Source organism: Nocardioides bruguierae (assembly GCF_023656415.1).
In the GTDB taxonomy this organism is placed as follows: Bacteria; Actinomycetota; Actinomycetes; order Propionibacteriales; family Nocardioidaceae; genus Nocardioides; species Nocardioides bruguierae.
Genome location: NZ_JAMOIL010000001.1, coordinates 393,596 through 451,266 on the forward strand (window position 1 = coordinate 393,596; position 57,671 = coordinate 451,266).

Annotated in this window: 52 protein-coding genes and 1 riboswitch (2 of these 53 running past the window's edge); of the genes, 14 read left to right on the top strand and 38 right to left on the bottom strand. The window is 74.8% G+C overall.

All coding sequences use genetic code 11. The annotated features are described in order from the left end of the window. The 5 genes in view from M8330_RS01945 to M8330_RS01965 are tightly spaced (at most 3 nt apart) and all read right to left on the bottom strand, a layout consistent with a single transcriptional unit that may run on beyond the window. Positions 1-254: the 5' portion of a hypothetical protein gene (locus M8330_RS01945; protein ID WP_250825956.1), read on the bottom strand. 343 nt of this gene lie to the left of the window's left edge; 254 of the gene's 597 nt are visible here — the first part of the coding sequence; its start codon is at positions 252-254; the stop codon falls past the left edge of the window. Beyond that, a complete protein-coding gene (locus tag M8330_RS01950; RefSeq protein WP_250825957.1) occupies positions 251-1,594 on the bottom strand; it encodes a DUF58 domain-containing protein in 1,344 nt (447 codons plus the stop codon). Before M8330_RS01950 ends, M8330_RS01945 begins: the two co-directional genes overlap by 4 nt. A 3-nt stretch (positions 1,595-1,597) precedes the next feature. Further along, a complete protein-coding gene (locus M8330_RS01955; RefSeq protein ID WP_308196221.1) occupies positions 1,598-2,662 on the bottom strand; it encodes an AAA family ATPase in 1,065 nt (354 codons plus the stop codon). Then, positions 2,663-3,217, bottom strand: coding sequence for a hypothetical protein (locus tag M8330_RS01960; RefSeq protein WP_250825958.1), 555 nt, complete (start codon positions 3,215-3,217; stop codon positions 2,663-2,665). After that, positions 3,214-3,999: a DUF4129 domain-containing protein gene (locus M8330_RS01965; protein ID WP_250825959.1), complete on the bottom strand. Its 786-nt coding sequence runs from the start codon at positions 3,997-3,999 to the stop codon at positions 3,214-3,216. Before M8330_RS01965 ends, M8330_RS01960 begins: the two co-directional genes overlap by 4 nt. A gap of 142 nt (positions 4,000-4,141) precedes the next feature. Between M8330_RS01965 and M8330_RS01970 the strand changes: the two genes are divergently transcribed. Further along, positions 4,142-5,626: an MFS transporter gene (locus tag M8330_RS01970; RefSeq protein WP_250825960.1), complete on the top strand. Its 1,485-nt coding sequence runs from the start codon at positions 4,142-4,144 to the stop codon at positions 5,624-5,626. Here M8330_RS01970 and M8330_RS22295 read toward each other — a convergent pair. The 4 genes from M8330_RS22295 to M8330_RS01990 are packed head-to-tail and all read right to left on the bottom strand — an operon-like array spanning position 5,589 to position 9,015. Continuing rightward, a complete protein-coding gene (locus tag M8330_RS22295; RefSeq protein WP_250825961.1) occupies positions 5,589-6,509 on the bottom strand; it encodes a DUF402 domain-containing protein in 921 nt (306 codons plus the stop codon). The two genes, M8330_RS01970 and M8330_RS22295, sit on opposite strands and share 38 nt — an antisense overlap. A gap of 10 nt (positions 6,510-6,519) precedes the next feature. Next, the gene (locus M8330_RS01980; protein ID WP_250825962.1) at positions 6,520-7,374 is read right to left on the bottom strand and encodes a metallophosphoesterase family protein; all 855 of its coding nucleotides are present in this window, start codon (positions 7,372-7,374) and stop codon (positions 6,520-6,522) included. A gap of 22 nt (positions 7,375-7,396) precedes the next feature. Further along, complete coding sequence (locus tag M8330_RS01985; RefSeq protein ID WP_250825963.1) at positions 7,397-8,185, bottom strand: sortase domain-containing protein; 789 nt, start codon at positions 8,183-8,185, stop codon at positions 7,397-7,399. Beyond that, on the bottom strand, positions 8,149-9,015 hold the full coding sequence (locus M8330_RS01990) for an LLM class F420-dependent oxidoreductase (protein WP_250825964.1): 867 nt from the start codon (positions 9,013-9,015) through the stop codon (positions 8,149-8,151). The genes M8330_RS01985 and M8330_RS01990 overlap by 37 nt, the downstream gene beginning before the upstream one ends. Before the next feature lie 47 nt (positions 9,016-9,062). On the opposite strand from M8330_RS01990, the gene M8330_RS01995 reads away from it, so the two are divergent. Continuing rightward, the gene (locus tag M8330_RS01995) at positions 9,063-10,211 is read left to right on the top strand and encodes an alanine racemase (RefSeq protein ID WP_250825965.1); all 1,149 of its coding nucleotides are present in this window, start codon (positions 9,063-9,065) and stop codon (positions 10,209-10,211) included. Between the two features lie 23 nt (positions 10,212-10,234). Then, positions 10,235-10,984 carry a peptidylprolyl isomerase gene (locus M8330_RS02000; RefSeq protein WP_250825966.1) on the top strand — a complete coding sequence of 250 codons (750 nt, stop codon included), beginning with the start codon at positions 10,235-10,237 and terminating at the stop codon, positions 10,982-10,984. Between the two features lie 33 nt (positions 10,985-11,017). Here the strand turns inward: M8330_RS02000 and M8330_RS02005 are convergent, their stop codons facing one another. Beyond that, on the bottom strand, positions 11,018-11,479 hold the full coding sequence (locus M8330_RS02005) for an OsmC family protein (RefSeq protein ID WP_250825967.1): 462 nt from the start codon (positions 11,477-11,479) through the stop codon (positions 11,018-11,020). Between the two features lie 133 nt (positions 11,480-11,612). Here M8330_RS02005 and M8330_RS02010 point away from each other — a divergent pair, with 133 nt between their 5' ends. After that, the gene (locus M8330_RS02010) at positions 11,613-11,897 is read left to right on the top strand and encodes a Fe-S cluster assembly protein HesB (RefSeq protein WP_250054562.1); all 285 of its coding nucleotides are present in this window, start codon (positions 11,613-11,615) and stop codon (positions 11,895-11,897) included. A gap of 113 nt (positions 11,898-12,010) precedes the next feature. On the opposite strand, the gene M8330_RS02015 is transcribed toward M8330_RS02010, so the two are convergent. Then, positions 12,011-13,777, bottom strand: coding sequence for a hypothetical protein (locus M8330_RS02015; protein WP_250826047.1), 1,767 nt, complete (start codon positions 13,775-13,777; stop codon positions 12,011-12,013). A gap of 185 nt (positions 13,778-13,962) precedes the next feature. Here M8330_RS02015 and pepN point away from each other — a divergent pair, with 185 nt between their 5' ends. Together pepN and M8330_RS02025 are read left to right on the top strand one after the other, a co-directional pair. Beyond that, the gene (gene pepN, locus M8330_RS02020) at positions 13,963-16,497 is read left to right on the top strand and encodes an aminopeptidase N (RefSeq protein WP_250825968.1); all 2,535 of its coding nucleotides are present in this window, start codon (positions 13,963-13,965) and stop codon (positions 16,495-16,497) included. Between the two features lie 5 nt (positions 16,498-16,502). Beyond that, positions 16,503-17,405 (top strand): formate dehydrogenase accessory sulfurtransferase FdhD, encoded by a 903-nt coding sequence (locus M8330_RS02025; protein WP_250825969.1) that lies wholly within the window; start codon positions 16,503-16,505, stop codon positions 17,403-17,405. A gap of 223 nt (positions 17,406-17,628) precedes the next feature. Here the strand turns inward: M8330_RS02025 and M8330_RS02030 are convergent, their stop codons facing one another. After that, positions 17,629-18,720, bottom strand: a complete 1,092-nt coding sequence (locus M8330_RS02030) for an NAD(P)/FAD-dependent oxidoreductase (protein WP_250825970.1) — start codon at positions 18,718-18,720, stop codon at positions 17,629-17,631. 74 nt (positions 18,721-18,794) lie between these two features. On the opposite strand from M8330_RS02030, the gene M8330_RS02035 reads away from it, so the two are divergent. From M8330_RS02035 to M8330_RS02055, 5 genes are all read left to right on the top strand, one after another. Further along, positions 18,795-20,000: an exonuclease SbcCD subunit D gene (locus tag M8330_RS02035; RefSeq protein ID WP_250825971.1), complete on the top strand. Its 1,206-nt coding sequence runs from the start codon at positions 18,795-18,797 to the stop codon at positions 19,998-20,000. Further along, positions 19,997-23,104 carry an AAA family ATPase gene (locus M8330_RS02040; RefSeq protein WP_250825972.1) on the top strand — a complete coding sequence of 1,036 codons (3,108 nt, stop codon included), beginning with the start codon at positions 19,997-19,999 and terminating at the stop codon, positions 23,102-23,104. Before M8330_RS02035 ends, M8330_RS02040 begins: the two co-directional genes overlap by 4 nt. A gap of 49 nt (positions 23,105-23,153) precedes the next feature. Next, on the top strand, positions 23,154-24,686 hold the full coding sequence (locus M8330_RS02045; protein ID WP_250825973.1) for a TldD/PmbA family protein: 1,533 nt from the start codon (positions 23,154-23,156) through the stop codon (positions 24,684-24,686). Beyond that, complete coding sequence (locus tag M8330_RS02050) at positions 24,683-26,101, top strand: metallopeptidase TldD-related protein (protein WP_250825974.1); 1,419 nt, start codon at positions 24,683-24,685, stop codon at positions 26,099-26,101. The genes M8330_RS02045 and M8330_RS02050 overlap by 4 nt, the downstream gene beginning before the upstream one ends. Before the next feature lie 110 nt (positions 26,102-26,211). Next, positions 26,212-27,171 (top strand): glycosyl hydrolase, encoded by a 960-nt coding sequence (locus M8330_RS02055; protein WP_250825975.1) that lies wholly within the window; start codon positions 26,212-26,214, stop codon positions 27,169-27,171. Positions 27,172-27,254: 83 nt separating this feature from the next. Here M8330_RS02055 and gcvP read toward each other — a convergent pair whose 3' ends face one another. From gcvP to M8330_RS02125, 14 genes are all read right to left on the bottom strand, one after another. Continuing rightward, positions 27,255-30,134, bottom strand: coding sequence for an aminomethyl-transferring glycine dehydrogenase (gene gcvP / locus M8330_RS02060; RefSeq protein WP_308196223.1), 2,880 nt, complete (start codon positions 30,132-30,134; stop codon positions 27,255-27,257). A gap of 72 nt (positions 30,135-30,206) precedes the next feature. Continuing rightward, positions 30,207-30,313: riboswitch (glycine riboswitch) on the bottom strand. Positions 30,314-30,447: 134 nt separating this feature from the next. Further along, positions 30,448-31,044: a MerR family transcriptional regulator gene (locus M8330_RS02065; RefSeq protein WP_250825976.1), complete on the bottom strand. Its 597-nt coding sequence runs from the start codon at positions 31,042-31,044 to the stop codon at positions 30,448-30,450. Positions 31,045-31,249: 205 nt separating this feature from the next. Further along, positions 31,250-31,723: a bifunctional nuclease family protein gene (locus tag M8330_RS02070; protein WP_250054581.1), complete on the bottom strand. Its 474-nt coding sequence runs from the start codon at positions 31,721-31,723 to the stop codon at positions 31,250-31,252. A gap of 103 nt (positions 31,724-31,826) precedes the next feature. Beyond that, positions 31,827-32,573 (bottom strand): transcriptional regulator FtsR, encoded by a 747-nt coding sequence (gene ftsR, locus M8330_RS02075; RefSeq protein WP_308196224.1) that lies wholly within the window; start codon positions 32,571-32,573, stop codon positions 31,827-31,829. 2 nt (positions 32,574-32,575) lie between these two features. Further along, positions 32,576-33,076 (bottom strand): zinc-ribbon and FHA domain-containing protein, encoded by a 501-nt coding sequence (locus M8330_RS02080; RefSeq protein ID WP_250054583.1) that lies wholly within the window; start codon positions 33,074-33,076, stop codon positions 32,576-32,578. Positions 33,077-33,242: 166 nt separating this feature from the next. Next, entirely contained in the window at positions 33,243-33,623 is a 381-nt protein-coding gene (gene gcvH, locus M8330_RS02085; protein WP_250825977.1) for a glycine cleavage system protein GcvH, read from the bottom strand. Between the two features lie 64 nt (positions 33,624-33,687). Further along, positions 33,688-34,701, bottom strand: a complete 1,014-nt coding sequence (locus M8330_RS02090; RefSeq protein ID WP_250825978.1) for a DUF881 domain-containing protein — start codon at positions 34,699-34,701, stop codon at positions 33,688-33,690. A gap of 19 nt (positions 34,702-34,720) precedes the next feature. After that, positions 34,721-35,053 carry a small basic family protein gene (locus M8330_RS02095; RefSeq protein ID WP_250054589.1) on the bottom strand — a complete coding sequence of 111 codons (333 nt, stop codon included), beginning with the start codon at positions 35,051-35,053 and terminating at the stop codon, positions 34,721-34,723. Beyond that, a complete protein-coding gene (locus M8330_RS22300) occupies positions 35,050-35,892 on the bottom strand; it encodes a DUF881 domain-containing protein (protein ID WP_250825979.1) in 843 nt (280 codons plus the stop codon). Before M8330_RS22300 ends, M8330_RS02095 begins: the two co-directional genes overlap by 4 nt. Next, entirely contained in the window at positions 35,885-36,544 is a 660-nt protein-coding gene (gene clsA, locus M8330_RS02105; protein WP_250054593.1) for a cardiolipin synthase ClsA, read from the bottom strand. The genes M8330_RS22300 and clsA overlap by 8 nt, the downstream gene beginning before the upstream one ends. A 98-nt stretch (positions 36,545-36,642) precedes the next feature. Continuing rightward, positions 36,643-37,749, bottom strand: a complete 1,107-nt coding sequence (locus M8330_RS02110; RefSeq protein WP_250825980.1) for a hemolysin family protein — start codon at positions 37,747-37,749, stop codon at positions 36,643-36,645. Beyond that, the gene (locus M8330_RS02115) at positions 37,742-39,133 is read right to left on the bottom strand and encodes a hemolysin family protein (protein ID WP_250054597.1); all 1,392 of its coding nucleotides are present in this window, start codon (positions 39,131-39,133) and stop codon (positions 37,742-37,744) included. Before M8330_RS02115 ends, M8330_RS02110 begins: the two co-directional genes overlap by 8 nt. 216 nt (positions 39,134-39,349) lie before the next feature. After that, on the bottom strand, positions 39,350-40,222 hold the full coding sequence (locus M8330_RS02120) for an NAD(P)-dependent oxidoreductase (RefSeq protein ID WP_250825981.1): 873 nt from the start codon (positions 40,220-40,222) through the stop codon (positions 39,350-39,352). An 88-nt stretch (positions 40,223-40,310) separates the two neighbouring features. Further along, positions 40,311-41,138: a spermidine synthase gene (locus M8330_RS02125; protein WP_250825982.1), complete on the bottom strand. Its 828-nt coding sequence runs from the start codon at positions 41,136-41,138 to the stop codon at positions 40,311-40,313. A gap of 71 nt (positions 41,139-41,209) precedes the next feature. Between M8330_RS02125 and M8330_RS02130 the strand changes: the two genes are divergently transcribed. Next, a complete protein-coding gene (locus tag M8330_RS02130) occupies positions 41,210-41,497 on the top strand; it encodes a DUF1330 domain-containing protein (protein WP_250825983.1) in 288 nt (95 codons plus the stop codon). A gap of 72 nt (positions 41,498-41,569) precedes the next feature. On the opposite strand, the gene M8330_RS02135 is transcribed toward M8330_RS02130, so the two are convergent. The 5 genes from M8330_RS02135 to M8330_RS02155 form a co-directional block, all read right to left on the bottom strand. Beyond that, positions 41,570-42,493 carry an aldo/keto reductase gene (locus tag M8330_RS02135; RefSeq protein ID WP_284704163.1) on the bottom strand — a complete coding sequence of 308 codons (924 nt, stop codon included), beginning with the start codon at positions 42,491-42,493 and terminating at the stop codon, positions 41,570-41,572. Positions 42,494-42,637: 144 nt separating this feature from the next. After that, positions 42,638-43,777: a glycerol dehydrogenase gene (locus M8330_RS02140; RefSeq protein ID WP_250825985.1), complete on the bottom strand. Its 1,140-nt coding sequence runs from the start codon at positions 43,775-43,777 to the stop codon at positions 42,638-42,640. Positions 43,778-44,242: 465 nt separating this feature from the next. Then, a complete protein-coding gene (locus tag M8330_RS02145) occupies positions 44,243-45,016 on the bottom strand; it encodes a hypothetical protein (RefSeq protein WP_250825986.1) in 774 nt (257 codons plus the stop codon). Then, the gene (locus tag M8330_RS02150; RefSeq protein ID WP_250825987.1) at positions 45,013-45,672 is read right to left on the bottom strand and encodes a SatD family protein; all 660 of its coding nucleotides are present in this window, start codon (positions 45,670-45,672) and stop codon (positions 45,013-45,015) included. The genes M8330_RS02145 and M8330_RS02150 overlap by 4 nt, the downstream gene beginning before the upstream one ends. A 94-nt stretch (positions 45,673-45,766) precedes the next feature. Beyond that, a complete protein-coding gene (locus tag M8330_RS02155) occupies positions 45,767-46,861 on the bottom strand; it encodes a zinc-binding dehydrogenase (protein WP_250825988.1) in 1,095 nt (364 codons plus the stop codon). A gap of 66 nt (positions 46,862-46,927) precedes the next feature. Here M8330_RS02155 and M8330_RS02160 point away from each other — a divergent pair, with 66 nt between their 5' ends. Next, positions 46,928-47,236: a hypothetical protein gene (locus tag M8330_RS02160; protein ID WP_250054609.1), complete on the top strand. Its 309-nt coding sequence runs from the start codon at positions 46,928-46,930 to the stop codon at positions 47,234-47,236. A gap of 85 nt (positions 47,237-47,321) precedes the next feature. On the opposite strand, the gene M8330_RS02165 is transcribed toward M8330_RS02160, so the two are convergent. The 5 genes from M8330_RS02165 to M8330_RS02185 form a co-directional block, all read right to left on the bottom strand. After that, the gene (locus M8330_RS02165; protein ID WP_250825989.1) at positions 47,322-48,875 is read right to left on the bottom strand and encodes a DEAD/DEAH box helicase; all 1,554 of its coding nucleotides are present in this window, start codon (positions 48,873-48,875) and stop codon (positions 47,322-47,324) included. 294 nt (positions 48,876-49,169) lie between these two features. Beyond that, the gene (locus M8330_RS02170) at positions 49,170-50,519 is read right to left on the bottom strand and encodes an NAD(P)/FAD-dependent oxidoreductase (RefSeq protein ID WP_250825990.1); all 1,350 of its coding nucleotides are present in this window, start codon (positions 50,517-50,519) and stop codon (positions 49,170-49,172) included. Between the two features lie 38 nt (positions 50,520-50,557). Continuing rightward, positions 50,558-51,760: an FAD-binding oxidoreductase gene (locus M8330_RS02175; protein ID WP_250825991.1), complete on the bottom strand. Its 1,203-nt coding sequence runs from the start codon at positions 51,758-51,760 to the stop codon at positions 50,558-50,560. After that, complete coding sequence (locus tag M8330_RS02180) at positions 51,757-53,040, bottom strand: aromatic ring-hydroxylating oxygenase subunit alpha (RefSeq protein WP_250825992.1); 1,284 nt, start codon at positions 53,038-53,040, stop codon at positions 51,757-51,759. The genes M8330_RS02175 and M8330_RS02180 overlap by 4 nt, the downstream gene beginning before the upstream one ends. Before the next feature lie 16 nt (positions 53,041-53,056). Then, positions 53,057-55,114, bottom strand: a complete 2,058-nt coding sequence (locus tag M8330_RS02185; RefSeq protein ID WP_250825993.1) for an oxidoreductase — start codon at positions 55,112-55,114, stop codon at positions 53,057-53,059. Between the two features lie 73 nt (positions 55,115-55,187). Between M8330_RS02185 and M8330_RS02190 the strand changes: the two genes are divergently transcribed. Continuing rightward, positions 55,188-56,141, top strand: coding sequence for a LysR family transcriptional regulator (locus M8330_RS02190; protein WP_250825994.1), 954 nt, complete (start codon positions 55,188-55,190; stop codon positions 56,139-56,141). Here the strand turns inward: M8330_RS02190 and M8330_RS02195 are convergent. Beyond that, the gene (locus M8330_RS02195) at positions 56,122-56,688 is read right to left on the bottom strand and encodes a hypothetical protein (protein WP_250825995.1); all 567 of its coding nucleotides are present in this window, start codon (positions 56,686-56,688) and stop codon (positions 56,122-56,124) included. The two genes, M8330_RS02190 and M8330_RS02195, sit on opposite strands and share 20 nt — an antisense overlap. 127 nt (positions 56,689-56,815) lie before the next feature. After that, a protein-coding gene (gene katG, locus M8330_RS02200) for a catalase/peroxidase HPI (RefSeq protein WP_250825996.1) crosses the window boundary here: on the bottom strand, positions 56,816-57,671 show its 3' portion. 1,385 nt of this gene lie beyond the right edge of the window; 856 of the gene's 2,241 nt are visible here — the last part of the coding sequence; its start codon lies beyond the right edge, outside the window; it ends in the stop codon at positions 56,816-56,818.

Below are 57,671 nucleotides of genomic sequence, written 5' to 3' on the forward strand. Positions count from 1 at the left end.
ACGACCGAGTCGGGCACGACGGCCCACACGACGCTCAAGCCCAGCAGGACGACGCTCAGCCACGACCAGGGCCTCGTCCCCGAGCCGGCCGTGCACCACAGCGCCGCCAGCGGGAGCAGGAGGACGCCGAGCCGGAGGAGCCGCTGCGTCGGCGCGCTCTCGGACCACCGCCCCCAGGCGTCGCCCACGACACTCGAGGACAGCCGCGCCCGGGAGAACGGCACGGAGGACGACAGCGACCTCACCAGGTTCATCGCGCCACCCGGTGCGGTGCCCGGCCACGGCGGGAGAGGCCGCGCAGGACCTCCTCCAGGGACGCCGGCCCGCTCCACCGCACGACGGCGCAGCCGGCGGCCTCGACCCGGGCCAGCAAGGACTCCCGCTCGAGCAGTCGCAGGCGCCAGGCCAGGTCCGCGACGTCGGCCCGCAGGCCGTCGCGCGCCTCCAGCCGGGCGCCGCCACCGAGCGTGTCGACGACGATGAGCGGCAGTCCGCGCTGGGAGATCGCGGCGACGGACGAGGTGACGCGGTCGTCCAGCAGCGAGGAGAGCACCACCACCAGCGTCCCGCCCGGCAGGTGACCGACCGGGAGCCGCGCTCCCCCGGCCGTCCGCGAGGCCACGGACCCGGGATCGGCGCGCACGCCGGCCAGCACGCCCAGGAGCCGCCGCTGGTGCCGGCGTCCGCTGCCCGGTCGCAGCTCGCGGGGGACGCCGCCGGAGAGGACCCGCAGGCCCACCCGGTCGCCGCGGCCGGTCAGCCGCTCCCCCAGGGCCGCCGCGACGCGGACGCCCGTGTCGAGGCTGCTCTCGCGCCCGCCGGCACCCTCGGAGGTGCCCTGGTCGCCGTAGGCGTCGACCAGCAGCAGGACGCCGCCGTCGACCTCGGCCCGACTGGTCACCACGTGCAGCTCTCCGGTGCGCAGCGAGACCCGCCAGTTGATCCTTCGCAGCCGGTCGCCGGGGGCGAAGGCCCGGATGTCGTCCGGCTCGACCCCGCTGCCCGCCCGGCGCGCCGCGTGGGCACCGACGAGCCCGTCGGGGTCGGGGTGGGCGGCGCTCGTGGCCAGCGTGGCGGGCCGCGGCAGGACGTGCAGCGCCGGCGGCAGCAGCGGCACCGGGCCCCACGCCCACCCGTCCCAGCCCGCGGTGGCGCCCACGCCCACCCCGCCGGGCTGGTGCGGTCCCCACCGGCGGGCCTCCAGCCCGAGGCGCACCCGCACGGAGCCGTCCGTGCGGGGCGTGGCGCGGGCGACGTCGACCTGCTGCGTCCCGCGCCACGGGCGCAGCCGCAGCCAGGGCACCTGGTCGGCCACGACCGTGAGGGTCTCGGCCTCCTGCGCCTCGGCGACGTCGACGTGCAGCGTCGTGGTCGCGCCCTCGGTCAGCACGTGCTCGCGGACGCCCACGACGGCGCGCGGCGCCTGGCCCGGACGCAGCACCAGCTGCACGAGGACCAGCACCACCCACGGCGCCACGAGCACGAGCACCACCAGCCGACCGCTCACCACCGCCAGCCCGAGGCCCAGGCAGGCGACGACGATGCCGCGCACCAGCACCGGCGACATCCGCCAGCCCGTGAGCTGCTGCTCCACGCCTCAGCCCACCGCGCCGGGCTGACCTGCCGGAGCGGGCACCCGGGCGAGCAGGTCCCGGACGACCCGCTGGGGGCTCGCCTCGCTCATCCAGAGCTCGGGGCGCAGCACGAGCCGGTGGGCGAGCACCGCCTCGGCCGCCTCCTTCACGTCCTCGGGCACCACGTAGTCGCGGCCGGAGACCAGGGCCAGGGCCCTGCCGACGAGCGCGAGGGCCAGGGACCCGCGCGGTGAGGCGCCCGTGAGCAGGTCCGGGTGCTCGCGGGTCGCGGTGACGAGGGCGACGCAGTAGGCCACGATGCTCGGGTCGACCGCGACCGCCTCGACCCGCTGCTGGAGGGCGAGCAGGCCGTCGGCGTCCACGACCGTGGCGACGTCGACCTCCTCGCGACGGCGGTCCAGGCGGGCCGTGACGAGCTGCTCCTCCTCGCTGCGGGCGGGGTAGCCGAAGGAGACGCGCAGCAGGAAGCGGTCCAGCTGCGCCTCGGGCAGCGGGTAGGTGCCCTCCTGCTCGATCGGGTTGGCGGTGGCGAGCACGTGGAAGGGCGCCGGCAGCGCGAAGGTCTCACCCTCGATGGTGACCTGCCGCTCCTGCATCGCCTCCAGCAGCGCGGCCTGGGTCTTCGGCGGGGTCCGGTTGATCTCGTCGGCCAGCAGCAGCTGGGTGAACAGCGGCCCCTGCCGGAAGGAGAAGGACGAGGCGCGCGGATCGTAGACGAACGAGCCGGTCAGGTCGGCGGGCAGCAGGTCCGGCGTGAACTGGGCACGGGCGAAGTCGAGGCCCAGGGCACGGGCCAGGCTGCGCGCCGCCAGGGTCTTGCCGAGGCCGGGCAGGTCCTCCAGCAGCACGTGGCCGCCCGCGAGGACGCCGGCCAGCACCAGGCGCAGCGGCTGCTCCTTGCCCAGGACGACCCGGTCGACCTCCGCGAGGACGGCCCGGGCACGGGCGGAGACCTCGGCCAGCGTCAGGCTCTCGGACTGGTTCTCGGGCTGGTTCTCGGGCTGGTTCTCGGGCTGGTTCTCGGGGTGGCTCTCGGGGTGGCTCTCGGGGCGCGGGACGGTGCTCACTCAGATCTCCTCGAGTCGTCGGACGGTGGCGGCGAGCTCGTCGGCCCGCCAGGGTCGGTGGGGGCCGGGGGTGTCGCTTGCGTCGCTCGCGCCGGCGGCCGCCAGCAGCCGGCCGTGCACCTCGGCTCCGAGCAGGTCGGCGGCGGCAGACGCTCGCAGCACGTCGAGCGGGGTCTCACCACTCAGCCCGTGGCGCCGACGCAGGGCGTAGCCCGCGACGGCGGCCACCCGTGCCTCCAGCGCGTCGTCACCGCCACGCGAGGTCAGGTGCGTCTCGACCCGCCGGACCCAGGCCGCCAGCCGCAGGTCCATCGTCGGGGGCGGAGAACCGGGGCGGTGCTCCTCGGTCCAGCCTCCCGCGCCCACACGCATGGCGTCACCGAGCAGGAGCAGCGTGAGCAGCAGCAGCGCCACGACCAGGACCAACGGCACCAGCACCGGACCGAAGTCCAGGGCACGCAGCAGCAGCACCAGCAGCACGGAGGGAACGAGGACGAGGAGGGCACGGCGCCCCGCCGCGTCCCAGCCGTGCAGGTGCGGACGCTGCCCGCTCACGGCGCACCGTCCACACCGCCGCGGCCACGACGGGCCCGCCCCGAGCTCAGCGAGTCCTGCACCCCCTGCAGGTGCACGAGCGCGGCGGCACGCGCGCCCTCGCCGACCTCCTCGGTCGACCAGCGGGCGCGGAGGTAGAGGCCGGCCAGCCCACGCAGGTGCTCCTCGTCGACGCCCAGACGGTCCAGGACGCTCTCGGCCAGCTCGGTCGTCGTCTGCCACTCCTGGCGGGGCACGCCGGCGGCCGCGACGGCTGCCTCCACCCGGCTCCAGGCCTCGAGGACGGCACCACGTGCGTCCCCGGCCAGGACCGCCGAGACGCGGGCGTCGTGGTCCCCGACCAGCGCGGCTCGGGCGCGCTCCAGCGCCTCGTCCTCGTCGAGCCCGTCGTCGAGGCCCGCGTGCCGGTCCAGGGGCGCCGGACGACCGGCGCTGTAGGCGTGCCGGTCCCGCAGGACGGCCCACAGGGCCAGGAGGAACATGCCGATGCCGAAGGCGCTGCCGGCCAGGACGCCCACGGCGACCCAGCCGAACGGGCGCGCCTGGTCGCGCGTGACCTCGTCGGGGCTCGGCGGCGGGGGCACGGGCTGCTCCTGCTGGTCCGGGGATCGGGTGATCTCGACCCGGGTCGGGCCCGTGCCCTCCATCAGGGAGACCGGCCCGGAGGCGGTGCCGACGAGGACGGCCAGCAGCAGCAGCGCCCCCAGGCCTGCAGCGAGTCCGACGACCACCCGGCGACGGGCGCGCGGCCGCGACGGCGCGCGTACGGGTGTCTCTGACATCGCCGCCCACCCTAGCCACGCGCCAGGGCCCGCGAGTCACGCCCGTGTGACCGAGCACTCCCGTCCCACGTCGACGGCCCGGGAACAACACACCCCCGCAGGCGGTTGTCCGCGTCAATCACCTGCGTCTGGAAGGCCGTGCATGACCTCCGCTCCCCCGTCCTCCGCCGAGACCACGGCTCCCGCCCCCGGCGGCGCCGCCGGCACCCCGACCACGCCCCGCCGGGCCGCCGAGCCCCACGTCGAGGGACGCCACCCCGGCTTCTCCGTCGCCGCCCTGTGCATCGCGGGCCTCGCCGTGTCGCTCTCGCAGACGATGGTCGTCCCGATCCAGGGGCGCCTGCCCGAGCTGCTCGGCAGCACGGCGTCCGCGACCGCCTGGGTCATCACCGTGACCCTGCTGGCCGGCGCCGTGGCCATGCCGGTGGCCGGCCGCCTGGCCGACATGCTCGGCAAGCAGCGCGTCGTCGTCGCCTCCGTGGTGATGCTGCTCGTGGGCTGCGTCATCTCGGCCCTCGCGTCCTCGCTGGTCCCCATGCTCATCGGGCGAGGCCTCCAGGGCGCGGCCATGGGCCTCGTGCCCGTCGGCATCGCGCTCATGCGGCAGATCACCCCGCCGCAGATGGCCGGCCAGGCGATCGCGGCGATGTCGGCCACCCTGGGCGTCGGCGGAGCGATCGCGCTGCCGCTGTCGGCGTGGATCGTCCAGGTCGGCTCCTGGCACTGGCTGTTCTGGGTCTCCGCGGCGCTCAGCGCCGCCGTGCTCGTCTTCGTGCTCGCCGCCGTGCCGCACGTGCACGACAAGCACGAGGGCCTCACCTTCGACGTGCCCGGCGCCGTCGGCCTGACGGTCGGGCTCGTCGCCCTCCTCGTGGGCATCTCCCGCGGCTCCTCCTGGGGCTGGGGCTCGGCCTCGACCCTGGGCTGCATCATCGGCGGCGCGGTGGTCCTCGCCGCGTGGGTCGCCCTGGAGCTGCGCGTCGCCCAGCCCCTCGTCGACATCCGGACGACGGCCCGCCCGGTCGTCCTGCTGACCAACGTCGCCGCCATCGCCGTGGGCTTCGGCCTCATGGCCCAGATGGTCGCGATCCCCCAGCTGCTCCAGCTGCCCGAGGCCACCGGCGTGGGCCTGGGCCAGTCGCTCCTGGCCGCCGGCCTCTGGATGGCGCCCAGCGGTCTGATGATGATGATCTGCGCGCCCATCTCGGCCCGGATGATCGCCACCATCGGCCCGAAGCCGACGCTGGCCATCGGCGCCTTCGTGATCGGCCTCGGCTACGTCGCCGGCCGCCTGCTGATGGGCGCCCCGTGGCAGCTGCTCGTGGCCACGATCGTCATCGCCGCCGGCGTGGGCATCGCCTACGCGGCCATGCCCACCCTGGTGCTCGACGCGGTCCCCGCCGCCGAGGCCGGCTCCGCGGTCGGCGTCAACGCGCTGGCTCGCGCGATCGGCACCACCACCGCCTCCGCGGTGATCGCCACGATCATCACCAGCGACCTCGGCCCGACCGGCGCCCCCAGCGCCGACTCGTTCCACACCTCGTTCGTGGTGGGCGGCGCCGTGGCGATCCTGGGCGCGCTGGTCGCGCTCACCATCCCCGCGCGGCGTCGGCAACGCGCAGCGTGACCTCGTCCAGGCCCTGACGCACCGCAGGGTCGTCGAAGCGGAGCGGCTCCTGCCACGCGGCGGGCAGCCGCTCCGCTGCTCTCCAGGCCTCCCAGGCGGGGTCGGCGAGCGGCCAGGCCCGCGGCTCGAGCAGCTCGCGGCGCGCCTGGTCGCCCAGCGCCCGGACGGCGTCCGCCTGCGCGGCCGTGAAGTGACCGGCCGGCACCGTCGCCTCCAGCTCGTCGGCGTCCTTGAGCCAGAGCCCGTCCCCGTCGAGCCAGAGGTCGAGGACGAGGTCGCGGCTGTGCGTGCGCGCCGACCCGTCCACCGGGCGCAGGTGTGGCGCCTCGAGGTTGACGTAGTGACCGGCGAACCCGTCCGGGGCGTCGGACTCGGTGAAGTACCAGACCGACCAGGGCTTGCCCCGGGGCAGGACTCGCAGCACCCCGCGGCCCTGCCACGGACGCACCGCCGGTCGGCGCTCGACCATGAACCGCTCGACGAGCCCGCGGTCCCGCAGACCCGTCCCGTCCACGGGCAGCCGGTAGAGCGACTCGCTCCCCGTGGGCATCCACGCGACCAGGCCGTCGGCGTCGTCGGCCACCACCCGCAGCAGCGCGCAGCCCTGGCCGTACCACCAGGCGATCACGGTGCCGGGCTCCCACGGCCGGCTCTCGCCGTGGGCCACGAGCGGGTCGTCGGCGCCCCCGTGGCCGGGGTGCGGGTCGTGGAACGACGCCAGCACGGACGCGGGCGGCGCCGGCGTCGCCGGGGCCGGCCCGTCCAGCAGGACCATGCTCCCGCCGCTGGCGGACGTGGTGGTGGCCGTGCTGGTGGTGGCCGTGCTGGAGGTGGCCGTGCTGGAGGTGGCCGTGCTGGAGGTGCTGGTGTGGTCCGAGGTCACGCCTCGGACGCTACGCCAGCGCCCCCGACGCCCGGCTCGGGCCGGTGCCGAGCGTGCGCGCGTGCCCGACCCGGTGGTGGCCGGGATCGGTGGGGTCGTCGCGGCGGTAGACGCCGGTGAGCAGCTCCTGCTCCCACGCGGCGTAGCCCGGCATGCCGACGGCACGGGCGTGCGCCAGCTCCGCCTCCACGTCGTAGGGCACCCGGACGTGGGTCATCGAGAACGCCGCGTCCTCGACGCTGCCGAGCACGCCCTCCAGGACCAGGTAGACCGGCGTCGGGTCACCGACGTTGTTGCCGACGCTGCCGGTGTTGACGATCGTCCGGCCCTCGTCGGAGGTCACGAACGGCTCGTGCAGGTCGCCGTAGACGACCACGTCCGGCGCCTCGTCGGCACCGAAGAGCGTGTGCGGGCTCGCGGCGATCGCGGGGGTGTGGTCGAACAGCGCCCGCTGCTCGGCGGCCGGCGAGGAGGGTCGGACGCGGTGGTGCACCGAGTCGGCGGAGGCGTGGAACATGCGGAACCGCCGGCCCGAGAGCCACAGGTCCAGCGAGAACGGCTTGGCCAGCAGCCACGCGGCCTGGCCCGCGGCCAGCTGGCCGGCCCAGAAGTCCAGCTCGGGGGTCGGCTCGCGGTCGGGCGCGGGCAGGTAGTCGTCCCAGTTGCCCAGGACGCTGATCTCGCACCGTTCCTGCACGAGCGAGACCACCTCGGCCCCGCGCGGCCCCTTGCCGACGTCGTCCCCGAGGTTCAGCACGTGCGTGATGCCCCGGGCGTCGAGGCCGTCCAGCACCGCCTCGAGGGCGGTGAGGTTGCCGTGGACGTCGGAGATGACCGCGAGGCGATCGTGCTGCGAGGGGCTCACGACGCCAGCCTAGGCGCGTGGCTCAGGCCCGCCGGACCGCCACGAGCACGCCGATCTTGTCGATCCGGTGCTCGGGGTTGCCGAAGCGGTCCGACCAGTCGTTGCCCTCGGCGCGGTCCTCCGGGGTGCGGCAGGTGGAGAGCGTGATCATCGCCCGCGTGGCCTCGACGCCGGGCCGGCCCGGCACGGCCGCCCGCTGCGCCCGCAGCGACGCCGGCTCGCGGAAGGACGTGATGCGGGTGCGTCGCACCTCGTAGACGTAGGTGCGCCGGCCCACCGTGACCGTCACCCGGTCGCCACGTCGCACCTCGTCGAGCTCGAGGAAGGCCTGCGTGGACGAGAGCCGGTGCGCGGTCACCTGGTAGTTGCCGATCCCGCCCGGCCCGGTGCCGCCACGGGGCCCGTGCGGGCTCGCCGCCACCCCGCCGTCCTGGATCTCGGTGCCGGGCGCGTCGTCGGTCCGCCCGCGGTACGGCACGACCACCAGGTCGCGGACCCCGGCGGACGGCACGCTCAGCACTGCGCGACGCGGCCGGCCGTCGGAGGCCAGGGCGGTCGCGGGGTCGACCTCGGTCTCCGCCGAGGACGTGGCCGGGGTGTCGGGCGTGGCGGAGGCTGCCGGGGTGCCGGGGCTCGTCGCGCCCGGACCACCGGAGTCGCCGGGGTCGCCGGAGTCGCCGGCGCTCGTCGTGGCCCGGCCACCGGAGTCGGCGTCCGCGCCGGTGCAGCCTGCCGCCAGGACGGTCAGCAGGCCGACGGCGGCGAGGGCGCCCCTCAGAGGGACTCCAGGCGGGGCAGGACGTCGGCGCACAGCCGCGTCGTCCAGCCGACCGGGTCCTCGGCGGGCGGCACGAGGCAGACCATGTCGACGCCCAGGGCGGCGAGAGGCTCCATCTGCGCCACGAAGGCGTCGGGATCCGCCACCGGGTCCGCCTGCACCATCACGGTCCTGGTGATGGTGGCGGGGTCGCGGTCGAACGTCCGGCAGTGCTGCGACAGCACCTCGAGCTTGTGGGCGATCGCCTCGGGGTCGCTGCCGAACAGGTTGCAGGCGTCGGCGTACTGGGCGACCATCCGCAGCGTCTTGCGCTCCCCCGACCCGCCGATGAGCACCGGCGGGTGCGGCGTGGAGACGTTGGTCGGCCGGCTGACCGGCTCGGCCAGCGAGTAGTGCGTGCCGCTGTAGGGCGTGTCGTCGTCGGACCACATGGCCCGCGCCACCTGCAGGGTCTCCTCGAGCCGCTCGAACCGCTCCTTGAGCGGCGGGTAGGGCACGCCGAGCCCGACGTGCTCACGCTCGTACCAGGCCGCACCGATGCCGAGCATGGCCCGACCGCGGGAGAGCACGTCGAGGGTCGTCACGGTCTTCGCGAGCAGGCCCGGGTGCCGGTAGGTGACGCCGGTGACCAGCAGGCCGAGGCGCACCCGCTCGGTCAGCGCGGCGACGTGGCCGAGGGTGGTGTACCCCTCGAGCATCGGTTCGGCGGGCCCACCCAGCGGCTCCATCTGGAACCAGTGGTCCATGACGGTGAACCAGGCGGCGCCACCCTGGTCGGCCGCACGGGCGGTGCCGACCAGACGGTCGACGATCTCGGCCTGGTCGGCCCCGGAGAAGACGGCGTAGTGGATTCCGAGCTGCACGCTCCGACCGTAGCCCTCCCCGCCAACGCAGCCACTACGGTGAGGCCGTGCCCGTCCCACCCACCCCGCACCTGCGCGTGGACCCGGTGCGGCTGCGCCGCAACGTCCGGCGGGCCGCCGACCGGGCCGCCGCCGCCGGCGTCCTCCTGCGCCCGCACGCCAAGACCTACAAGTGCCTGGAGGTCGCGCGTCTCCAGCTGGCCGGCGGGGCCGCCGGTCTCACGGTGGCCACGGTCGGCGAGGCCGAGGTCCTCGTGCGGGCCGGCGTGCGCGACCTGTTCCTGGCCTACCCCGTCTGGGTCGACGACGACCGCGCCGACCGGCTGCGCGCGCTGGCCGAGCACGCCCGGGTCGCGATCGGGGTGGACTCGGTGATGGGCGCCGCCAACAGCGGCCGACGCCTGGGCGGCTCGGGCGTCGAGGTGCTCGTGGAGATCGACTCCGGCCACCACCGCACGGGCGTGGCGCCCGCGGACGCGGGCGAGGTGGCCGCGGCCGCTGCCCGTGCCGGGCTGCCGGTGCGCGGCGCGTTCACCTTCCCGGGGCACTCCTACTCCCCGGACGCGCCCGGTGCCGCGGCCGTCGCGGAGCGCGAGGCGCTGCTGGCGGCCCGGCTGTCGATGGAGGCAGCGGGCGTCCCCGTCCACGTGCTCTCCGGGGGGTCCACCCCCTCATTGGCAGCATCGTTGGACGCGGCCCTGGGCGGGTCCTCGGGCGGATCCTTGGGAGCGCCCCCCGGTGCCTCCGGTCCGGGCGACGCCGGGGCGGACGATCCCGGGCTCGCGCGCGTGCAGTGGGAGCAGCGTCCCGGCGTCTACGTCTTCAACGACGCCCAGCAGTGGGAGCTGGGCACCTGCGAGCCCGGGGACGTGGCGCTGACCGCACGCGCCACGGTGGTCAGCCACGCCTCGGGTCGCCTCGTGCTGGACTCCGGGTCCAAGGTGCTCGGCGCCGACCGGGCACCGTGGGCCACCGGCTGGGGCCGCCTGCTCGAGCGCCCGGACGCACGGATCGTCCAGCTCTCCGAGCACCACGCCGTCGTCGAGATGGAGGGGGTGCTCCCCCGCGTCGGCACCCAGGTGGACGTGGTGCCCAACCACGTGTGCAACGCCGTGAACCTCGCGGACGCCCTCTGGGCCGACGAGCACGGCGGCCTGCACCGGTGGCCGGTGGCCGCCCGCGGGCTCAACGGCTGAGCCGCCCACCTACGATCGGCGCCATGACGCCCCGCACCCGCCTCCGTCGCAGCCTCGCCACCTCCGCCGTCCTGCTGGGCCTCACGTCCGCGCTGGCCGCGTGCGGCGGCGACGAGCCCTCGGACGACGCCGGCGCATCGGCCTCGGCCTCGGCCTCGGCATCGGCATCGGCCGACAGCAGCGGGGACGGGCGCAGCGGCACCATCGAGGCCGCCGGCGACGGCTGCGGCTACTACGAGACCGGTGACGCCGCGCGCGACGTCGAGCTGCCGCCCGCCGAGCCGACCGTGTCGGGGTCGGTGACCGCGGTGCTGCACACCAACTACGGCGACCTCACCCTCACCCTCGACGCGGACGGCAAGCCGTGCACGGTCGGGTCGTTCGTGTCGCTGGCCGAGCAGGGCTTCTACGACGAGACGCCGTGCCCCCGCGTCACCACCTACGACACCTTCGGGGTGCTCCAGTGCGGCGACCCGACGGGTCTGACCAGCGGCGGGCCGGGCTACCTCATCCCCGACGAGATCGACGGCACCGAGACCTACGAGCGTGGTGTGGTGGCCATGGCGAACGCGGACAGCGCCAACACCGCTGGGTCGCAGTTCTTCCTCGTCTACACCGACAGCGACCTGGCCCCCGACTACACCGTCTTCGGCACCATCGACGACGCCGGCCTGGCGGTGCTCGACGAGATCGGCGAGGCGGGCGTCGAGGGTGGCGCGCAGGACGGCGCCCCGGCCCAGGCCGTGGACATCGAGTCGGTCACCATCGGCTGACGCCCCGGGCCACGGCGCCTTTCACGGTGCCGGTCACTCCCCCGTCGTCCGGTAGCGGACGTGGTCACCGACGGTGACCGTGCGCCCGACGGTGCACAGCCGGTCCTCGATCATCCGCACGGTGCGCTCGAGCACCGCGCGCGCCGCGTCCCCGGCCTCGCCGTCGGGGAACGCGACGTCGAAGGTGACCTGGAGGTCGCTCATCCGGTTGCCCTGCTCGTCGCGGATCTTGTGCCCCTCGGCGCGGGCCCGCAGCGACGTGGCGGGCGCCCGCTTGCCGGTGATGAGCGCGAGGTCGATGGCGCCGCAGCCGGCCAGGGCGGCCAGCAGCAGCTCCACCGGGGTGAAGTCGGCGTCGTCGCCCGCACCGACCCGCAGCTCACCGCCACGGCGGTTGGTGGCGCGGTAGTGGTCGGGGTCGGTCTGCTCGAGGTCGACCCAGCGGTGCGTGGGTTCGTGGACGACGGCGTCGGCGGCGGTCAGGTCAGGGGCCATGAGCCGAGCATGGCACCGACGGCCGCGTCCGCCACGGGCCGGTCGACACGCCCGGGTGAGGCCGTCGGCTTGAGTGTGTCGCCGTCGTCCGCAACGGTGGTGTCGTCACTGCACCCGATCGGAAGGCGAGTCCATGCTCACCCTCACCGAGAACGCGACGACCATCCTCAACCAGCTCAGCGCCTCGCCCGAGCTGCCCGACTCCGCCGGCCTGCGGATCACCTCCGAGAACGAGGCCGACCCCAGCTTCTCCGCGACCATGGCCACCGCCGCCGAGCCCGGCGACCAGGTCGTCGAGCAGGGCGGCACCACCGTCTACCTCGACGAGCGCGCCGCCCAGGTGCTCGACGACAAGATCCTCGACGCCTCCGTCGACCAGCAGGGTCAGGTCGAGTTCGCCCTGGGCGTGCAGGGCTGACGCCCCACACCGAGCACGAGGACCGGTCACCGGTCGCAGCACGAGCCCCCGGCACCACGGTGCCGGGGGCTCGTGCGTTGCGGGGTCAGCGACGCGGGGTCAGGAGCGCCGGGTCAGCGACGCGGGGTCGAGACCGAGATGTACTGCCCGCCCCGGACGATGCCCTGGCGCGGCAGGTCCGCGACCACGGTGGTCCGCCCGGCGCCGCGCATGCGCAGCTCCAGCTGGACCTGGTCGTTGCGGACGCGGTCCTCGACCTTCTGGGCGAACTTCTCGATGGTGCCGGCGCGGCTGCGCTGGTAGACGCTGTCGCCGCCACGCACGTAGAGGTAGCCCCAGCCGCGACCGGTGTCGTCGATGTCCACCGACAGCGGCAGCCGGGCCGTGCGGTCGCCGTTGCGGACCACCACGCGCAGCTTGAGGGTGCCCTCCGTGACCTTGAGGGTCTTGCGGTCGCTCACCGGCGTCCACTCGCCGCCCTTGCGCTGGTCGACGCGGAGGATCGACCAGCTCTGCGCCTCCGTCGAGACCTGCTCGGCGGTGACGTCGACGGCGTCGACCTCGACCCCGTCGATGCGGTTCAGGTAGTAGGCGAGCGTGGCGACCTCGTCGGCGGCCTGGTAGCTGCTCCACCAGCTGGAGCCGGCGAAGACGTTGCTGCCGGAGAAGGCGAACGGCTCGCCGTCGGCGGTGCCCGTCATCGTCCAGGCCTGCTCCTGCGTGCCCATCGGGTCGCCGTCGAGCACGACGTCGGTGCCGGTGTAGCCGGAGTAGAACACCACGTCCGGCAGGTAGTCGGACTCGTAGACGTCGGTCGACAGGTCCTGGGTGGTGCTGCCGGCGGTGAAGGCGCTGGTGACGGTGGCGGCGTCGGGCAGGGTGCCCAGCGTGCCGGTGATGCCGGTCATCCGGTCCTGCTCGATGGTGCCGACCGGGTCGCCGATGTTGGCGACCTTGAACGGCGCCCACGCCGAGTCCGGCTGCACGTAGACGGCGTCGGCCGGGTGCAGGCCGTAGGTGACCTCGCCGCCCTGGATGAGCGGGTGGCCGAAGCCGACCAGCTCGCCGCCGCAGACCGACGTGGTGGTGCCGACGCCGGCCATGGTGATGTCGCCGTAGGCGACCGAGGCGGCCAGGTTGCCGCCGGCGGCGACGTCGTCGACGGTCACGTCCGCGGCGCGGGCTCCGACGGTGCCGTCGGCGGAGAAGGTGCGGCTGCGCAGGGTCAGGCCGTGCTTGGCCGCGGCCTTGCGCACGCGCCCGAGCTCGGAGGTGTCGACGCCGGAGAGCGTCAGGCCGGAGCGGAGGATGCGGAAGCCGCGCTCGGCGTCGGTGCGGCTGGTGCCGGCGTCCGCGCGGGCGATCTGCTGGGCGGTCTTGCCGTCCACGCCGACCCGTGCGGGGGCGGTGGGCATGTGGGTGTCCATGTCGGCGTAGGGGGTGACGCCGGCGATCGGGCTGGGTCCGTAGGAGAGGCCGTAGGCCACGGCGCCGACGATGTTGCCGTCGGCCGGGTCGCCCAGGTAGACCGGCGAGCCCGACATGCCCTGCCAGATGCCGCCGATCTCGTCCATGGCCGGGTTGGCGCCGGCGCCGCCGAAGTCGATCATCACCATGTCCACGCCGGGGGCGATGCCGTCGGTGATGACGCCGAGGACCGTGCCGGGGAACTCCTCGGGGGTGGTGCCGGCGGTGACGCTCAGGGCGGTGACGGCGTCACCGCGGCTCAGGCCGCTGACGTCGACAGGGCTGGCGCAGTCGGCGGCAGCGTCGGCGACGGCGGGGGTGCCGAGACCGGTGACGGCGAGGGGGGTCAGCAGCAGCACGCCAACGGTGGCAGCGGCGGCCAGGCCACGAGAGGGGGAGAGTGCACGCGACATCGCGGCTTCCTTCCTGGAGGGACGCCCGAGCGGCGTCTTCAATGCTCAGACGCGCAGCATGACGGTTCGGTTGCCTGCGCGAGCAGAAATCCGCAGAAATGTTCGCAAAGCGCTGACAGGCGTGTCCCCCACCACCGGACGGCCCCACCCTCCCCCGCCGCCCGGCGCGGCACTAGCCTCGCCTCGTGCCCGACCAGTCCCCCGCCTCCGGTCCCGGATCGGCCGCGGAGCCCGGCCGTCCCCTGTCCCTGCGCCGCATCGAGGCGGTCCACCGCGCCGACCTCCTGGAGGTCGAGTCCTACGACCTGACCCTGGACCTGACGACGAGCGAGGAGACCTTCGACTCGCTCACGCGGATCGTGGTGACCTCGGCCGGCGGCCGCACGTTCCTCGACCTCAAGCCCACGTCCCTGCGCTCGGTGCACGTGGACGGTGCGCCGCTGGACGTCGCGCTGCTCCAGCGGGGCCGCCTCCCGCTCGACCTGCCCGCCGGCCGGCACGAGGTCGTCGTCGACGCCGTCATGCCGTTCCGCAACGACGGCGAGGGCCTGCACCGCTCCGTGGACCCCGCCGACGGCCGCCACTACGTCTACGGCATGTCCTTCATGGACGCCGCCCCCACCGTGTTCGCCTGCTTCGACCAGCCCGACCTCAAGGCGCCGTACACGCTCCACGTCACCGCACCGCAGGAGTGGACCGTCGTCGGCAACGGGGCCGCCACGCAGGTGGAGCCGGGCCGCTGGGAGCTGGCCACGACGCAGCCGCTCTCCACCTACTTCGTCACCCTGGTCGCCGGGCCCTACCACGTCGTCCGGGACACCCACGACGGCATTCCGCTCGGCCTGTCCGCCCGCGCCAGCCTCGCCGGCGCCCTCGAGGCGGACGCCGAGGAGCTGCTGACCCTCACCCGCCAGTGCTTCGACGAGTTCCACCGCCTCTTCGGCATCCGCTACCCGTTCGGCGAGTACCACCAGGCGTTCGTGCCGGAGTTCAACGCCGGAGCCATGGAGAACCCGGGCTGCGTCACGTTCCGCGACACCCTCGTCTTCTCCAGCCGCACCACCCGCGGCATGCGCACCCAGCGCGCCATCACGGTGGCGCACGAGATGGCGCACCAGTGGTTCGGCAACATCGTCACCCCGCGCTGGTGGGACGACCTGTGGCTCAACGAGTCCTTCGCGGAGTACATGGGCAACCGCGTGACGGCGTCCGTCACCCAGTTCGACGAGGCCTGGGTGCTCAACTCCTTCCAGCGCCGCCAGTGGGGCCTGCTCGCCGACCAGCGCCCGACCACCCACCCGGTGGCGGGCAACGGCGCCGACGACGCGCTCGAGGCGCTGCAGAGCTTCGACGGGATCTCCTACGCCAAGGGCTCGGCGATCCTGCGCCAGCTCAACGCGCGTCTGGGCGACGACGTCTTCCTCGCCGGGGCCGTGGACCACTTCACGCGGCACCGCTTCGGCAACGCCACCATGCACGACCTCCTCGGCTCCTGGGAGCGCGCCGGAGCCGCCGACCTCGGCACCTTCTCCGACGCCTGGCTCACCACCGCCGGCCCGGACCTGCTCGAGGTCGACCGCACCGCGGGCGTCCTGCGACGCACGGCCCCGGCCACCGCCGAGGGCGTGGCGCCGGCCGAGCGCACGCACGCCGTGAGCCTCCTCGTCGCCGCTCCCGGCGACGGCGCCGAGGGCGGCAGCGTGCACGAGGTGCGGGTGGACGCGGCGCAGGTGCCGGTCACCGTGCCGGACGGCGGCGTGGTGCTGCTCGACCCGGTGGAGGCCACGTGGGCGGCGACGCTGCCCGACGCCACCACGGTGCCGCTGCTGCCGGCCCTGGTCTCGGCGACCGAGGACGCGCGGGTGCGCGCCGCGGTCTGGAACCAGCTGCGCTCCGGCGTGCACCACGCCCGGGTGGACCCCGACGCGGCCGTCGACCTCGCCGAGGCCTGGCTGCCGGTCGAGACGGTCGACGCGGGCCTCGTCTACACGTTCCCCTGGGTGCTCAGCTACCTCCCGCACACCAGCGACCCCGCCTCGTCCGCCGACCGGCTGCAGGAGGCCGCACTGGTGGCCGCGCGCGGCGCGGAGCCGGGCTCGCCGCTGCAGCTCGCGGCGTTCCAGTCCGCGATCGGGGCCTGCCGCGCCGCCGACCTGCTCGTCGCGTGGCTCGGCGGCGAGCGGCTGCCGGAGGGCGTGGACGTGGACCTGGAGCTGCGCTGGCGGCTGCTGGTGCGGCTCGCGGCGCTGGGCGCGACCGACCGGGCCGCGCTCGACGCCGCGCTGGACGCGGAGCCGACCGCGGTCTCCCGGGTCGAGCACACCCGGGCCGTGGCGTCGCTGCCGACGGCCGAGGCCAAGACGTTCGCCTGGGAGCGGCTCACCGGCGCGGTGAGCGTGCCCAACTACGAGCTTACCGCGGCCGGCGACGGCCTGTGGCGCAGCGGCACCGACGGGCCCGACGGCGTGGCGCTGCCCTACGTGCAGGAGTTCGCAGCCCTGGTGCCGACCCTGCCGGACGTGCACAGCGGCTGGGTGCTCGCCACCGCGGTCGAGGCGTTCTACCCGCGCTCGTCGGTGACGGCGGGGACGGTGGCGGCCATGACGACCCTCGCGGCTCGCGACGACCTCGACGGCTCGGTGCGCCGACGGCTGCTCGACGCCACCGACGAGCTCACCCACCGGCTCGCCGTGCGCCGGGCCTTCCGCGGGGAGGACTGACCCCGGTGAGCGGCCCCGACCTGCCGCCCGACCTGCCGCACGACCTGCGCGCCTCCCTGCCCCGCCCGCCGGGGCCGACGACCCGGCGCCGGGTCGCCGAGCACCGCGTGGGCGAGGACGGGGCGGAGCTGGTGCGGCGGCACGAGGACCGGCTGGTCACCGAGGAGCCGCTGGAGCTGCGGGGCACCTGGCCCGGCCAGCCCGGACGCCGGCTGTGGGTCACCATGCGCACCCCCGGCCACGACTTCGAGCTGGCCGCGGGCTGGGCGCGGCACGAGGGACTCTTCGACGACCGCGACGTGGCCGAGGGGGCCCTGGCCGCGGTCGCCTACTGCACCGACGTCGACCTCGAGCCCGAGGAGGCGTTCAACGTCGTGACCCTGCGGCTGGCCCGGGCCCCGCGCAGCGAGCCATCGGCGCGGCACGACGCGCTCTCGGCGGGCTCCAGCGCCTGCGGGGTGTGCGGCGCCGACTCGGTGGCCGACGCCCTCTCCGGGGTCACCGGGGCCGGGTGGGACGGCGAGCGCCCCGGCGCCACCGTCGTCCGGGGGCTGCCGGACCGGTTGCGGGAGGCGCAGCAGGTCTTCGCCCGCACCGGCGCCTCGCACGCGGCCGGCCTGGCCACCGCCGACGGCGAGCTCCTGGTGGTGCGCGAGGACGTCGGGCGCCACAACGCGCTCGACAAGGTCACCGGTGCCCGGGTGCTGGCCGGAGAGCCGGCCGCGGGCGCCTGCCTCGTGGTGAGCGGCCGCATCGGCTTCGAGCTGGTGCAGAAGGCCGTGGCGGCCGGGGTCGGCGCCCTGGTGGCGGTGGGTGCGCCCACGTCGCTGTCCGTGCGGCTCGCGGCCGAGCACGGCCTGGACCTGTGGGGCTTCACCGGCCCGCGCCGGGCCGTGCGCTACGCCTGAGGCCGACCTCGGCTCGGGCAACCGGGTCCGGACGCACGACGAGGGCCGGTCCCGCGACGCTCCCCAGCACGCGGGTCCGGCCCTCGTCACTACCAGGCCTGTGGCGCAACCCCCCAGCCCGCCACATGACCTCGTCAGGTCCGTGCGCCCGCCGGAGCGGACGACCTCGGTGCGACCAGTGAACCGTTCCAACACGGCCAGGTCACGCGCTTTCGCAGCCCCTTCACGCAGGACGGGACCTTGGTCCCTGGCCGGAGAGACCCTGGTCCCGGACGTCGCGCAGTCGGGCGCCGACGGCGGCCGCGCACCGCTCCCCCGACAACCACGCGGCCTCCACCCGCGGCTTCCTGGACCAGCCGTCCCCGCAGGCCGCCACCGCACCGTGCGCGACGGGGTGCAGCCAGTAGGCCGCGTCGTGCCCGTCGACCGGCCGCGCCAGCCCCCAGCGGTGCACCCAGGCGTCCTCGGGCGCGGGCACCCCGAGCAGCTCGGTCAGTGCCTCGAGCACCGGGCCGAGCGCGGCCCCGGGGTCGTCCAGGTGGTCGCGGGCGAGCCCGGGGGTCGAGTGCGCGACGAGCACCGGGGCGTCGTCGCCCCGGCGTCGGCCGTCGTCGGCCACCCAGGAGAGCACCGGGTGGTCGTTGACGAACAGGCCGTCCGGCAGGTCCGACCAGCACCGCTGCGGCCAGCGTGCGGCGACCGCCATGATGGGCTCGCTCTCCCCGTCCAGGGCCGTGCCGGCGTCCCTGAAACCGGGGCCGAGCAGGCGCCGCGCCTGGGTGTCGGGCATCGCCAGCACGACCCCGTCCCAGGTCTCGCCGTCGACCACCGGGCGGCCGTCGGGGCCGGCGTCGACGCGCTCCACGGTGACGTCGAGGTGGACGTCGAGGTGCCGGGCGAGGTCCTCGGCGAGGCCGCGCAGGCCACCGGGCGCCGCCCAGCGCACGGGTCCGGTCGTGGTGCGGCGGGACGCGGCCTCGGCCACCCCGAAGGTGTCGGTCCAGCGGCGGGCCAGCCCGGCGACCTCCCACGCGGCCACCACCTGGTCGAAGCCCTCGCGCGCTCCCTCCTCGGAGACGGTGAGGTAGGACGCGCCGTGGTCGACGGGCCTGCCGTCCCAGGTGCGCGACGCCAGGCGTCCACCGACCCGTCGTCCCCGGTCGACGACCCGCACCTGGAGCCCCTCGCGGTGCAGGGCCCGCGCCGTCGCGAGCCCGGCGACGCCGGCCCCCACCACGAGCACGCGGGCGGGCGCCCCGTCACGAGCGCCCTCGGGCGGCGGGGTCAGGTCGTCGGCTGCGTCACGAGGCTCCACGCCCTCCACCTTCTCCCGTCGCTGGTCGGCGTGGGTCCACCCCGTTGTCGGTGGCGGCCCCTACGGTGCTTCGCGTGCGCCTGCTCCACACCTCCGACTGGCACCTCGGCCGGTCCTTCCACCGCGAGGGGATGCTCGACCACCAGGCCGCCTGGGTCGACCACCTCCTCGAGGTCGTCGCGGCCGAGGAGGTCGACGTCGTGCTCGTCTCCGGGGACGTGTACGACCGTGCGCTGCCGCAGGTCGACGCGGTGCGCCTGGCGGACGAGACCCTCGCCCGGCTGGCGGCCTCGCGGGCACGGGTCGTGCTCACGAGCGGCAACCACGACTCGGCGCAGCGGCTCGGCTTCGGCTCGCGCCTGGCCGACGCAGCGGGGGTGCACCTGCGCACCCGGCACTCCGACGTCGGGGTCCCGGTGCTGCTGGAGGACGAGCACGGCCCGGTGGCCGTCCACGGCCTGCCCTACCTCGACCCCGAGGCGACCCGCACGACGTGGGGCCTGCCCGCCCGCTCGCACGAGGCGGCGCTGGGCGAGGCGATGCGTCGGGTCCGCGACGACCTGGCCGGCCGCGCTGGCACCCGCTCGGTCGTGATGGCGCACGCCTTCGTCGCCGGCGGGGTCGAGCGCGACCCGTCCCTGGAGTCCGACTCCGAGCGGGACATCTCCGTGGGCGGCGTCTCGATCGTCCCCTCCTCCACCTTCGCCGGCAGCGACTACGTCGCGCTGGGCCACCTGCACGGGCGGCACGTGCTCGACGAGCGCGTCCGCTACTCGGGGTCCCCCCTGGCGTACTCGTTCTCCGAGGCCGGTCACACCAAGGGCAGCTGGCTCGTCGACCTGGGTGCGCCCGCCGAGGGCGGCGCCGCCGTCTCCGCGACGTTCGTCCCCTCCCCCGTCCCCCGGCCGCTGGCCCGGCTCCGCGGCACCCTGGACGAGCTGCTCAGCGACCCCCGGCACGCGCACGCGGAGGACGCGTGGGTCCAGGCCGTCCTCACCGACGAGGGGCGGCCCGCCGCCGCGATGGACCGGCTGCGCCGGCGCTTCCCGCACGCCCTGGTGCTCTCGTTCGAGCACACCGCCGCCCCGGTCGGCGGCATGCCCGCCGCGCCCTCGAGCGGCCGCAGCGACCACGACGTCGTCGCCGAGTTCGTCACCGCGATGCGCGGGCGCGCCCCGGAGGCGGACGAGGCGGCGCTGCTGCGCCGTGCCGTCGACGCGTGCTGCGAGGACCCGGACGCCGACCCCGTCCCCGCCGCCCCCGAGCAGGTGGGCGCGTGAGGCTGCACCACCTGAGGGTCACCGCCTTCGGCCCGTTCGCCGACACCGTGGAGATCGACCTCGACCGGCTGTCGGAGGCCGGCCTGTTCCTGCTCACCGGCCCCACCGGGGCGGGCAAGACCAGCGTGCTCGACGCGGTCTGCTTCGCCCTCTACGGCCAGGTGCCCGGTGACCGCAACGCCGCCAAGCGCCTGCGCTCCGACCACGCCGCCCCCGGGGCCAGGCCCGAGGTCACGCTCGAGGCGACCCTGGCCGGGCGCCGGTTCCGGCTCGTCCGCTCCCCCGCGTGGGAGCGGCCCAAGCGTCGCGGCACCGGCACCACGCCCGAGCAGGCCTCGGTGAGCGTCTCCGAGCTGGTCGACGGAGCCTGGATGACCCTCTCGACCCGCCTGGACGAGGCCGGCCAGCTCGTCACGGGGCTCGTCGGCATGAACGCCGGCCAGTTCACGCAGGTCGCGATGCTGCCCCAGGGCCGGTTCCAGGCCTTCCTGCGGGCGTCCTCGGCGGAGCGGCAGAAGCTCCTCCAGGAGCTGTTCCGGACCGGTCGCTTCGACCGGGTGGAGAAGTGGCTGGTCGAGGAGCGCACCACCCTGCGACGTCGCAGCGAGGCCGTGCACGACGAGGTCGCCGACCGCGTCAGCCGCCTGAGCGAGGCCGCGGCCACCGCGCTGCCCGGCGGCTGGGACCTGCACGACCTGGGCCCGGAGGCGGACGCCGGCACGCTCCTGCCCTGGGCCGTGGCGCTGCGGACCACGGCGGCCGAGCGGCTCGGGGCCGCCACCACCCGCGTGGCCGAGCACGCCGCCACCGAGCAGGACGCACGCACCGCGCTGGAGGAGGCCCGCACGGCCGCCGAGCAGGGCGGCCGCCGAGCGGCTGCGCTGGCCGAGGAGGCGCGGCTCGCTGCCGCCGCGCCCGCCCGTGAGGCCGACCGGCAGGCGCGGGAGGCTGCGCGTCGGGCCGCCCCGGTCGTGGTGCTGGCCGACGTCGAGCGGCGCGCGAGCGCGGCGCTGGCCGCGGCGGAGACCGAGGCCGCGGCCGCTGTCGCGAGGGCCCTGGCCCACCTGCGCCAGTCCCCCGGGGAGGACCACGTGGACGCGGCGCTGGAGTCGGGCCTGGTCGACGTCGGGCACGCCCTCGCCGGTCTGCGCCCCCTGGAGCAGCGGGCCGCCCGGCTCGCCGCGGCCTCGGCGCGCTTCGGTGATCTGGGCCGCGAGCGCCGCGACCTGCTCGAGCGCACGCAGGACCTGGCCGCCGAGGCCGAGGACCTGCCGGTCCGCCGTGTGGCCGCGCAGGAGTCCGTGGCCGAGGCGGAGCGGGCCGCCGTCGTCCTGGAGTCGGCGGAGAAGTCCCTGGCCGAGCTGCGCGAGCGGCAGCGGGCCCGCGTCGCCGCCGCAGGCCTGGTCGAGGAGCACGAGGCCGCCCACACCCGCTGGCTCGGCGCGCGCGAGGCTGTGCAGTCCGCACGCGAGCGACTGCTGGAGGTGCGTGAGGAGCGCGTCTCCACGATGGCCGCCGAGCTCGCCGTCGGGCTCGCCGTCGGCAGCAGCTGCCCGGTCTGCGGCTCCTGCGAGCACCCGCACAAGGCGGTGCGGCCGCACGGCGTCGCCGACGCCGCCGCCGAGAAGGCGGCCCAGCGCGCCCTGGACGACCGCAACGGTGAGGAGGCCGGGGTCGCCGAGCACGTCCGCAACCTCGCCAGCCGCCGCGACCGTGCCCTCGCCCTCGCGGGCGACCTCGATGCCGAGACGCTGGCCACCCGGGTGGTGGAGGCTCAGGAGCAGGTCGCCGCGGCCCGCGCCGGATCGGCCGCTCTCGCCGCGGCCCGTGAGCGCCTGCAGACCCTGGAGACGCGGCTGGAGGCGGTCCGCACCGAGGGCGCCACCGCCCGCGAGCAGCTGGTAGCCGTCACGTCCGAGCGACAGTCGTGCAGCCGCGAGATCGCCGACCTCGAGGGCGAGCTGGCCGTCGGCCTGACCACCGCCGAGCGCGTCCTCGAGGGCCGTACGCCGCAGCCCGAGGACGGGGTGCTCGACCTCGCGCTGCCCTTCGACGAGCCGGACCAGGACGACGCCGGCCCCGCCGAGGCCGCCCGGCTCCGCCGGCTCACGCGCGACCTCGAGGCGCGCCGGTCCGGCCTGGAGACCGCGCGCTCGGCCCGCGCCCGGCTCGTGCGCGAGCGTGCCGCGTGCGCCACCGCCCAGGAGGACCTGGCCCGAGAGCTGGCCGAGCACGCCTTCGAGGACGCGGGGCAGGCCCGCGAGGCCGCGCTGCCCGAGGCCGAGTGCCGGGCCATCGACGAGCGCCTGGCGGCGCACGCCACCAGCAGCGGCGGCGTGGCCGAGGTACTCGCCGAGCTGGGCCGCGAGGGTGCGAGCGTGCCCGAGCCCGAGGCGCTGGCGGGGCTCGCGGCCACGCACCGTGAGCAGCACCGTCTCCTCGAGGAGGCCCGCGTGGCCGCCCAGCGCGCGACGCAGCAGTGCGGGCGCCTCACCGAGCTGATCGGCCTGCTGGAGGAGCGGCTGGACGCGTGGGCGCCCGTGCGGGCGGAGCACGCGCTGGTCTCCCGCGTGGCCGCGTTCGCGGAGGGCAAGTCCGCCGACAACGCCCTGCGCATGCGCCTGTCCGCGTTCGTCCTGGCCTACCGGCTCTCCCAGGTCGTCAGCGCGGCCAACGCCCGCCTCGGTGCGATGACCGACCACCGGTTCGCCCTGGAGCACACGGGCGAGCGGGGCGCCGGCGAGACCCGCGGTGGTCTCTCCCTGCTGGTGCGCGACGACTGGTCGGGCGAGGCCCGGGACCCCGCGACCCTGTCGGGGGGCGAGACGTTCGTCGTGAGCCTGGCGCTGGCCCTGGGGCTGGCCGACGTGATCACCGCCGAGGCTGGCGGCACCTCGTTGGAGACGCTGTTCGTCGACGAGGGGTTCGGGTCGCTGGACGCCGAGACCCTCGAGGACGTCCTCGGCATCCTGGACTCGCTGCGCGAGGGCGGCCGGGTCGTCGGCGTGGTCAGCCACGTCACCGAGATGCGCGACCGCATCCCGGCGCGCCTGGCGGTGCACAAGACGCGCACCGGCTCGGCCGTGGAGCTGCAGGGCGTCTGACGGCCCGGCGGGCCGACGTCCGGGCGGGCGGCCCGGTAGGTTCGCGACCATGAGCGGACCGCAGGTCGACCCGAGCTTCACCGCACTCCCCTACGAGCGGCTCGCCGAGGCGGCGCTCCAGCGTGCCGACGCCCTCGGCGCCAGCCACGCCGACTTCCGGTTCGAGCGGGTGCGGTACCAGCACCTGCGCGCCCGCGACGGCGTCCTCCAGGCCGCGAGCGACTCCGAGGACCTCGGCTTCGCGGTCCGGGTCGTGCACCGCGGCACCTGGGGCTTCGCCTCCGGCGTCGTGCTCACCGAGGACGAGGCCCGCCGCGTGGCCGAGGAGGCCTGCGCGGTGGCCGAGGTCGCCTCCGCGATGACCCCGGAGCCGGTGCGGCTCGCGCCCGAGCCGGTGCACGTGGCGACCTGGGTCTCCGACTACGAGATCGACCCGTTCGAGGTGAGCATCGCCGAGAAGGGCGCCGTCCTGGTCGGCTGGACGAACGCCCTGCGCGAGGGGGCCGCGGTCGACCACGCCTCGTCCTCGCTGCTGCAGGTCAAGGAGAACAAGTTCTACGCCGACCTCAACGGCACACGCACGACGCAGCAGCGGGTGCGCCTGCACCCCGAGGTCGAGGCGCACGGCTCCAGCGCGGACGCCTTCGACTCCATGGCCTCCATCGCCCCGCCGGTGGGCCGCGGCTGGGAGTACGTGGTGGGCTCGCCGTCGGGCGACGCGGCCGCGACCTGGGACTTCGACGCCGAGATCGCCGAGATCCCCGAGCTGCTCGCACAGAAGCTGAAGGCGCCCAGCGTCGAGGCCGGCAGCTACGACCTGGTCATCCACCCCTCGAACCTGTGGCTGACCATCCACGAGTCGATCGGGCACGCCACCGAGCTGGACCGGGCGCTGGGCTACGAGGCCAACTACGCCGGCACCTCGTTCGCGACTCCCGACCTGCTCCACACCCTGCGCTACGGCAGCGGCGTGATGAACGTGACCGGCGACCGCACCCAGAGCCACGGCCTGGCCACCATCGGCTACGACGACGAGGGGGTGCAGACCCAGTCGTGGGACATCGTCCGTGACGGCACCCTGGTCGGCTACCAGCTCGACCGGCCGATGGGGGCGATGCTGCCCGAGCTCAACGAGGGCCGCTCCAACGGCTGCGCCTACGCCGACTCCCCCGGCCACATCCCCATCCAGCGGATGGCCAACGTCTCGCTCCAGCCGGCGCCCCATGGCCCGAGCACCGACGAGCTGATCTCGCGGGTCGAGCGCGGCCTCTACGTCGTGGGCGACCGCTCGTGGTCGATCGACATGCAGCGGTTCAACTTCCAGTTCACCGGCCAGCGCTTCTACTCCATCGTCGACGGCGAGCTGGGCGGCATGGTCCGCGACGTCGCCTACCAGGCCACGACCACCGAGTTCTGGGGGTCGATGGAGGCCGTCGGCGGCCCGCAGACCTACGTGCTCGGCGGCGCGTTCAACTGCGGCAAGGCCCAGCCGGGCCAGGTGGCGGCCGTCTCGCACGGCTGCCCCAGCGCCCTGTTCCGCGGCGTCAACATCCTCAACACCACCCAGGAGGCGGGCGCGTGAGCACCCTGATCACTCCGGCCGCGACCGGCCCCGTCAGCCCGCAGGACCTGGTCGAGCACGGCCTGGCCGCCAGCTCCGCCGACGACTGCGTCGTCATCCTGGCCGACCACACCAGCGCCAACCTGCGCTGGGCGAACAACACGCTGACCACCAACGGCGTCATGCACGGCGTCACCGTCTCGGTGGTCTCCTACGTGCGGACGCCGGCGGGGGTCTGCGTCGGCACGGTGGCCGGCACCGCGGCCTCGCGCGAGCAGGTCACCGCGCTGGTCGAGGCCGCGGACCGCGCGGCCCGGGCCGCCGATCCGGCCGAGGACGCCGGCGACCTGCTCGGTGAGCGTGCCTCGTCCGACTGGGCCGACGCGCCGGTGCCGACCGACGTCCACGTCTACGACGTCTTCGCCCCGGCGCTGGGCGAGGCGTTCGGCCGGGCCCGCAGCGCCGACCGGGTGCTCTACGGCTTCGTCAACCACGAGATGACCACCACCTACCTCGGTTCCACCACCGGGCTGCGGCTACGGCACGTGCAGCCCACCGGCCACTACGGGTGCACCGGCAAGGACGCCGCGCTCACGCAGTCCGCGTGGACCGGCGGCGCCACGCGTGACTTCACCGACGTCGACGCCCTCGCCATGGACGCCGAGCTGGAGAAGCGCCTGGCCTGGGGCGAGCGGCGGGTCGACCTGCCCGCCGGCCGCTACGACACGATCCTGCCGCCGACCGCCGTGGCCGACCTGATGATCGACGCCTACTGGTCGGCCGGTGCCCGCACCGCCCACGACGGCCAGTCCGTCTACTCCCGCCGCGGTGGCGGGACGCGGGTGGGCGACCGGATCGTCGCCCCCGGCGTCACGCTCGCCTCCGACCCGGCCGCGCCCGGGCTCGAGTGCGCGCCGTTCGTCAGCGCCACCTCCTCCTCGGACCTGGACAGCGTCTTCGACAACGGCCTGCCGATCGAGCGCACCGAGTGGATCAAGGACGGCGTGCTGTCCTCCCTCATCGCCACCCGCCACTCCGCCGGGTTGACCGGCCTTCCCGTCGCTCCCATGACCGACAACCTGCTGCTCGAGGTCGAGGGCGGCACCGGCACGGTGGAGGACCTGGTGGCCGGTACCGAGCGCGGCCTGCTGGTCACGTGCCTGTGGTACATCCGCGAGGTGGACCCGCAGTCGCTGCTGCTGACCGGCCTGACCCGCGACGGCGTCTACCTCGTCGAGGACGGGGAGATCACCGGGCTGGTGAACAACTTCCGGTTCAACGAGTCCCCGGTCGACCTGCTGCGCCGGTTCACCCACGCCTCGGCCACGGTCCCCTCCTTCAGCCGCGAGTGGGGCGACGACTACTTCAGCCGCACGGCCACCCCGGCCCTGCGCGTCCCGGACTTCAACATGTCGTCCGTCTCGCAGGCGCGCTGAGCCCTCAGCGCGCTCACGTTTGGTCACCAACCCGGTCTCGGAACCGGTTCCAGCACCAGGTTGGTGACCAAACGTGACGCGGTGGCGCCCATCGGACCTACCATCGCGGCGTGATCCGCAAAGTCGCGACCGGCCTGACGGCCGCCCTGCTGCTGGCGCTCCCGGCAGCCGGGACGCCGGCAGGTGCCGTGACGCTCCCGGGCGCCGGCACCAGCGGGGCGGACGTCATACCTCTGAGGGGGACTGCCTCCGCTCCGTATGACGTCCGCCGTTCCCCTCGCACCGGCACCAGCACCGGCACCAGCACCAGCACCGGGGCGGCCGAGGCGTCCGGCCGTGGGGTCACCGTCTGGCAGCAGCGCGGCGTGACGCGGGCGCTGCGCGACTCCGGCGCCACCTGGTTCCACACCTGGACCGCCGACCGGCCCTCCTACCTGGGCCGCACCGGGGCCGCCTTCGTGCCGATGCTGTGGGGCGCCGGCTCGGTGACCGACGAGAACCTCCGGGCCGCTGCCGAGCACGGCGCGTGGCTCATGGGCTTCAACGAGCCCGACCTGGAGGGTCAGGGGGACATGACCGTGCGACGGGCACTGCGACTGTGGCCCCGCCTGGAGGAGACGGGGCAGCACCTGGTCAGCCCGGCCGTCGCGTACGGCGGCGCGGACGAGGGTGGGTGGCTCGACCGGTTCATGACCGGCGCCGCCCGGCGGGACCTGCGCGTCGACGCGGTGGCGGTGCACTGGTACGGGGGCGACTTCGGCCCGCGACGGGCGACCCGGCAGCTGCGCGAGTACCTCACCGCCGTCCACGACCGGTACGGCCGGCCGGTGTGGCTCACCGAGGTGGCACTCATGCGGTTCACCGCCGACGGCGCCGAGGTGCCCCGTCCGAAGGTCCAGGCGGCCTTCGTGCGACGCGCCACGAGGATGCTCGACGCCCGGCCGTGGCTGCGCCGCTACGCCTGGTTCTCGCTGTCCACGCCCACCGAGGGTGGCACCGGCACCGGCCTGTACCGACCGGCCCGCAGCGGCGTCCGACCGACCACGGCCGGGCGGGCCTACCGCCGGTAAGAGGGTCAGGTTTGGTCACCAACCCGGTGTCAGCGGCCGCCGAGGAGCGGGTTGGTGACCAAACCTGGGGCCCAGCCCACGGATCAGGCGAACGCCTCCGGGGGTGGGCAGGCGCAGACGAGGTTCCGGTCGCCGTAGGCCTGGTCGATCCGGGCGACGGCGGGCCAGTACTTGTCCTGGACGCCGTTGGGGCCCGTGAGGCCGCCGGGGAACGCGCCCAGCTCGCGGCTGTAGGGGCGGTCCCAGTCCTCGACGAGGGTGCGGGCCGTGTGCGGGGCACGCCGCAGCGGCGAGGACTCGACGTCCCACTCCCCCGCGGCGACCCGGTCGGCCTCGGCCTTGATGGCGATCATCGCGTCGCAGAACCGGTCGATCTCGCCGAGATCCTCGGACTCGGTCGGCTCGACCATCAGCGTGCCGGCCACCGGGAACGACATGGTCGGGGCGTGGAAGCCGTAGTCGACGAGCCGCTTGGCGACGTCGTCCACCGTCACGCCCGTCGCCTTGGTCAGCGGGCGGACGTCGAGGATGCACTCGTGCGCGACGAACCCGCCGGCACCGCGGTAGAGCACCGGGAAGTGCTCCTCGAGCCGGGCGGCCACGTAGTTCGCGGCCAGCACGGCGGTGGCCGTGGCCCGGGTCAGGCCCTCGGCACCCATCATCCGCACGTAGGCCCACGAGATCGGCAGGATGCCGGCCGAGCCGTAGGGGGCGGCCGAGATCGCGCCGACGCCGGCGCGCTTGGCGTCCTCGGGGTGCGCCTCGTGGCTGGGCAGGAAGGGGGCGAGGTGCTCGCGCACCGCCACCGGGCCCACGCCCGGGCCGCCGCCACCGTGCGGGATGCAGAAGGTCTTGTGCAGGTTCAGGTGGCTCACGTCGCCGCCGAACTCGCCGGGCTTGGCGTAGCCGAGCAGCGCGTTCAGGTTGGCCCCGTCCACGTAGACCTGGCCGCCGAAGGAGTGCACCGTCGAGCACAGCTCGGTGATGGTTTCCTCGTACGCGCCGTGGGTCGAGGGGTAGGTCACCATGATCGCCGCCAGCGTGTCGGCGTGCTTCTCGCACTGCGCACGCAGGTCCTCGAGGTCGACGGCGCCGTCCTCGGCCGCCTTGACCACGACGACGCGCATGCCGGCCATCACCGCGGACGCGGCGTTCGTGCCGTGCGCAGAGGACGGGATGAGGCAGACGTCGCGCTGCTCGTCCCCGCGCGAGCGGTGGTAGCCACGGATCGCCAGCAGGCCGGCGAGCTCGCCCTGGGAGCCGGCGTTCGGCTGCACCGAGACCTTGTCGTAGCCGGTCACCTCGGCCAGCCAGCCCTCCAGGTCGTCGACCAGGCGGCGGTAGCCCGCCGCGTCCGAAGCCGGGGCGAAGGGGTGCAGGTCGGCGAAGCCGGGAAGCGAGACCGGCTCCATCTCGGTGGTGGCGTTGAGCTTCATCGTGCAGGAGCCGAGCGGGATCATACCGCGGTCCAGCGCGTAGTCGCGGGCCGAGAGCCGCCGCAGGTAGCGCAGCATCTGGGTCTCGGAGCGGTGGCTGTGGAACACCTCGTGGGTCAGGTACTCCGTGGTCCGCGCGAGGGACGCCGGCAGGGCCGTCGCCGGCTCGACGGCAGCGGGCGTGACGCCGAAGGCGGCGTGCACGGCGCGCAGCGTGGCGGGGCCACTGACCTCGGAGAACGACAGCCCGACCGTGTCGGCGTCGACGAGCCGCAGGTGCAGACCCTCGCGGTGGGCGGCCTCGAGGACCGCCTCGGCGCGACCGGGGACGTTCACGGTGAAGGTGTCGAAGAACGCGGACGTCGGCACGTCCAGCCCGGCCCCGCGCAGCGAGGCCGCGGCGCGCGCGGCGAGGTCGTGGGTGCGGGCCGCGATGGCGCGCAACCCGTCGGGGCCGTGGTGCACCGCGTACATGGACGCCACGACCGCCAGCAGCACCTGGGCCGTGCAGATGTTCGAGGTCGCCTTGTCGCGACGGATGTGCTGCTCGCGGGTCTGCAGCGCCAAGCGGTAGGCGGGGCGGCCCTCGGCGTCCACCGAGACCCCGACGAGGCGACCGGGCAGGTGCCGCTCGAGACCGGCACGCACCGACATGTAGCCGGCGTGCGGGCCGCCGTAGAACAGCGGAACGCCGAAGCGCTGGGAGGACCCGACCGCGACGTCGGCACCCAGCGAGCCCGGCGACTCCAGCAGCGTGAGCGCGAGCAGGTCGGCTGCGACGACCGCGAGGCCGCCGCGCTCGTGGGCCTCCTCGATGACCGCGCGCGGGTCGCGGACCTCACCGGACGCGCCGGGGTACTGCACGAGGACGCCCGAGACCGGACCCTCGGGCACCGACGCCAGGCCGCCGGCCAGGTCGGCCACGACGACCTCGATGCCCATCGCCTCGGCACGGGTGCGCACGACGTCGACGGTCTGCGGCAGGGCGTCGGCGTCGACGACGAACGGACCGGCGGCTTTCCGGTTCGCCCGGCGGACGAGCGTCATCGCCTCGGCCGCGGCGGTGCCCTCGTCCAGGAGCGAGGCGTTCGCGGTCGGCAGGCCGGTGAGGTCGCCGACGACGGTCTGGAAGTTGATCAGCGCCTCGAGGCGTCCCTGGGAGATCTCGGGCTGGTACGGCGTGTAGGCGGTGTACCAGGACGGGTCCTCGAGCACGTTGCGACGGATCACCGGCGGCGTGACCGTGCCGTGGTAGCCGAGGCCGATCATCGGCTCCAGCGCGGTGTTCTCCGCGGCCAGGGCGCGCAGCTCGCGGGCCGTCTCGAGCTCGCCCAGCGGCTCGGGCAGGTCGAGGGCACGCACGGTGCGGATGGCGCCGGGCACGGCCGCGTCCATCAGCGCCTCGAGCGAGTCGGCGCCGACCGCCTTGAGCATCGTGGTGACGTCGACGTCGGTGGGGCCCACGTGCCGGTCGGCGAACGACTCGGCGGGGCGGGAGACGGTCGGGGTGGAGTCAGAGGTGCTCACGGGGCTCCTGGGGGCGCGGACGACACGGGCGCCTCCCCCTCTGTCGGGTCGTCGGTGACCCTCCAGAGTTGCCTGACCTGCGCGGTCCTGGGTGCCTGAGAGGTTCCGGGGAGGGATTGCCCCTTCGGCGCCCCGCCCACGCACCGGGTGCGGGGCGGGAGCTCTCCCGCGCGGGATGAGCAGCGGGCCCGAATCTACCAGCCCGGCGGGCGTGCTCCGGACAGCACGACACCCGCCTGCCGGACCGGACGTGCCGGTCGGGCGGGCGGGTGTCGAGCGTTGCTGCGGGTCCCCGGGCGGGCAGCCGGTGGGCTCAGCCGGCGCTGCGCTTGGCGCGACGGGCGGCGAGCTCGTCGGCCGGCGAGGCCGCGGCGTCGTCACCGGTGCGCTCGGAGGGCAGCTCGGCCAGCGTGCCCTCGATCTCGCGCCAGACACCGCCGATGGCGATGCCGAAGACGCCCTGACCGCCCTGGAGCAGGTCGATGACCTCGTCGTTGCTGGTGCACTCGTAGACCGAGGCGCCGTCGCTCATCAGCGTCACGCGGGTCAGGTCGTCGGTGCCGCGCTCCCGCAGGTGCAGGACCGCGGTGCGGATCTGCTGCAGCGAGATGCCCGCGTCGAGCAGGCGCTTGATCACCTTGAGGATCAGGATGTCGCGGAAGGAGTAGAGCCGCTGGGAGCCGGAGCCCTTCGCGCCACGCACGGCCGGCTCCACCAGGCCGGTGCGGGCCCAGTAGTCGAGCTGGCGGTAGGTGATGCCGGCGGCGTTGCAGGCGGTCGGCCCGCGGTAGCCGAGGTCGCTCGGCACCGGCGAGACATCGTCGGTGAAGAGGAGCCCCTGCTCGTCGGCGGCGTGGGCGGCCTCAGCCGCTTCCGCGCTCTCGCGCAGCTCCTGGTCGTGCTCGTTCACACGAATCCTCCGTGGGTCTACTCCGTTGAGCGTAACCCCCGGGGAAGGAGCCGTGACCCGGACGAGCCACAGCGATGGAGTTACAACGAAGACAGGGAAGAAACTACGGCCGTGTCAGCAGGGGGGTCAAAGACCATCCCGGCGTGTCGAACCCTCAACCTGAAGTTGATGGTGAGTCTTTACTCTCCACCCACGGGTCGGGGCCTCACTCCGAGGGCGACTCGAAGTCCTCGGGGCTCACGTGGTCGAGGAACTCGCGGAACCGCTCCACCTCGTCCTCCTGCTCGGCGGGCACCGCGAGGCCGGCCTCGTCCAGCACCTCCTCGGCGCAGACGATCCGGGAACCGGTGCGCAGCGCGAGCGCGATGGAGTCCGAGGGGCGGGCCGAGACCTCGGCGCCCGAGGCCAGCACCAGCGTCGCGAAGAAGACGCCGTCCTTGACCTCGGTGATGCGGACCTCCTCGAGGCCGTTGTCGGTGGCCTCCAGCACGTCCTTGAGCAGGTCGTGGGTCAGCGGACGCGGCGGGGTGACCCCCTGCTGCGCGAACGCGATCGCGGTGGCCTCCACGGCCCCGATCCAGATGGGCAGGTACCGCTCCCCCGTGACCTCCCGCAGGAGCACGATGGGCTGGTTCGACGGCATCTCCACCCGGACACCCATGACATCGACCTCACGCACGCGACCACCCTACTCGGCGGCGGTCGTGGGTCGACCCCACCCGGGCGAGGGCGGGTCGGCTCCCGGCTCCCAGGCCGGGAGCCGGCCAGGAGTCAGCGAGGAGTCAGCGGGGAAGACCGGCCTTGACCAGCAGCGCGTGCAGCCGCACCGTCAGCGCGGCGATCTCGCTCGCGGTCTCACCGGCGCGCGCGGTGGCGGCCGCGTCGCGGCCACGTCGCATCGGCTCGGTGACCTGGTTGACCAGGCCGATCTCACGGTCGGCGGCGGCACGGAAGCCGCGCAGGTGGCGCGGCTCGATGCCGAACTCGCCCAGCTCCTTGGCGGTGCGGGCGATGACGAGCGCGTCGGTGTCGTAGTGCTGACCGCCCGGACGGCGGGTCAGCAGCCCGAGCTTCTCCAGCTCGTCGACCAGCGCCAGGTCGACCTCGGCCACCTTGGCCAGCTCCTGCCGCGAGAGGCGCAGCCCGTCACGGCGACGGAACGACTCCGGGCTGGGCGTGCCCTCCGCGGAGAGCGAGACCTGCGGCACGGTCGGCACGACCGGCTCGATCGGCGGCGGCTCGGAGCCGGCGTCGATGGCGTCCAGGTGCTCGCCGATGACCTTGAGCGGGAGGTAGTGGTCGCGCTGCATGCGCAGCACGTACCGCAGCCGCTCGACGTCGGCCTCGGAGAACTTGCGGTAGCCGGCCGGGGTCCGCTCGGGCTTGATGAGGCCCTTGTCCTCGAGGAAGCGGATCTTGGGGATGGTGACCCCCGGGAAGTCCTCGCGCAGCTCGTCGAGGACCTGCCCGATGTTCATCCGGGCGGAGGACGCTCCCTCCTGCCCGTGGCCGGCAGCCTGGGCGGTCACGCTCAGGCGCCCTCGTGCCCGGAGAAGAACATGAGGCGGAACTTGCCGATCTGGACCTCGTCGCCGTCGTTGAGCGGCACCGTGTCGATGCGGTCGCGGTTGACGTAGGTGCCGTTGAGGCTGCCGACGTCGGAGACGGTGAAGGAGGAGCCGGAGCGCTCGAAGACCGCGTGCTTGCGGGAGACAGTCACGTCGTCGAGGAAGATCTCGGACGAGGGGTGGCGGCCGGCCGTCACGGTGTCGGCGTCGAGGAGGAACCGGCTGCCGGAGCCGGGGCCGCGCTGCACCACGAGGAGGGCGTGGCCGACGGGCAGGCCGTCGACCGCGGCGGCGTCGACCGCGTTGAGGGCCCGGTCGGACGTCTCCACCCGGGGGTCGCCCCCGAGCGTGATCGTGGCCGTCGAGTCACCCACGGGCTCGGAGGTCACCAGACGCGTGCCGCACTGGGAGCAGAAGCGGGCGTCGTCCGGGTTCTGCCTGCCACACGCGGTGCAGAACGGCATCGTGGGTCTCCTCGGCCGGTGTCGGGGACGGTGCGTCGGCACCCCGGCGAGGGTGCGGACGCGTCGGGGCTCGAACCTATCAGTCGAGCCTGGGCGGGACGGGTGAACCGGCCGTGCAAAGTCGCGTGGTGCGACCTGCGCGGCAGCGGCTCGGCCCGGAGGGCGCTCAGCCCTCGAGGCTCTCCTGGTACGCGGCGGCGTCCATGAGGCCCTCGACGTCCCCGGCGGGCACGACCTCGAAGAGCCAGCCCCCGCCGTAGGGGTCGTCGTTGACGAGCTGCGGGGTGGCGTCGAGCGCGTCGTTGACGGCCACGACCTCGCCGGAGACCGGCGCGTAGACGTCGCTGACGGACTTCGTGGACTCGAGCTCGCCGCAGGTGCTGCCGGCCTCGACGGTCTCGCCGGTCTGCGGCAGGGAGACGTAGACGATGTCGCCCAGCGCGTCCTGCGCATAGTGGGTGATGCCGATGCGGACGGAGCCCGCGTGCTCACCGGGGGTGCGCACCCACTCGTGCTCGGCGGTGTACTGAAGGTCCTCGGGGTACACGTGCTCTCCTCGTCGTGCGGGGTCAGCCGGGGTCCCCGACCTGGGGTACCCGGCAGTCGCCACGCTACTGGTCGTCCGCGGGATCTGCGTAGTCCGGGCCGGCCACGTCGGTGGTCGACTCGATGTCGAGCGAGGACACCTCGGTGATGTCCACCGAGGCGCCGTCGTCCTGGAGGTCGACGCGCGGGCCCTCGAGGATCGACATGGCCCCCGAGAGCGCGCTCGGGCTGCCGATGACGTCCACGACGTAGGGCGAGCGCAGGGTCGTGCCGTCGATCGACACCCCCGTGGAGGTGTCCGTGAAGGCGCTCTGGGCGACCAGGCGGACCTGGCCGTTGAACTGCATCGCCTCGGCCCCGGCGACCCGCAGCGCCTGGACCATGTTGACGAGCGTCTCCGAGCGGACGGTGCCGGACTGCTCGGTGATGGTGATCCGGATGCCCGGCCCCGTCACGGGGACGCTGCCGGCCAGGATGGCCAGCGTGTCGGCCTGGGAGAGCGCCTGGTCGAGGGCCGCCTGCTCCGCGTCGGTGTCGGACTCGAGCTGGTCCCGGGCGGTCTCGAGGCGGTTGATCTCCGAGCGGGCCCGGCGCGAGGCGCCGGCCAGGCCCGAGAGGACGCTGACGAGGTCCTCCTCGCGGTAGCCCGCGTAGTCGTCGTCGGAGTCGGTCGAGCGCACCTGCACCACGCCGCCGAAGGCGACGAGCGCGAGCAGCACGCCGACGACCACCTGGCCGCGTCCGGGGTGCCACAGGGCCCGCCGTAGCCGAGCCGCACCCGTCGTCGGGGGCTCGGGCGCCTCGGGCGACTCAGGCGACTCGGACGGCTGGGGCTCCGGAGTCCCCGGAACCTCCCGGGTCTCCCGGGTGTCCACCGGCTCGTCGTCGCACGGTCCCTCGGTCGTCTCGTCCGTCACCGGCTCCATCTCGCCGGTGTCCTGGCCGGTGTCCTGGCCGGTGTCCTGGCCGGTGTCCTCGCCGACGTCCTGGCCGGCGCCCACCGGGCCGCTGCGGCGCGCGGCGGCCCGACCGCGCGGGGCGCGGTGGGAGCGGGGGGCGGGGTCCGGGGAGGTGCTCATGGGTGGCTCGACGGGGGTCTCAGGCGTGGAACAGGTGACGGCGGATCGCGGCCACGTTGGAGAAGATGCGGATGCCGAGGACGACGATGACGCCGGTCGAGAGCTGGCCGCCGACGCCGAGCTGATCCCCGAGCCAGACGATCGCGCAGGCGATCACGACGTTGGAGACGAACGAGACGACGAAGACCTTGTCGTCGAAGATGCCGTCGAGGTAGGCCCGCAGGGCGCCGAAGACGGCGTCGAGCGCGGCCACGACCGCGATCGGCAGGTACGCCTCGAGCGACGTCGGGACGTCGGGCTGGAGGACGACGCCCAGGACGATGCCCACCAGGAGCCCCAGCGCGGCGATCACGGTCCCACCTCCGCGTCCTCGGGTCCACCGGCCTGCGCCGTTCTCGACGCGTACGACAGCGTACGGTCCGGTGCCGCGTCCAGGTCGAGCGACTCGGCGTTGTCCATCTGGAAGCCGAAGCCGTACTGCTGCACGAGCAGCAGGAAGCGCTGCCCGCCCTGGCTGTCGACGAGCCCGGCCTGGAGCGTGCGCCGGTCGCCCACGGCCTCGATGGTGAACGGCGGCGTGAGGGGCACGCGGTTCACGTTCACCACCGTGCCGGAGTTCATGATCGAGGTGAGCACGGTCAGCCGCTGGCCGTTGATGCTCACCGCCTCGGCGCCGGCTTCCCACAGGCCGTTGACCAGGGACTGCAGGTCCTTGTCGATCAGCTTCTCCCCACCCTCGGCGTCGTCGACGACGATGCGGACGCCCGGGCCGGTGACCGCGAGGTAGCCGCCGGCCAGCGCGAGGGTGCGTCGGCGACCCTCGGCGGCGACGGCGGCGGCCCGGGTGGTCTCCAGCGTGGTCTCGGCCTGCTGCTCGGCCGCCGTGAGCCGCTCGATGCGGCGCTGGAGGCGGTCCAGGGTGGCACGTCGTTCGTCGACCCTGGTCACGAGCGCCGCGCGGGAGGACTGCGCCGACTCCGACTGCTGGGCCGTCTGGACGGCGGCGGTCGCGACGAGCACGCCGAAGACCGCGATCACCACGGCCGCGATGCGCTGCGGCCGGCCGCGGCTGGGCCGCGGCTGGTCGAGCGCGCGGCGACCGGCGACGTGCGCGTAGTCCTCGTCGAGGGCCTGCTGGGTGATGAGGGTCAGCAGCGGCGTGGTGACCCGGGCGGGCAGCGGCTCAGCCACGGCGCCCGCCCCGGCGGCGCTCGGCCGCCAGCGCGCGCCGCTCCGCCCGGGGCAGACGGTCCGTCGAGCGCAGCAGCGTGCGGACCTGCCAGGTGTAGAGCAGGCCGGCCCACCAGTAGAGCCCGAGGCCCCAGAACGCGAAGGCCCAGCCGAAGACCCGCGCCAGGTCGGCCACGAGGCCCTCGCCGTCGCCCAGCAGGAGCAGCGGGAAGGCGTAGAGGAGGTTGAAGGTGGCGGCCTTGCCGAGGAAGTGCACCGGCAGGGAGGAGAACCCGCGGGTGCGCAGCAGCGGCACCAGGCCCCACATGAGGGCGTCGCGCAGCGGCAGCGCCACCACCAGCCACCACGGGATGATCTCGCGCAGGCCCAGCCCGGCCACCACGGCCAGGATGTAGAGCCGGTCGGCGACGGGGTCGAGCACCTGGCCGACCACGGAGGTCTGGCCCAGGCGGCGGGCCAGCCAGCCGTCGGCCCAGTCGGTCACGCCCGAGGCGACCAGCAGCGCGAGCGCCCACTCGTCCGCCTCCGGCCCGAGCACCAGCCACAGGAAGACCGGGACCCCGGCGAGGCGCAGCAGGCTGAGGAGGTTCGGCAGGGTCAGCACCCGGGTGCCGACCGGGGCGTCCTGCCCTGCGGCCTCGGCGCTGCTCACTCCCTGTCCTCCTGCTGCTCGTGCTGCTGGCGTCCGCGCGGCCCGCCCCCGCGGCCGCAGGGCGGCGCGGGCGACGGCCCCGTCACGACGCGCACACCCTAGCCGTCGGACCCCGACGCGACGCGGTCCCCCGCCGTCCCGACCCCGGCCTCGGCCGGGGTCGGGTCCGGCCCGGTGTGGGCCGCGTCCCGGATCTCGCCGACCAGCTCCTCGAGGACGTCCTCGAGGGTCGCGACGCCCACGGTCGATCCGTCGGGCTCGACGACGCGCGCCATGTGCGCCCCGCGCCGCTGCAGCTGCTCGAGCACGTCGTGCAGCAGGTCGCCGGTCTTCACGGTCGCGAACGGGCGGATCCACTTGTCCTCGACGGGCCGCCGGCGGCGCTCCTCGTCGGGCTCGAGCACGTCCTTGATGTGCAGGTACCCGACCAGGTCCTCACCGGAGACCACCGGGAAGCGGCTGTACCCGGTGGAGGCGCACAGCGCCTCGAGGTCGGCCCCGCAGGCGCCCTGCGGCGCGGTCGCGAGGTCGTCCAGGCGGATGATCACGTCGGCGACGGACTTCTCGGTGAAGCCGAGCGCACCGGCGAGCCGGTCGTACTCGTCGGCCTCCAGCAGGCCCTCGCCGCGCGACTCCTCGACGAGGGCCGCGACCTCCTCGCGGGTGAACGCCGAGTTCACCTCGTCCTTGGGCTCCACGCGCAGGGCGCGCAGGCACAGGTTCGCGACGGCGTTGAGCACCACGATGACGGGCTTGAGCACCCCGACGACCACGAGCATCGGCGGGCCGAGCACGAGGGCCGCCCGGTCGGGGCCGGCGATGGCGATGTTCTTGGGCACCATCTCGCCGAAGACGACGTGCAGGTAGGTCACCAGGCCCAGGGCGATCACGAACGCGACCGGGTGCAGCAGGGCACCGGGCAGGCCGAGCGCCTCGAAGCCGGGCTCGATGAGGTGGGCGATGGCCGGCTCGCCGACGGCACCCAGCAGGACGGAGCAGACCGTGATGCCCAGCTGGGCGCCGGCCATCATCTCGGAGACGTTCTCCATCGCGCGCAGCGTGGAGCGGGCCATCCGCGACCCGCTCTGCGCCAGGGGCTCGATCTGGCTGCGGCGGGCGGAGATCAGGGCGAACTCGGCGCCCACGAAGAAGGCGTTGAGCGCGAGCAGCAGCACGGTGAGCGCGACACCGGTCCAGTCAGACATCGGCGCCACCCCTCACCAGCGCGCGCACCTCGGACGGGGCGGGGGGCGGCGGCTCCTCGAGCAGCCGCAGGGAGGCGCGGTCGACGCGCAGGCCGTCCATGTGCTCCACCTTCACCTCGACCCAGCGCTCGGTCGTCTCGTCGTCCTCGGAGCGGTCCGGCACCGCCAGCAGCGTGGTGTCGCCGGCCACCGGGATGCGGCCCAGGAGCCGCATCACGAGGCCGCCGAGGGTGTCGTAGGCCTCGTCCTCGGGCAGCTCGACGTCGGTGAGGTCGGCGACCTCGTCCGGTCGCAGCAGCCCCGAGAGCAGCCAGGACCCGTCGCGGCGGCGTCGCGCCCGGGAGCCGGAGCGGTCGTGCTCGTCCGCGATGTCACCGACGATCTCCTCGACGACGTCCTCGAGCGTGACGATGCCGGCGTGGCCGCCGTACTCGTCGAGCACGACGGCCATCTGGAAGCCGTCCTCGCGCAGCAGCGCCATGAGGGGGTCCAGCCGCAGCGAGTCGGGCACGACGGTGGGGCGCACCATGAGGTGCTTGACCTTCGTGGTGGCCCGCTCGTGCAGCGGCAGGCCCACGGCGTTCTTCACGTGCACCGTGCCGACCACGACGTCGTCGTCGTCGAGGACGGGGAACCGGCTGTGCCCCGTCGAGCGGGTGAGGTCGATGACGGCCTGGGCGCGGTCGTTGAGCTCGAGGGTCTGGGTGCGCACCCGCGGGGTCATGATCTCACCGGCGGTGCGGGTGCCGAACTCCACCGAGCGCTCCATCAGCTCGGCGGTGTCGGCGTCCAGGGTGCCCTCGTCCGCCGAGCGGGCGATCAGCGAGGCGAGCTCGGTGGAGGAGCGCGCCGAGCGCAGCTCCTCCTGCGGCTCGATGCCGAGGCGTCGCACCAGCGCGTTGGCAGAGCCGTTCAGCACCCGGATCGGGCCGCGCATGACAGCCGTGAACAGCCGCATCGGCCGCTGCGTGGCGCGGGCGGTGGCCAGCGGCAGCGCGATGGCCAGGTTCTTCGGCACGAGCTCACCGAACAGCATCGTCAGCACGGTGCCCACGAGCAGGCCGATCACCACGGAGACCGGGCTGACGGCGGACTCGGGGACGCCGACGGCGGTCAGCGGCCCCTCGACGAGCTGCGCGATGGCGGGCTCGGAGAGGAAGCCGACACCGAGGTTGGTGACGGTGATGCCGACCTGGGCGCCCGAGAGCTGGGTGGAGAGCGAGCGCAGCGCGGACTGCACGCCGATCGCGCCGGCCTCGCCCTCGGCGGCGGCCTGGTCGACCGAGGCACGGTCGACGGTCACCAGCGAGAACTCGGCGGCGACGAAGACGCCGCAGGCCACGACGAGCGCGAGCGCCAGGAGAAGAAGGAGGAGGGGGGTCATCGGGGCTCTCCTGCGCGGTGAGGCACGGAGAGCGGGCGACTTTGAGAGCCGTCCATCGTGGAGGGTCAGGGTCCTTCACTGGTCCGGGAACGAGGAGGCACCAGCGTAACCGGTCCCCGGGTGCGCGGTCGCGCTGCCGCACACCCGGGCCGACCACGGGTGACGCCGTGCCCCGGGTGGGGCCCCGGGTGGGCCCCGGGTGGGCCCCGGGTGGACTCAGTGCTCCAGGTACGTCGCGGAGAGGTCGAGGTCGCCGTGCCCGGCGTCCACGGCCCGGGCCAGGTGCTCCCGGACGGCGGGCATGATCCCGAGGTCGACCCCGGCACCGTGCGCGGCCTCGAGGATGAGGCCGGCGTCCTTCAAACCGCCCGAGAGCGCGAAGGACGGGGCGTGCTGCTCGGCGAGCATGGCCTTGCCCTTCAGCTGCACGTAGGGGGCGTCCATGGCGCCGCCGCTCACGGCCTCGAGGAAGAGCGCGGGGTCGATGCCCAGGTCGCGGGCCAGCGTCAGCGACTCGGCGATGCCCTCGACCACGGTGAGGACCCACGCGTTGGCCGTGAGCTTCACCTTCTGCCCGTCCCCGGCCGGGCCGACCCACATGACGCGCGAGGAGATCGCGTCGAAGACCGGCGCCACGGCGTCTCGCGCCTCGTCGGGGCCCGAGGCGAGCATCACCAGGGTGCCGTCCTCCGCGGGCTTGCGGGTGCCCAGGACGGGCGCGTCGACGTAGGTCACGCCTACCTCGGAGGCGACCTCGGCCAGCGCGGCGGCGCCCTCGACGCCCACGGTGGAGCACTGGACCCAGACCGCGCCGTCGGCGAAGCCGTCACCGATGCCCCGGACGACCGTGGCGGTGGCCTCGCGGTCGAAGAGCATCGAGACCACCACGTCGGCGCCGGCCACGGCCTCGGCCGCGGACTCGGCGACCGTGGCGACGTCGGCGAGGGGCTCGGCCTTCTCGCGGCTGCGGTTCCACACCCGCACCTCCAGGCCGGCACCGGCGATGTTGCGCGCCATGCCGGCGCCCATGATGCCGGTGCCCAGCACGGCGACGACAGGGGCGGGGGTGGCGGTGGTGCTCTCGGTCACGGTTCGACCTCCAGGTCTGGCGAGACCGACGGACGGCCTCCTCGGGATGGCACACCGTCGGGGTCCGACAGTGGTTGTCCCCTTCAACCTAGGCCGGGTCGGGCCGAGGGCTGCCACCCCCGAGGGTGTCCGAGACGGCGGCCGCGTCCAGCACCCGGTACGGGGCGCCGCCACGTCGCGCACGTTCCTCCAGCGCGCGCACGGGCACGGGCGCGCGCGAGGCGACGACGACCAGGTTCCCGGGGCGCCGACCGCGCAGTGTGGCCGGCTCGGCGCTGACGCAGACCTGCGGCAGGTGCTCGCGCACCGCCGCCAGCACGTCGCGGGCCAGTGCGAAGGGCGCCTCGTCGGCGACGTTGAGCAGCGCGGTGCCGTGCGGGGCGAGGACGGCGGCCAGCGCGCGCAGGCCCGGTCCGCTCGCCAGGTCCGCGGGGACGCGCCCGTCGTCGAAGGCGTCCAGGACGACGACGTCCGCACCCTCGCGCTGCTCGCCCGCGGCGAGCGCCTCCAGGCCGGGGCGGCCGAGGACGGGTCGGACGCGGATGCCGGAGCGTGCGGGCAGCGGCGCCACCTCACGGACGGCCGCGGTGAGCGCCTCGTCGGGCTCGAGCACCGTCTGTCGCGAGCCGGGGCGGGTCGCGGCCAGGTAGCGCGGCAGGCTCAGGCCCGCTCCCCCGACGTGCACGACGCGCAGGGGCTCGCCGGGCGGCGCCAGGACGTCCAGCGCGTCGGCGAGCCGGCGGACGTAGTCGAACGGCAGGCGCGCCGGATCGGTGACGTCGACGAAGGACTGGTCCCGTCCGTCGCGCCGGAACAGCAGCCCGCCGTCGGTCTCCACCACCTCGAGGTGCTCGGGCAGCACCGGCCGGTCGGCCGGCCCGTCGTCGTCCTGCTGCCTGCGGCTGCTGCGTCCCACGCCTGCAGGCTAGAGGGCCGGGTGCCGGACACCACGACGGACTCCTGGGGGCCGGCGGGCAGGATGGCTCCATGAGTGCGTACTGGGTGAGCTGCTACCGAGAGATCTCCGACCCCGACAAGGTCGCTGCGTACGCGGCACTGGCCGCCCCGGCGCTGGAGGCGTCCGGCGGCACCTTTGTGGCGCGCGGCCTGCCGGCCAAGACCTACGAGGCCGGCCTGGAGCAGCGCACCACCGTGATCCTCTTCCCGGACGTGGAGACCGCGCTGGCTGCGCACGACTCCCCCGCCTACGCCGAGGCGCTCGAGGCCCTCGGCGACGGCGCGGTGCGCGACATGAGGATCGTGCCCGGCGTCTGAGCACCTGCCCCCTGACACGGCGACGCCCTCCCCCGCGGGCTGCGGGAGAGAGCGTCGTGCGTCCGGAGAGGCTCAGGACTGGGTGGGCACCTGCGCGGAGACGGCGTCCAGCGTGGCGATCTCCTCGGCACTCAGCGTCAGGTCGCCGATGGCCAGCAGGTCGCCCAGCTGCTCGGTGGTGCGGGCCGAGGCGATGGGGCCGGCGACGGTCTCCTGGGCGGCCAGCCAGGCCAGGGAGACGGTCGCGATGCTGACGTCGTGGGCCGCGGCGATCTCGGCGGCCGCGTCGACGACGGCCAGGCCCTCGGTGGAGAAGTAGCCCTGCGTCATCGCGCCCCGGGCGGAGGCCTTGACGTCCTCCAGCGTGCGGAACTTGCCGGTGAGGAACCCGGAGGCCAGGGCGAAGTACGGCATGACGCCGAGGCCGTTGGCCTTCGCCACGGGGGCGAGGGTCGACTCGAAGGGCTCGCGGGTCACCAGGTTGTAGTGCGGCTGCAGCGCGACGGGCAGGTCGAAGCCCTCGGCGGTGGCGATGTCGATCCACTGCTGCACGCGCTCGGCGGAGTAGTTGGAGACCGCGACGAAGCGGGCCTTGCCGGACTTCACGACCTCGTCGAAGACCGCGACGGTCTCCTCCAGCGGGGTCGACTCGTCGTCGAAGTGGGCCCAGTACAGGTCGACGTGGTCGGTCTGCAGCCGCTGCAGCGAGGCGTCGATGGCCTTGCGCACGTTGGGGGCCGAGAGACCCGGGAACTCGGGGTGCTGGGAGACCTTGGTGCCCACGAGCAGCTTGTCGCGGTTGCTGCCCTGCGCGAACCACTCGCCGATGACGGTCTCGGACTCGCCGCCGGTGTGGCCCTCGCCCCAGGCGGAGTAGACGTCGGCGGTGTCGATGAGCGTGCCGCCACCGTCGGCGAAGGCGTCCAGGACCTGGTGGGAGGCGGCGGTGTCCGCCGTCCAGCCGAAGACGTTGGTGCCCAGGACGAGCGGGTGCATGTCGATGCCGGTGGAGCCGAGGCTGACCACGATGGTGTTCCTCCTGCTGATGGGGATCAGTGCAATGTCATGACAAAAGCACGCCGGCCAGGCGGATTGTTCCGCCCGGCCGGGTGAGTGGTCGCACGCGACCAGGGGTGGTGCTCAGTGCTTGGCGTGGTGCATCTGCGGCGCGGGCAGGCTGCGCTCGACGCGGACGCGGGTGGCGATCCGGTCGGTGGCGAGCATGGCGTCCACGACCGCCTCGGGGGTGACCGGGAACGGCATGTTGTGGATGGTCTCGCCCTCGACGCAGGCGGCCTCGGCCACGGCGCGCAGCTCGGCGGTGTTCTCGGCGGTCAGACCGATCTCGGCGAGGGTGTTGGGCAGGCCGACGCGGGTGGAAAACTCCACGAAGTCGGCGAGCTCCTCGGCGTCCGCGCCCTCGAGCACGAGCTGGGTGGTGGTGCCGAAGTTGACCTTCTGGCCGTGCGAGAGGCCGTGGGTCTGCGGCGCGGCGGTGAGGCCGTTGTGGATGGCGTGCGCGGCGGCGAGGCCACCGGACTCGAAGCCGAGGCCGGAGAGCAGGGTGTTGGCCTCGACGACGGCCTCGAGCGCGGGGGTCACGACCTTGGCCCGGACGGCGTCGAGCGCGGCCAGCGCGTTCTCGTGCAGCAGGTCCCACGAGAGCTGGGCGAGCGCGGTGCCGGCGTGGGTCGGGCGGCCGCCGGCCATCGTCGAGCCGGTGCCACGCGCGGTGGCGCGGGCCTCGACCCAGGTGGCCAGCGCGTCGCCGATGCCGCCCACGAGGAAGGCGACCGGCGCGTTGGCCACGAGCTGGGTGTCGATGAGCACCAGGTCGGGGTTGTGCGGGAAGAAGCGGTACTCGATGAACTCGCCCTCCTCGGTGTAGATCACCGAGAGGGCGGAGGTCGGGGCGTCGGAGGACGCGGCGGTGGGCACCGAGGCCCAGCGCACGCCGGCGAGGTGGCCCGCGGCCTTGGCGGCGTCGATGGCGGAACCGCCGCCGACGCCGACGATCACGTCGTGGCCGCCGGACGTGATGGTCTCGACGAGCCCGTCGACCGCGCCGGGCGTCGCGAAGCGACCGAAGCCGACCCGCACGACGGCGAGGCCGGCGTCGGCGAAGCCCTTGCCGAGGGCGTCCTCGACGATGCCCCAGACGATGTCGTCGGCGACGAGCAGCGGGGTGCTGCCGAGGTTCTTCAGGTGGGTGCCGAGCTCGGCGATGACGTTCTTGCCCTGCACGTAGTGGGCGGGGCTGGACAGGACGGTGGTGGGCACGAGGCCTCCTCCAGGGGAGCGATCGGGTGGACGGCCCGTGCGGCGCTGTCGGGGTGGCGCACCGGTGGGCCGTCCTCCAGCCTGGCACGCCGAGACCGATTGCAGAATGCAACCTCTCGACATCAAGCGACAGATGTCTGACATCTCACAGCGCTCGGCGGCAGCACGGCACGGCCCGGACGCCGCACAGGGGGCTCGGCGCCCGGGCCGCTCGCCGGCCCCGGTATCCCATCGACACCGCCGACGCCCTGCGTCGGCGGCGTGTCACCGGCGCCGGGTCCAGGGACCCCCCTCTCGGGCACCCCGGTGGAGGCTCCGTCGACGCGGGTGGCGCGACGCGCGGAGTGGGCTCCGAGGTGGACGTGGTGACCCGCTCAACGAGCGTCCCCGTCCGGGGTCACGCGCCGGCCCGACTCGCCGCCCGGCCCTTCCGACCGACCGACTGTCGGACCCTCGGGCCGACCGTCAGGCCAGGTGCACGAGCGCCACGCCCCCCAGCGCGAGCAGCCAGCTGGCGAAGCTGCCGATCAGGAAGTACTCGGTCACGTCACTGGGGCCCCCGGGCGAGGGGGCGATATCCTGCGGACGCAGCTGGGCACGCTGGAGCTCGGGGAACCTCAGCAGTCCCTTGGCGGCCACCACGATGGCGGCCGCGGTGAGCTGCCCGACCCCGCCGAGACCGATGATGAACACCCGCTCCATCGGCCCGAGCACCCGGCCGCCCTTCAGCTGCTTCTCGTTGCTGGTCGCGGGCACACCGACGGCGTCGAGCAGCAGCCGGACCAGGATGTTGCCCGTGGCCAGCTGGACGAGCACGGCCCCACCCGCGACCACCAGGTCCTGGGCCGGCCAGCGCGCGGCCAGCGTCCGGCTCGTCCAGTCCGGCCACGTGACCAGGTGGTCGACGGTCTGCACCGCGAGGGCCGCGACGACCATCCCACCGAGCAGCGACCCGAACGCCAGCCAGCGCGCCGCGGCGCGGGCCCGTGCCGTCCGCGTGGGGTCGAGCGCAACCCCCGAGGCGCCGAGCCACACCGCCACGTCCCCCAGCAGCAGGACCCCCACCACCGGCCCCCACGCGCCGTCGGGACGGACGACGAGCAGGCCGACCAGCAGCACCACGGCCGCCATCGCCAGGCACACCAGCCGGCGACGCAGGCCGACCACGTCGGCCCCGGCTCGGCCCAGGTCCCCCGTGCCGAGAGCCGCCAGCCACACGCCGACCAGCACCAGGCTCATGCGCCCTCCCCAACGTCCACGCCCTCGTCCATCCCCTCGACGGTGCCGGGCTCGGCGTCGAGCAGGAGGACAGCCTCACGCACGGCACCGACACCCCGGGCGAAGGCCTGGCTGACGGCCGAGCGAGACAGGCCCAGCGCGTCGGCGACCTCCGCCTGCGTGCGCCCGGCGACGGCCAGCGCGAGCATCTCCCGGTGCCGGTCGGTGAGCCGGTCCACGAGCGCGTCGCGCACCAGCAGGTAGCCGACCACGCGCCCGGCGTCCGGGCCGACGTACCAGCTTCGCTGCCCGCTGCGGCGGGGCTGCCCGAGCACGTCGACCGCCTCGCGCGCGCTCCACCACCCCGGCCCGTCCTGGAGGAGCGGACGACGGTCGGCCTCGTGGACCGTCACCTCGCCGTGCCCGTACCCGCACCGCAGGTCGACGCCGCGGGCCAGCAGGCCCAGGCGCGCGAGCAGCCCCGCCCGGGTGGCGCCCCCGATCGTCGCGAAGGCGCCCTGCACCTCGTCGCCGACCGTCGCCTCGAAGGGCTGCACCCCGGGTACGATGGCCGAGACGCCGGCGAGGACCTCGCCCACCGCCTTCTGCGCCGCGGCACGATCGGGCAGATCGCGCGACCCGACCAGGTCACCGATCACGGTGTAGACGGCGCTCATGAGTGAAGGCTAGGGCTTCACTCGGTAGAAGTGAAGCGTCGAACTGAACTCACGATCCCGCGCCGATCGCGCAGCACCGCAGTGCGGACCCGCGTCACGGCACGACGACGATCTTGCCGACGAGTCCACGGCCGGCGAGGTCGGCGTGCGCGGCCGGCAGGTCGGCCAACGCGTGCGTCACCGCGATGACGGGACGGACCTCGCCGGCCCGGGCGAGGTCGACCAGCTCGGCGAAGATCGCCGGGGAGTGCATGGTGGAGCCCACGAGCGCCTGGTTGGCGAGGTAGAGGGAGCGGACGTCGACGCTCACCTGCGCACCGTCCAGCGAGCCGGCCACCACCCACCGTCCGCCGGGCCGCAGCAGCCCGAGGCCCCCGGAGAGCACCGGGCCGGCCACCACGTCCAGGGCCGCGTCCAGCCCCTCGGGGCAGGCGTCGCGCACGTCGTCCAGCACCCGGCCGCGTCCCCGGTCGACCACCACGTCCGCCCCGGCGGCGCGCACCGCGTCCGCCTTCGCACCACTGGAGACCGCCACCACCCGGCACCCGCGGGCCGAGGCCAGCTGCACGGCGGCCAGGCCCACGCCGCCGGAGGCACCGGTGACCAGCACGGTGTCCGCCTCCCCCGCCCCCGAGCGCGCCAGGAGCCCCAGGGCCGTGCCGTAGGCGATCGGCAGGGCCGCCAGCTCGACGTCGGTCAGGGGCGAGCCCGTCACGTCGTGCGCGCAGGACGCCGGCACCACCGCGTGCTCGGCGAAGCCGCCGTCGCGCTCGCTGCCGAGCACGTCGACGACCAGCGCGTCGGGCTCCTCGGAGTCGTACAGGGCCGGGTCGACCAGGACGCGGGCCCCCAGCGGCGGCGAGGTCACGCCCTCGCCGTGCGCGAAGACGGTGCCCGCCACGTCCCCGCCCTGGATGCGGGGGAAGTCGAGCGGGCCGAGCCAGCCACCGCGGCGCGAGGGGTCGTCGGCGGGCCCGTACGTGCCCTCGCGGGTCCACAGGTCTGTGTTGTTGCAGCCCGCCGCCGCGACGCGCACCAGCACCTCGCCCGGCCCCGGCACCGGCACCGGCACGCGCCGGGCCTCCACGACCTCCGGGCCACCGTGGGCGGTGGTGACCATCGCGAGCATGGTGGCCTCGGGGGCCGGCGGCCGGACGACGCGTGCGGACTGGTCGGGCGTGGCGGGCATCGCACGAGCCTAGGGGGACGACGGGACCGACCGGGTGGGCTCCGCGGGCCGCGCTAGGTTCGAGGCGTGCGTCCACCCACCTCCGTCCTCGTCTCCGCCGGCCTCGTTGGCGGCTACGCCACCGCCCGGTTCTCCGGCAACCGCCAGCTCGGCGGCCTCGTGCTCGGCGCCGCGGGTGCCGCGAGCGCCGTCTCGTGGAGCAAGGGGGTCGGCCCGGCCCGCGCGGCCGGGCTGCTCGCCCTGTACGTGGGCGCCTTCGGCGGCTCCCACCCGCTCGCCAAGAAGATCGGCGCCTGGCCGTCGGTCGGCGTGGTGACGGCCGGCACCGCGGCCGCGGCCCACTGCCTCGGCGACCGCCCCGCGCGACGCGCCTGAGCCGCTCAGCCGCTCCGGAAGCGAGCACGCCGGGTCGACCCCGATCTCTCGGGGTCGACCCGGCGTGTGACGGGTGCGGGAGCGGTCAGCCGCGCTGACCGCCCGAGCGGCTGCCGCCGCCCGACCGGCGCCGCGAGGCACCGGAGCGGTTGCCCTCGGGGCGACCGCCGCTGCGGGCAGCGTTCGAGCGCGCGGTACCGCGGCCACCGGCCGAGCCGGAGGACGCAGCGCCCTGGCCGCCCTGGCCACTGCGGCGCGGACGCCCGGAGCCCGAGCCCGAGCCCGCGGGGCGCCCGGACTGCTGACCGGACGCGGCGCCACCCGAGCCGCCGGCGCCGCGGCGGCGTCGACGACCGTTGCCGTTGCCGCTGCCGTTGCCGTTGCCGTTGCCACCGGAGCCCGTCTGGCCGCCCTGCTGGGGGACGGCCGGCGTCAGGTCGAGCGCGCCGCTGCGGGTGCGCTCGCCCGGGGCCAGGCTGCGCAGCACCGGGTGGCTGGGGCCGTCGACCTTGGTGGTGGTCGGCTTGATGCCGGCCGCCCGGGTCAGGTCGCGCACGTCGCGCACCTGCTCGGAGGTCATCAGGGTGACGACGGTGCCGGACTCGCCGGCGCGGGCGGTGCGGCCGGAGCGGTGCAGGTAGGCCTTGTGCTCGGCCGGCGGGTCGGCGTGCACCACGAGGGTGACGTCGTCGACGTGGATGCCGCGCGCCGCGATGTCCGTGGCGACCAGCGTGCTCGCGCGGCCGTCGGAGAAGGCGTCCAGGTTGCGCACGCGGGCGTTCTGGCCGAGGTTGCCGTGCAGCTCGACGGTGGGCACGCCGTTCTTGTTCAGCTGGCGGGCCAGGGCCTTCGCGCCGTGCTTGGTGCGGGTGAAGACGACGGTGCGGCCGGGGGCGCTGGTGAGGTCGACCAGCACCGGCAGTCGCTGGTCGCGGTCCAGGTGCAGCACGTGGTGCGTCATGGTCGAGACCGGCGCGACCGGCGGGTCGGCGCGGTGGGTCACCGGGGAGGTGAGGAACTCGCGGACGACGCCGTCTACGGCCTTGTCCAGCGTGGCCGAGAACAGCAGGCGCTGGCCGTTGCCCGGCGTGGCGCGCAGCAGACGGCGGACGGCGGGCAGGAAGCCCAGGTCGGACATGTGGTCCGCCTCGTCCAGCACCGAGACCTCGACGCGGGAGAGGTCGCAGTGCCCCTGCCCGATGAGGTCCTCGAGACGACCCGGCGTGGCGACGAGGACGTCGACGCCCTTGCGCAGCGCCTGCACCTGCGGGTTCTGGCCGACGCCGCCGAAGACGACGCGGGTGGTGAGGCCGGCGGCCTGGGCCAGCGGCTCGAGCGACTCCAGGATCTGGTTGGCCAGCTCACGGGTCGGCGCGAGGATCATGGCGCGCGGGGTGCGCGACCCGGCCCGCGGGCCGCCGGCGAGGCGGTTCACGACGGGCAGCAGGAACGCGAAGGTCTTGCCGGAGCCGGTGCGGCCGCAGCCGAGCACGTCGCGCCCGGCCAGGGAGTCGGGCAGCGTGGCGGCCTGGATCGGCGTCGGGCTGGTGATGTCGCGCGCGGAGAGGACGGTGGTCAGGGACTCGGGCAGGCCGAGGCCCTCGAAGCCGACGGTGGCGTCGGCAGTAGGGACTGACAAGAGGTGTCGCAATCTCTGGTGACGTCCCGCCGGCGACCGCGATCCCCCGGCTGGGGGGCGGTGGGCACGGAGCAGGTCCTCGTCCGCGTTCTGGTGGACGGGGGTCGCGGTGGGGCTGCGGAGGCGACCCGAGGGCCGCGCCTGCTGCGACGTGCGATCAACCCGTGGCGGGAGCTGGAGACGAGCTGATGTCCCCAGCGTACGGGTCGACCGGCCACCGCGGCGCATCCTCGACCGTGTGCTCCGGGGCACACCGGCCGCGGACCGCACTGCTCGCCCGTGGCCGGACCCGTCTCAGCCGAGGACGGTGCGGGTGCTGGCCGCGTTGACCTCGCGCTTGCGGGAGAAGGAGCCGAGGTCGATCTTCAGGCCCGTGTGCGCGCCGACGTAGGTCACCGGCGTGGCGTCGTGGTCGACCCCCTCGTCCTCGACGGCCGCGATGATCGCGGCGAGGAAGCAACCGGCGATCGGGGCGTTCTTGAACTGGTTGCCGCTGGTGCCCATGGCCACGTAGAAGCCGGGGGCGTCGGTGCGGTCGTAGATGGGCGTCCAGTCGTCGGCCACGTCGTAGACGCCGACGACCCCGGAGGGCCGGTTGGGGATGCGCAGGTCGGGCAGGCGACGGGCCGCGCGGGTCGACTGCGCCTCGTAGCGGGCGGTCGTGACGTGGTCGTCGACGGCGTCGGGGTCGTCCAGCCAGTCGAAGGGGTCGCACTCGGGCTCGGTGCCGCCCACGACCCAGGCACCGGCCGGGCCGGGCCGCATGTAGGTGCCGAGGTCGATGTCGAAGACGCCCGGCGCGACCCCCTCGGCGCCGCTGGCGTCCCACTCTGCGGGCCGGCTGAGCTGGTGCACCTCCTGGCGCAGCGGCCGCACGCCCACGGTGAACTCCGCGCCGACGCCGGCCATCGCGTTGAAGGCACCGGACCACGGACCGGCGGCGTTGACCACGACCGGCGCCTCGACCGTGCGGCCGTCGGCCAGGCCGAGGCGCCAGGTCTCCCCCACGCGCTCGGCGGAGACGACCTGGGTGCGGAACATCGTCCGCGCCCCCAGGTGCCGGGCGGCCCACGCCATGTTGTCGGCGGCCAGGCGTGGGTCGTCCATGTAGCCGGCGTCCGGGGTCCACAGGGCGCCCAGGGTCTCGGTGGCGTCCTCCCAGAAGGCGTCGTCGCTGATCGGCTTGTTGGGCCAGTAGCGGCCGGTGTCGACGTGCCCGAACCGGGCGGTCAGCGCGGCGGCGTCCAGGTGCTCGTGGGGCACGCCGACGGCGCGCAGCAGGTCGGCGCCCTGCTCGTGCGGCACGGCGGCGATGTCGAGGTGCAGCATGCCGGTGCGGTGGAAGGCGGAGAGCGCGGGGCGCTCGGCCTCGGGGAGGTCGGCCAGCCCCAGGTGCTCGGCCCACGCCTCCCACATGAACTTGGCCTCCCACGACGTGGCGACCGTGTCGTAGGTGGAGTAGAGGAAGCGGATCACCGCGCTCGACGCGCTCGAGGAGCCGAAGCCGGGGCCGGCGGCCTTGTCGATGATCAGCACGTCGCGGCCGGCGCGGGCCAGCTCGAGGGCGACGGCCGAGCCGATGACGCCGGAGCCGACCACCACGGCGTCCGCGGTCAGGGGCGAGGTGGTGGAGGTGTCGGTCATGAGGGAGTCCTCTCGGTACGGCTCGGGGTGGGGAGCGCTCAGGCGTCGACGATGATGTCGCCGTCGGGGGTGGAGCAGCAGGGCAGGAAGCGGTCGGCGGCGATCTCGCGCGGGCGGATGCCGCCCTGGTGGCGCATGTCGACGCGGCCGGCCAGGAGGGTGGACTTGCAGCTGCCGCACAGGCCCGCCCCGCAGGACGACGGCAGGCGCACCCCGGCCTCGCGGGCGGCGTCGAGCACGGTGCTGCCCGGCCCGCACGCGACCTCGCGGCCACTGCGGCCGAAGCGGACCCGGGCCGCGCCCTCGGGCACGGTGGTCACGGGCGGTGCGTCCGGGGCGGAGAGCGAGAAGCTCTCCGCGAGCCGTCGCTCGGCCGGCACGCCCGCGAGGGCCAGCGCGTCCTCGGCGTCGGCCATGAAGCCGGTGGGTCCGCAGGTGAGCACGGTGCGCTCGGCGACGTCGGGCACCAGCGCGGCGAGCGCGGCGGGGCCGAACCGACCGGCGGCCACGTACGGGGAGTCCTCCCCCGGCTCGCGCAGCAGCCACACCAGCCGCAGCCCGGGGTGGGCGGCGGCCAGCGCCTCCATCTCGGCCCGCGCCGGCAGGTCCCGCGCGGTCCGCACGCAGTGCAGCAGCACCACGTCGGTGCCACCAGGGCCGAGGACGGCCAGGTCGGCCATGGCGCGCACGGTCGAGAGCGCGGGGGTGATGCCGCTGCCCGCCGAGAGCAGCAGGTAGGACGAGGCGGGGCTCTCGGTGACGCTGAACCGGCCGAGCGGGCCCCTGGCCAGCACCCGGTCGCCCACGGCGAGCCGGTCGTGCAGGTGCCCGCTGAGCTCGCCGCCCGGCACGCGCTTGACCGTGATGGCGAGCAGGTGCGGCCGGGTCGGCGGTGAGGCGATCGTGTAGCAGCGCTCGACGACCGCGCCGCCGACGTCCACGACGAGGGTGAGGAACTGGCCGGGCACGAAGGAGAACGTGCCCGGGCGGGTGGGCTCGAGGACGAGGGTGACGGTGTCGGGGGTCTCGGGCACGCGGGCACGCACCACGAGCTCCTGGTCCAGCGGCTGCTCGAGCGGCAGCAGGCCCGCGCCGAGCGGCACGGGCAGGTCGGGCACCACGCTCAGCAGGGGCGCCGGAGGCGCCGGGGTCGCCAGGGGTGCCCTGGACGCCAGGGGTGCCGGGCTCGTGCCCGGTCCTGTCGCCACCGGGCGGCCGGGCAGGATCGGGAACGTGGTCATCGGGCGACCTCCTCGCGCATGCGGTCGGCGTACCAGGAGACGAACGCCTCCACCTGCCCCTCGGCCTCGGAGTAGGGGCCGGGCTCGTAGCCGGGGTCGGCGACCCCGGCCTGGGTGAGGGCGACGAAGTCGGCATCCTGGGCGTTGGTGGCGCGCCAGGTGGCGGTGAGCTCCTCGACGTCGTAGTCGACGCCCTCCTCGGCGTCCGCGTCGACGAGCCAGGTCGTGCGCACCAGCGTCCTGTCCACCGAGAGCGGGAGGGCCGCGAACGTGATGGCGTGGTCGGCCTGGAGGTGGAACCAGGCGTTGGGCTGGGTGTGCAGGCCGAGCCGCCCGAGCCGGAACTCGGGCAGGTCGCCCAGCAGCCGGCGCACCAGCGCGCGGCCGTCGGGGCTGAAGGACTCCCCCGCCCCGTCCAGCGGCTCGCGCTGCACGCGGAACCCGACGGAGCGGTGGACGAGGTCGTCGACCAGGGCGTGCGGCAGGCCGAGCTCCTCGCAGCGGGCGACGAGGTCGCGCTCGGCCTGGAGGTAGCGCTCGTGGTCGGCCCGCAGCCGCTCGGGCACCTGGTGCGCGGCCAGGCCCCACGTCGGGAACAGCGAGCAGAGCAGCTCGGGGTGCCCGTCGCAGTGGTAGCACTCCCGGTTGTTCTCCATGGTGAGCTTCCAGTTGCCGTCCTCGACGAGGTCGACCTGGGCGGCCACCTTGGCGGAGGAGAGCCGGTGCGGCGCGAGGTAGGGATCGACGACCTCGGCGACGCGGTCGAGGTCGTCCGGCGGGTCGGCGGCCAGGCACACGAACAGCAGGCCGGCGACCTCGCGGAGCGCGACGGTGCGCAGGCCCAGGCAGGCGGGGTCGGTGCCGGGCATCAGCTGCGGGGCGTGGCGCAGCGCGCCGTCGGTGCCGTAGGTCCAGCGGTGGTAGCCGCACACCAGGTTGCCGACGCTGCCGTGGCCGGGCTCGACCAACCGGGCGCCGCGGTGGCGGCAGACGTTGCGGAACGCCCGGACCTGCTCGTCGTCGTCGCGCAGCACCAGCACCGAGGACGGCCCCAGGTCGACCGTCAGGTAGTCCCCGGCCTCGGGCACCTCGGCGACCGAGCCGACGAAGATCCACTGCCGCTGCCAGATGAACCGCAGGTCCAGCTCGTGCAGGTCGGGGTCGGTGTAGAGCGCGGCCGGCAGCGCGTGGCCGGGCCGGCGCGCATCCAGGGCCTCCAGCAGCCGCTGCGTGGCGGGGCGGGCGTCGGCGTGCGCCGGCGGGCGGTCGATCAGGGTCACGCGGGCTCCTGGATGGTCAGACGGTGACGCAGAGACGCAGCGCGTCGTAGACGGCGGCGTGGATGTTGCGGCTCGCGACGGCGTCCCCGAGCCGGAAGAGCTGGTAGGTGCCGGCGGGGTTGCGCACAACCTGCTGCGGCCGGACGGCCAGCAGCGCGTCCTGGTCGACCTCGCCGAGGTTGGAGGAGCCGGGCACGAGCGCGTGGTAGAGGTCGTCGTTCGGCACCGTGCCGTGCTCGACGACGACGTGGTCGACCTCGCGGACCAGGGGCGAGCCGGGCGCGTAGTCGCTGGTCAGCTCGACCTGCAGAGCACCGCCGCCGCGGCTGACGGCGCCGAGGCGGCGGGCCACGGTGAGCTCGACACCGTGCTCGGCGAACGCCCGCAGGTAGGCGGGGCTGTTCATGCTGCCGACGCCGATCCCGACGGTGCGCTCGGGGGTGACCAGCTCGACGCGGGCGCCGAGGCGGGCGAGGTGCTCGGCGGCGTCCAGGGCGGGCTCGCCACCGTGGTCGTCGTAGACGAGCACCCGCGCCCCCGGCCGCACCGGTGCCCCGCCGAGCACGTCCCAGGTGTCGAGGACGAGGCCCTCCGCCGCGCCCGCGACGCCTCGGTCGGGCATCCCGCCGGTGGCCACGAGCACGAGGTCGGGGTTCTCGGCGAGCACCGTCTCGGGCTCGGCCCAGACCCCGCAGCGCAGGTCGACGCCGTGGTGCTTGGCCTCGGCCACGCGCCAGTCGACGATGCCGACCAGGTCGCGCCGGCGCAGCGAGGACGACGCCAGCAGCACCTGGCCGCCGGGGCGGTCGGCCGCCTCCAGGACGACGACGTCGTGGCCGCGCTCGCCCAGCACTCGTGCCGCCTCCAGGCCGGCGGGGCCGGCGCCGACGACCACGGCGCGCCGCCGGCGTCCGGCCGCCGCGAGCGGCGAGGGGGCGATGACCTGCGGCATCATGGCCTCGCGGCCGGTGGCGGCGTTGTGCACGCACTTGGCGTCGCCGGACTCGTAGATGGCGTCGAGGCAGTAGGAGGCGCCGACGCAGGGGCGCACCCGGTCCTCCTCGCCGCGGGCGACCTTGGCCACCAGGTGCGGGTCGGCCAGCTGCGGCCGGGTGAGCCCGACGAGGTCGAGCAGGCCCTCCCGCACGGCGTAGCGGGCCGTGGCCACGTCGGAGACCCGCGCCGCGTGCATGACCGGCATGCTCACCGCGGCCCGTACCTGCCCCGCGAACTTCAGGAACGGCGCGGCCGGCGTGCCCATCGACGGGATCGTGTCGGCCAGCCGCTTGTCGCTGTCGAGGCCGCCCTTGATGACGGAGAGGAAGTCGACGCCGTGGGCGGCGTAGCGGGCGAGCACCTCGACCGTGTCGGCCAGGCCGAGGCCGTCGGGGAGGTCCTCGTCCATGGCCATCCGCAGGCCGACGAGGAAGTCCGGGCCCACGGCGGCGCGGACCGCCTCGAGCACCCGCAGACCGAACGTGAGGCGGGCCTCGGGGTCCCCACCGAAGACGTCGTCGCGGTGGTTGGTGGCCGGCGAGGCCCAGGCGTCGAAGAGGTGGCTGTAGGACTCGATCTCGATGCCGTCCAGGCCCGCCGCCTGGCACCGTTGGGCGGCCTCGGCGTAGTGGCGCACGATGCGGTCGACGTCCCACGCCTCCGCGACCTTGGGGAAGCTCCGGTGCTGCCGCTCGCGCAGCCGCGAGGGGTAGACCAGGGGCAGCCAGTCCCCCGACATCGCGCTGGTGCGGCGGCCGAGGTGGGTGACCTGGCACATGACCGCGGCCCCGGCCTCGTGCACGTCGTCGGCCAGCCGGCGCAGCCACGGCACGACCTCGTCGGTGTAGAGCAGCATGTTGCCGAAGGCGGGCGGGCTGTCGGGCGAGACGACGGCGGAGCCGCCGATCATCGTGAGGCCGACGCCGCCGCGGGCCTTCTCCAGGTGGTAGAGGCGGTAGCGGTCCTTGGGCATCCCGTCCTGGGTGTAGGCCGGCTCGTGGGAGGTGCTGACGACGCGGTTGCGCAGGGTCAGCCCGCCCAGCGTGTACGGCGAGAGCAACGGGTCCAGGTGCGGCACGCGGCCATCCTCGGCTCACCCGGTCGTGCACGAAAAGCGCGTAAAGAAGGACGAGATCGTGCAATCATTTCGCATGATCGATCCGCGTCTGCGCGCCCTGGCGGTCGTCGCCGAGCGGGGCACCGTCACCGCGGCGGCCCAGCAGCTCGGGTACACGCCCTCGGCGCTCTCCCACCAGCTGCGCACGCTGGCCCGCGACCTGGACGTGCGGCTGCTCGAGCCCGACGGCCGCCGGGTGCGGCTCACCGGCGAGGCCGCCGTCCTGCTCTCCCGGGTGGACGACCTGTTCGCGCACTGGGAGCGCATCCGCGCCGAGGTGCAGTCCGGGCCGGGCGGCGGGCTGGGCCGGCTGCGGCTGGCGGGCTTCTCCACGGCCGCCACCGCCCTGCTGCCGGCCGCTGCGGCCCGGGTGCAGGAGGCGTTCCCCCGGTCCGTGGTGCGGATCGTGGAGGCGGACCCGGAGGTGTGCTTCGAGATGCTCCTGGCCGAGCAGGTCGACCTCGCGGTGGTCGTCACCACCGACCTGCTGCCCCCGACGAACGACCCCCGGTTCGAGCAGCAGCCCCTCATGGAGGACAGCCTCGACCTGCTGGTGCGCAGCGACCACCGGCTCGCCGCGCGGTCGTGGGTCTCGCTCACCGAGGTCGCCCGGGAGCGCTGGATCATGGACCGGCCCGGCCGGCCCTACCACCACATGGTGAGCACGGCCTGCGCGGCGGCGGGCTTCACCCCGGACCAGGCGCACGAGATCGTGGAGTGGGAGACGGGTGCCGCCCTCGTCGCTGCCGGGTTCGGCGTGATGCTCGTGCCGCGGCTGGCGCGGGTCGCGCACGACGAGCGGCTGAGCCGCGTGCCGCTGCGCGGCTCGGCGACACCGGTGCGGCACGTGCGCACCTCGGTGCGCCGTTGCACCGCCGACCGCCCGGAGATTGCGCTCGCGCTCACCGAGCTGCAGCGCGTGGCGAGCGAGATCTCCGAGGCGTCGGCGGAGGGGATGGACGAGGTGCTCAGCCCTGGCCGAGGGTGATGCCGCACTCGCTCTGGGCGTGCTCGGAGATGGCCGAGGCGGCCTCGCTGACCTTCGCGGAGGTGAGGGAGGAGAGCTCCTCGCCGACGGCGATGACCTGCTCCTGGGTCACGCCCTCGGGCAGCTGGCCGGTGGTGCTGAGGGTGCTGAGGTCCTCGAGCGTGAGGTCGTTCTCGTCGAGGGCCGTGCGCACCTGGTCGGCCATGTCGGTGAGCACGGTCCACTGCTCGGCGACCTCGTCGGGCGCCTCGGCCGCGAGGGTGTCGAAGGCGGTGAAGGCCTGGTCGAGGCTGGCGGGGTCGTCGCCGGAGAGGCCGCTGAGGTCCTCCTGCGTGGAGGTCAGGTCGGCGCAGTAGTCGCCGGAGCCGGCGCCGTCCTCGCTCGCAGCGCTCTCCTCCGCGGCAGCCGAGGAGTCACCGGAGGCCTCCTCGTCGGAGCCGCTGCAGCCGGCGAGGAGCAGGGCGGTGGGCAGGACCGCCGCGACGGCGACGGCGCGCAGGCCGGGGTGACGGCTGGACCGCTGGCGGGTGGTTCGCAGGGTGGTCATGACCCCGAGCCTGCCTGACGTGACGCCGGGACAACAGTCCGGATGCGCCGACGCCCGGCCGGACCGCGAGGGTCCGACCGGGCGTCGAGGTGCTTCCGCGAGCTCCCCGGGGGGTGCTCGCCGTGGCTCAGGCCAGGTCGAAGCGGTCCGCGTCCATCACCTGGGTCCAGGCGGAGACGAAGTCCCGCACGAGCTTCTCCTTGGCGTCGTCGGCCGCGTAGACCTCGGCGACGGCGCGCAGCTCGGAGTTGGAGCCGAAGAGCAGGTCGGCACGGGTGCCGGTCCACAGCTTCTCGCCGGTGGCGTCGGAGACGCACTCGTAGGTGCCCTCGGCGCCCTCGACCGGCTTCCAGGTGTTGCCCAGGTCGAGCAGGTGGGCGAAGAAGTCGTTGGTCAGCGCGCCCGGGGTGGCGGTCAGGACGCCGGCGTCGGTGCCCTGGTAGGTGGCGCCGATGGCGCGCAGGCCGCCGAGGAGGACGGTCATCTGCGGGGCGGAGAGGCCCAGCAGGTTGGCGCGGTCGACCAGCTCGAACTCGGCCGGACGCTCGGCGGACTTGCCCACGTAGTTGCGGAAGCCGTCGGCGGCGGGCTCGAGGTAGGAGAAGGACTCCACGTCCGTCTGCTCCTGGGTGGCGTCGCCACGACCGGTGGTGACGTCGACGGTGACCTCGACGCCGGCCGCCGCGGCGGCCTGCTCGACGCCCACGGAGCCACCGAGGACGACCACGTCGGCGAAGGACACGGTGATGCCCTGGGCCGCGACGGTCTCGACGACGCCCTCGAGGGTGGCGATGACGCCGCGCAGCTTCTCGGGCTCGTTGACCTCCCAGGTGACCTGGGGCTCGAGGCGGAGGCGACCACCGTTGGCGCCACCGCGCTTGTCGGAGGAGCGGAAGGACGAGGCGGCGGCCCACGCGGTGGTGACCAGCTGCTGGATGCTCAGGCCGGTGGCGGCGATCGCCGCCTTGACCTTGACGACCTCG

Bases quoted from the DNA above. Each gene is read 5' to 3' on its own strand.
- M8330_RS01965 (WP_250825959.1), bottom strand. From the start codon at position 3,999: ATGTCAGAGACACCCGTACGCGCGCCGTCGCGGCCGCGCGCCCGTCGC.
- M8330_RS01970 (WP_250825960.1), top strand. From the start codon at position 4,142: ATGACCTCCGCTCCCCCGTCCTCCGCCGAGACCACGGCTCCCGCCCCC.
- M8330_RS02000 (WP_250825966.1), top strand. From the start codon at position 10,235: ATGACGCCCCGCACCCGCCTCCGTCGCAGCCTCGCCACCTCCGCCGTC.
- M8330_RS02005 (WP_250825967.1), bottom strand. From the start codon at position 11,479: ATGGCCCCTGACCTGACCGCCGCCGACGCCGTCGTCCACGAACCCACG.
- M8330_RS02010 (WP_250054562.1), top strand. From the start codon at position 11,613: ATGCTCACCCTCACCGAGAACGCGACGACCATCCTCAACCAGCTCAGC.
- M8330_RS02015 (WP_250826047.1), bottom strand. From the start codon at position 13,777: ATGTCGCGTGCACTCTCCCCCTCTCGTGGCCTGGCCGCCGCTGCCACC.
- M8330_RS02045 (WP_250825973.1), top strand. From the start codon at position 23,154: ATGAGCGGACCGCAGGTCGACCCGAGCTTCACCGCACTCCCCTACGAG.
- M8330_RS02080 (WP_250054583.1), bottom strand. From the start codon at position 33,076: ATGCCGTTCTGCACCGCGTGTGGCAGGCAGAACCCGGACGACGCCCGC.
- M8330_RS02090 (WP_250825978.1), bottom strand. From the start codon at position 34,701: ATGAGCACCTCCCCGGACCCCGCCCCCCGCTCCCACCGCGCCCCGCGC.
- M8330_RS02110 (WP_250825980.1), bottom strand. From the start codon at position 37,749: ATGTCTGACTGGACCGGTGTCGCGCTCACCGTGCTGCTGCTCGCGCTC.
- M8330_RS02115 (WP_250054597.1), bottom strand. From the start codon at position 39,133: ATGACCCCCCTCCTCCTTCTTCTCCTGGCGCTCGCGCTCGTCGTGGCC.
- M8330_RS02130 (WP_250825983.1), top strand. From the start codon at position 41,210: ATGAGTGCGTACTGGGTGAGCTGCTACCGAGAGATCTCCGACCCCGAC.
- M8330_RS02135 (WP_284704163.1), bottom strand. From the start codon at position 42,493: ATGCACCCGCTCGTCCTGGGCACCAACGTCTTCGGCTGGACGGCGGAC.
- M8330_RS02145 (WP_250825986.1), bottom strand. From the start codon at position 45,016: ATGAGCCTGGTGCTGGTCGGCGTGTGGCTGGCGGCTCTCGGCACGGGG.
- M8330_RS02150 (WP_250825987.1), bottom strand. From the start codon at position 45,672: ATGAGCGCCGTCTACACCGTGATCGGTGACCTGGTCGGGTCGCGCGAT.
- M8330_RS02155 (WP_250825988.1), bottom strand. From the start codon at position 46,861: ATGCCCGCCACGCCCGACCAGTCCGCACGCGTCGTCCGGCCGCCGGCC.
- M8330_RS02170 (WP_250825990.1), bottom strand. From the start codon at position 50,519: ATGACCGACACCTCCACCACCTCGCCCCTGACCGCGGACGCCGTGGTG.
- M8330_RS02175 (WP_250825991.1), bottom strand. From the start codon at position 51,760: ATGACCACGTTCCCGATCCTGCCCGGCCGCCCGGTGGCGACAGGACCG.
- M8330_RS02190 (WP_250825994.1), top strand. From the start codon at position 55,188: ATGATCGATCCGCGTCTGCGCGCCCTGGCGGTCGTCGCCGAGCGGGGC.
- M8330_RS02195 (WP_250825995.1), bottom strand. From the start codon at position 56,688: ATGACCACCCTGCGAACCACCCGCCAGCGGTCCAGCCGTCACCCCGGC.